This is a genomic window from Jilunia laotingensis (assembly GCF_014385165.1).
Classification (GTDB): domain Bacteria; phylum Bacteroidota; class Bacteroidia; order Bacteroidales; family Bacteroidaceae; genus Bacteroides; species Bacteroides laotingensis.
This window is the reverse complement of the sequence record NZ_JACRTF010000001.1, coordinates 4,613,717-4,671,387: the sequence shown is the minus strand read 5'-3', so window position 1 is coordinate 4,671,387 and position 57,671 is coordinate 4,613,717. Positions and strand designations below refer to the sequence as shown.

44 protein-coding genes and 2 tRNA genes (2 of these 46 running past the window's edge) are annotated in these 57,671 nt (G+C 39.8%); 27 read left to right on the top strand and 19 right to left on the bottom strand.

What is annotated here, in order from left to right; translation table 11 throughout:
• From H8744_RS18395 to H8744_RS18380, 4 genes are all read right to left on the bottom strand, one after another.
• A protein-coding gene (locus tag H8744_RS18395) for an Omp28-related outer membrane protein (RefSeq protein WP_262436238.1) crosses the window boundary here: on the bottom strand, window positions 1–89 show its 5' end (the start). 1,291 nt of this gene lie to the left of the window's left edge; 89 of the gene's 1,380 nt are visible here — the first part of the coding sequence; it begins with the start codon at window positions 87–89; its stop codon lies beyond the left edge, outside the window.
• A 37-nt stretch (window positions 90–126) separates the two neighbouring features.
• On the bottom strand, window positions 127–1,977 hold the full coding sequence (locus H8744_RS18390; RefSeq protein WP_262436237.1) for an Omp28-related outer membrane protein: 1,851 nt from the start codon (window positions 1,975–1,977) through the stop codon (window positions 127–129).
• 127 nt (window positions 1,978–2,104) lie between these two features.
• A complete protein-coding gene (locus H8744_RS18385; protein WP_262436236.1) occupies window positions 2,105–4,084 on the bottom strand; it encodes a T9SS type A sorting domain-containing protein in 1,980 nt (659 codons plus the stop codon).
• Between the two features lie 181 nt (window positions 4,085–4,265).
• Window positions 4,266–6,089 (bottom strand): tetratricopeptide repeat protein, encoded by a 1,824-nt coding sequence (locus tag H8744_RS18380; protein WP_262436235.1) that lies wholly within the window; start codon window positions 6,087–6,089, stop codon window positions 4,266–4,268.
• Between the two features lie 242 nt (window positions 6,090–6,331).
• Between H8744_RS18380 and H8744_RS18375 the strand changes: the two genes are divergently transcribed.
• Both H8744_RS18375 and H8744_RS18370 read left to right on the top strand, forming a co-directional pair.
• Window positions 6,332–6,727 (top strand): hypothetical protein, encoded by a 396-nt coding sequence (locus H8744_RS18375; protein WP_262436234.1) that lies wholly within the window; start codon window positions 6,332–6,334, stop codon window positions 6,725–6,727.
• Window positions 6,728–6,819: 92 nt separating this feature from the next.
• Window positions 6,820–6,996: a DUF4250 domain-containing protein gene (locus H8744_RS18370; RefSeq protein ID WP_262436233.1), complete on the top strand. Its 177-nt coding sequence runs from the start codon at window positions 6,820–6,822 to the stop codon at window positions 6,994–6,996.
• 27 nt (window positions 6,997–7,023) lie between these two features.
• Here the strand turns inward: H8744_RS18370 and H8744_RS18365 are convergent, their stop codons facing one another.
• Window positions 7,024–7,518, bottom strand: a complete 495-nt coding sequence (locus H8744_RS18365) for a GNAT family N-acetyltransferase (RefSeq protein WP_262436232.1) — start codon at window positions 7,516–7,518, stop codon at window positions 7,024–7,026.
• Window positions 7,519–7,900: 382 nt separating this feature from the next.
• On the opposite strand from H8744_RS18365, the gene H8744_RS18360 reads away from it, so the two are divergent.
• Window positions 7,901–9,472: a ClC family H(+)/Cl(-) exchange transporter gene (locus H8744_RS18360; protein WP_262436231.1), complete on the top strand. Its 1,572-nt coding sequence runs from the start codon at window positions 7,901–7,903 to the stop codon at window positions 9,470–9,472.
• A gap of 24 nt (window positions 9,473–9,496) precedes the next feature.
• On the opposite strand, the gene nfo is transcribed toward H8744_RS18360, so the two are convergent.
• Window positions 9,497–10,336, bottom strand: a complete 840-nt coding sequence (nfo, locus tag H8744_RS18355; RefSeq protein ID WP_262436230.1) for a deoxyribonuclease IV — start codon at window positions 10,334–10,336, stop codon at window positions 9,497–9,499.
• Window positions 10,337–10,573: 237 nt separating this feature from the next.
• On the opposite strand from nfo, the gene H8744_RS18350 reads away from it, so the two are divergent.
• The 4 genes from H8744_RS18350 (at window position 10,574) to H8744_RS18335 (ending at window position 13,244) form a co-directional block, all read left to right on the top strand.
• On the top strand, window positions 10,574–11,023 hold the full coding sequence (locus H8744_RS18350; protein ID WP_262436229.1) for a DUF4890 domain-containing protein: 450 nt from the start codon (window positions 10,574–10,576) through the stop codon (window positions 11,021–11,023).
• An 88-nt stretch (window positions 11,024–11,111) separates the two neighbouring features.
• Window positions 11,112–11,660 carry a DUF4738 domain-containing protein gene (locus H8744_RS18345; protein WP_262436228.1) on the top strand — a complete coding sequence of 183 codons (549 nt, stop codon included), beginning with the start codon at window positions 11,112–11,114 and terminating at the stop codon, window positions 11,658–11,660.
• A 628-nt stretch (window positions 11,661–12,288) separates the two neighbouring features.
• The gene (locus H8744_RS18340; protein WP_262436227.1) at window positions 12,289–12,729 is read left to right on the top strand and encodes a PepSY-like domain-containing protein; all 441 of its coding nucleotides are present in this window, start codon (window positions 12,289–12,291) and stop codon (window positions 12,727–12,729) included.
• A 20-nt stretch (window positions 12,730–12,749) separates the two neighbouring features.
• Window positions 12,750–13,244 carry a PepSY-like domain-containing protein gene (locus H8744_RS18335; RefSeq protein ID WP_262436226.1) on the top strand — a complete coding sequence of 165 codons (495 nt, stop codon included), beginning with the start codon at window positions 12,750–12,752 and terminating at the stop codon, window positions 13,242–13,244.
• A 10-nt stretch (window positions 13,245–13,254) separates the two neighbouring features.
• Here the strand turns inward: H8744_RS18335 and H8744_RS18330 are convergent, their stop codons facing one another.
• The 3 genes from H8744_RS18330 to H8744_RS18320 are packed head-to-tail and all read right to left on the bottom strand — an operon-like array spanning window position 13,255 to window position 18,110.
• The gene (locus H8744_RS18330; RefSeq protein ID WP_262436225.1) at window positions 13,255–14,463 is read right to left on the bottom strand and encodes an L-serine ammonia-lyase; all 1,209 of its coding nucleotides are present in this window, start codon (window positions 14,461–14,463) and stop codon (window positions 13,255–13,257) included.
• Window positions 14,464–14,501: 38 nt separating this feature from the next.
• Window positions 14,502–15,554 (bottom strand): magnesium/cobalt transporter CorA, encoded by a 1,053-nt coding sequence (gene corA / locus H8744_RS18325; RefSeq protein ID WP_262436224.1) that lies wholly within the window; start codon window positions 15,552–15,554, stop codon window positions 14,502–14,504.
• 60 nt (window positions 15,555–15,614) lie between these two features.
• A complete protein-coding gene (locus H8744_RS18320) occupies window positions 15,615–18,110 on the bottom strand; it encodes an endonuclease MutS2 (protein WP_262436223.1) in 2,496 nt (831 codons plus the stop codon).
• A gap of 177 nt (window positions 18,111–18,287) precedes the next feature.
• Between H8744_RS18320 and H8744_RS18315 the strand changes: the two genes are divergently transcribed.
• The 5 genes from H8744_RS18315 to H8744_RS18295 all read left to right on the top strand — a co-directional run bounded on the left by H8744_RS18315 (window position 18,288) and on the right by H8744_RS18295 (window position 20,817).
• Window positions 18,288–18,372, top strand: a tRNA-Ser gene (locus H8744_RS18315).
• Window positions 18,373–18,698: 326 nt separating this feature from the next.
• Window positions 18,699–19,904, top strand: a complete 1,206-nt coding sequence (gene mef(En2) / locus H8744_RS18310) for a macrolide efflux MFS transporter Mef(En2) (RefSeq protein WP_005786079.1) — start codon at window positions 18,699–18,701, stop codon at window positions 19,902–19,904.
• Between the two features lie 24 nt (window positions 19,905–19,928).
• Entirely contained in the window at window positions 19,929–20,441 is a 513-nt protein-coding gene (lnu(AN2), locus tag H8744_RS18305) for a lincosamide nucleotidyltransferase Lnu(AN2) (RefSeq protein WP_004308783.1), read from the top strand.
• A gap of 10 nt (window positions 20,442–20,451) precedes the next feature.
• Entirely contained in the window at window positions 20,452–20,604 is a 153-nt protein-coding gene (locus tag H8744_RS18300; RefSeq protein WP_005786088.1) for a GNAT family N-acetyltransferase, read from the top strand.
• Window positions 20,605–20,625: 21 nt separating this feature from the next.
• Window positions 20,626–20,817, top strand: a complete 192-nt coding sequence (locus H8744_RS18295) for a GNAT family N-acetyltransferase (RefSeq protein WP_004308781.1) — start codon at window positions 20,626–20,628, stop codon at window positions 20,815–20,817.
• Between the two features lie 71 nt (window positions 20,818–20,888).
• On the opposite strand, the gene H8744_RS18290 is transcribed toward H8744_RS18295, so the two are convergent.
• The 8 genes from H8744_RS18290 to H8744_RS18255 form a co-directional block, all read right to left on the bottom strand.
• Complete coding sequence (locus H8744_RS18290) at window positions 20,889–21,242, bottom strand: nuclear transport factor 2 family protein (RefSeq protein WP_004308780.1); 354 nt, start codon at window positions 21,240–21,242, stop codon at window positions 20,889–20,891.
• 88 nt (window positions 21,243–21,330) lie between these two features.
• Window positions 21,331–22,734 (bottom strand): hypothetical protein, encoded by a 1,404-nt coding sequence (locus H8744_RS18285; protein ID WP_004308779.1) that lies wholly within the window; start codon window positions 22,732–22,734, stop codon window positions 21,331–21,333.
• A 211-nt stretch (window positions 22,735–22,945) separates the two neighbouring features.
• Complete coding sequence (locus H8744_RS18280; RefSeq protein WP_007842328.1) at window positions 22,946–23,905, bottom strand: DUF8464 domain-containing protein; 960 nt, start codon at window positions 23,903–23,905, stop codon at window positions 22,946–22,948.
• A gap of 216 nt (window positions 23,906–24,121) precedes the next feature.
• Window positions 24,122–25,198, bottom strand: a complete 1,077-nt coding sequence (locus tag H8744_RS18275; RefSeq protein WP_007852816.1) for an AAA family ATPase — start codon at window positions 25,196–25,198, stop codon at window positions 24,122–24,124.
• Window positions 25,199–25,212: 14 nt separating this feature from the next.
• Entirely contained in the window at window positions 25,213–25,521 is a 309-nt protein-coding gene (locus tag H8744_RS18270) for a DUF3853 family protein (protein WP_007842330.1), read from the bottom strand.
• Between the two features lie 223 nt (window positions 25,522–25,744).
• Window positions 25,745–26,764 carry a hypothetical protein gene (locus H8744_RS18265; RefSeq protein ID WP_007842331.1) on the bottom strand — a complete coding sequence of 340 codons (1,020 nt, stop codon included), beginning with the start codon at window positions 26,762–26,764 and terminating at the stop codon, window positions 25,745–25,747.
• Window positions 26,765–26,774: 10 nt separating this feature from the next.
• Window positions 26,775–28,067: a PDDEXK nuclease domain-containing protein gene (locus H8744_RS18260; RefSeq protein WP_007842332.1), complete on the bottom strand. Its 1,293-nt coding sequence runs from the start codon at window positions 28,065–28,067 to the stop codon at window positions 26,775–26,777.
• Window positions 28,068–28,133: 66 nt separating this feature from the next.
• Window positions 28,134–29,417, bottom strand: coding sequence for a site-specific integrase (locus H8744_RS18255; RefSeq protein WP_021992115.1), 1,284 nt, complete (start codon window positions 29,415–29,417; stop codon window positions 28,134–28,136).
• Window positions 29,418–30,277: 860 nt separating this feature from the next.
• Here H8744_RS18255 and H8744_RS18250 point away from each other — a divergent pair.
• From H8744_RS18250 to H8744_RS18210, 9 genes are all read left to right on the top strand, one after another.
• A tRNA-Ser gene (locus tag H8744_RS18250) sits at window positions 30,278–30,365 on the top strand.
• A 765-nt stretch (window positions 30,366–31,130) separates the two neighbouring features.
• Window positions 31,131–31,496: a DUF488 domain-containing protein gene (locus H8744_RS18245; RefSeq protein ID WP_262436222.1), complete on the top strand. Its 366-nt coding sequence runs from the start codon at window positions 31,131–31,133 to the stop codon at window positions 31,494–31,496.
• Between the two features lie 138 nt (window positions 31,497–31,634).
• Window positions 31,635–33,899: a GH92 family glycosyl hydrolase gene (locus H8744_RS18240; protein WP_262436221.1), complete on the top strand. Its 2,265-nt coding sequence runs from the start codon at window positions 31,635–31,637 to the stop codon at window positions 33,897–33,899.
• Window positions 33,900–34,150: 251 nt separating this feature from the next.
• On the top strand, window positions 34,151–35,383 hold the full coding sequence (locus tag H8744_RS18235) for a Cof-type HAD-IIB family hydrolase (RefSeq protein WP_262436220.1): 1,233 nt from the start codon (window positions 34,151–34,153) through the stop codon (window positions 35,381–35,383).
• 17 nt (window positions 35,384–35,400) lie between these two features.
• Window positions 35,401–36,477, top strand: a complete 1,077-nt coding sequence (locus tag H8744_RS18230) for an isochorismate synthase (RefSeq protein ID WP_439649389.1) — start codon at window positions 35,401–35,403, stop codon at window positions 36,475–36,477.
• Window positions 36,478–36,563: 86 nt separating this feature from the next.
• A complete protein-coding gene (gene menD, locus H8744_RS18225; protein ID WP_262436218.1) occupies window positions 36,564–38,249 on the top strand; it encodes a 2-succinyl-5-enolpyruvyl-6-hydroxy-3-cyclohexene-1-carboxylic-acid synthase in 1,686 nt (561 codons plus the stop codon).
• A gap of 54 nt (window positions 38,250–38,303) precedes the next feature.
• On the top strand, window positions 38,304–39,128 hold the full coding sequence (menB, locus tag H8744_RS18220) for a 1,4-dihydroxy-2-naphthoyl-CoA synthase (RefSeq protein WP_262436217.1): 825 nt from the start codon (window positions 38,304–38,306) through the stop codon (window positions 39,126–39,128).
• Window positions 39,129–39,187: 59 nt separating this feature from the next.
• A complete protein-coding gene (locus H8744_RS18215; RefSeq protein WP_262436216.1) occupies window positions 39,188–40,207 on the top strand; it encodes an o-succinylbenzoate synthase in 1,020 nt (339 codons plus the stop codon).
• Between the two features lie 10 nt (window positions 40,208–40,217).
• On the top strand, window positions 40,218–41,306 hold the full coding sequence (locus tag H8744_RS18210; RefSeq protein ID WP_305067537.1) for an AMP-binding protein: 1,089 nt from the start codon (window positions 40,218–40,220) through the stop codon (window positions 41,304–41,306).
• Between the two features lie 14 nt (window positions 41,307–41,320).
• Here H8744_RS18210 and H8744_RS18205 read toward each other — a convergent pair whose 3' ends face one another.
• A complete protein-coding gene (locus H8744_RS18205; RefSeq protein WP_262436214.1) occupies window positions 41,321–41,914 on the bottom strand; it encodes an RNA polymerase sigma-70 factor in 594 nt (197 codons plus the stop codon).
• 163 nt (window positions 41,915–42,077) lie between these two features.
• Between H8744_RS18205 and H8744_RS18200 the strand changes: the two genes are divergently transcribed.
• From H8744_RS18200 to H8744_RS18180, 5 genes are all read left to right on the top strand, one after another.
• A complete protein-coding gene (locus H8744_RS18200) occupies window positions 42,078–43,064 on the top strand; it encodes a FecR family protein (RefSeq protein WP_262436213.1) in 987 nt (328 codons plus the stop codon).
• A 284-nt stretch (window positions 43,065–43,348) separates the two neighbouring features.
• A complete protein-coding gene (locus tag H8744_RS18195; RefSeq protein WP_262436212.1) occupies window positions 43,349–46,867 on the top strand; it encodes a SusC/RagA family TonB-linked outer membrane protein in 3,519 nt (1,172 codons plus the stop codon).
• A 26-nt stretch (window positions 46,868–46,893) separates the two neighbouring features.
• On the top strand, window positions 46,894–48,666 hold the full coding sequence (locus H8744_RS18190) for a SusD/RagB family nutrient-binding outer membrane lipoprotein (RefSeq protein WP_262436211.1): 1,773 nt from the start codon (window positions 46,894–46,896) through the stop codon (window positions 48,664–48,666).
• 82 nt (window positions 48,667–48,748) lie between these two features.
• Complete coding sequence (locus H8744_RS18185) at window positions 48,749–51,823, top strand: GEVED domain-containing protein (protein WP_262436210.1); 3,075 nt, start codon at window positions 48,749–48,751, stop codon at window positions 51,821–51,823.
• Between the two features lie 151 nt (window positions 51,824–51,974).
• A complete protein-coding gene (locus tag H8744_RS18180) occupies window positions 51,975–53,174 on the top strand; it encodes a sialidase family protein (RefSeq protein WP_262436209.1) in 1,200 nt (399 codons plus the stop codon).
• Window positions 53,175–53,348: 174 nt separating this feature from the next.
• On the opposite strand, the gene H8744_RS18175 is transcribed toward H8744_RS18180, so the two are convergent.
• Window positions 53,349–55,718, bottom strand: coding sequence for a beta-N-acetylhexosaminidase (locus H8744_RS18175; protein WP_262436208.1), 2,370 nt, complete (start codon window positions 55,716–55,718; stop codon window positions 53,349–53,351).
• Between the two features lie 214 nt (window positions 55,719–55,932).
• On the opposite strand from H8744_RS18175, the gene galB reads away from it, so the two are divergent.
• A protein-coding gene (gene galB, locus H8744_RS18170) for a beta-galactosidase GalB (protein ID WP_262436207.1) crosses the window boundary here: on the top strand, window positions 55,933–57,671 show its 5' portion. It continues 775 nt past the right edge of the window; 1,739 of the gene's 2,514 nt are visible here — the first part of the coding sequence; its start codon is at window positions 55,933–55,935; the stop codon falls past the right edge of the window.

The following is a 57,671-nucleotide window of genomic DNA, read 5'->3' as shown; positions in this document are numbered from 1 at the left end:
CACAACGGACTCCATGGAGATTGTGCAAATGCCACACCTTGCAATAGCGACAGGCAACTGATTAGTGACAATAAATAAAGCTTCTTCATTTTTTTATTTCGCATGCGGGTAAAGATTATAATTTGTTTATAATGCTATCTTCTTTATGTAAATGTGATTGCCAACCACTACTCTAACTAGGTAAATTCCTGAATATAGCTGTAAATTAGCAATTTCCATGCCTTCGGTGGTATATACTTGCATGGAGTCATAGTCTCCATTAACTTTAATGATGCCATCTTCGGCAAATACATTGATATCAGAGCATTCTCGAACCTGTTCGACATCAGTCAAAGCTGTTAATTTCACTTTGTCAGCGTTTACAATTTCCTTGGTCGTAGAATCAATCAGCAATGCTATAATCTCAAGATTCCCTTTATTTTTAATTTCAGCGGGTAACGTCAATTCATATGAGTAGGTATAAGTTTCTCCTTTGACAATTGTGGTTGGCAGGCTATTTAACGTACCGGCATACGATTGGTAGATACCGCGTGCGATATCATCATAAACTATATTGACCAGAGGTGGTAAATCTTCAAAGCCACCCATAGCTCCGCGCTCGCCTCCTGCGTAATAGTTTTGCTGTTTGTAGCCTGTGACCTCGTTTTCTGTGACAACAAATGCGATACTATAAGTTGCATTTTCAGCAGAATAGCCAAATTCTGTTTGGGTATTTATTGCTACAACCTCTTGGGCTTCTGAAGTATATTGGGCAGTAACAGTAATCCCCACATCAGCACCTTTATCTATTTCCTCTAAATAAGCTTCTTCTAAATTACTGAATGTCGGGTCAAAGACATGCTTAGTCTTTCGATTGACGATACACTTGGGAAAACCAACCAAGATACCATTATCGAAAAGGGGGGAATAGCTGGTGGGTTCTAATGGATCGTCCCTATGCACTGCAATTCCGATAAATGAATCCGGGTATTTCTTTTTCATTTCCCGCACTCCCACAATACCGCGAGGACAAAAACCGCACCAAGTGGCTGTGCCTTCTTCTACTACTACTTTATAAGGATAGACATTCTCCTTATATTTCACAATACTCTGTATTATACTATTTCCTTCATAATCGTCTGCTTTCCCATTTACTTTTGATATGGCAATCTGCAATGCATATTCTCCATTTTCACTCAATGGCGGAACTTCAATTTGGAAGGTATCCAGCATGTTTGCTTTCAATACCGTTTCAAATGTTTGTGGTGCATATGTTTCTTCGCCTATAGTATATTTTATCTCATAGCTTGTCACCGGGACGGTAGTCATACTTTTCACAACGCCTGTCAGAGTAAAGCTTTCACCGGCTTTTGGTATACTGTTCTCAATACTTATCAAACTAAGGTCATTGGGCATATTGTCACCTTCTACATCTACACGAATGCACAACGAACCCCATCGTTCTGAATAGTCTTGCCATTTTCCACTAATTTCAACATATGTGCCATATTCCGATTTAAGATTTGACAAGCCAATCTGGTTGTCTCCTGTACAGATGTATCCGATGTAAAATCCTTCACCAGTAATTGTATAAGGGGTGTTCAAATTAACATCCTTCCATCCCTCGGGGGTGGTTCCAACATATTGCTTTACCAGATTCGTTCCATTCAGGTCTTGGGTGATAAACACGGAAAGCTTTGTTAATTTGCTAGATAATCCGACGTGGATGCTTTTTATCTGATCATTCTTATAGAGTATGGCTTGTTCTGGAGTAATGTAGATGGCACCGGAAAGTGTAATACCTTTCCCAAGCCCGACACTGCTCGCTATCACATCATCACAATAACCTAACTGAACCGATGATTCGGCACTACGTGCCTGTGCTTGCCTTACATCCGTTTGTAATGGACTTTTCATCAATGGATTATTTTGTGCAAATGCCACATTTTGCAATAATAGCAGGCAAATAATCAGTGGCAGTAAATAAAGCTTCTTCATATGTGAATAAATAAAGTTGGATTAATTTAATTAGAGTTCGATATAACTTTGGAATATGATAAAAACGGTTGTTTTTTTGTTTCCAATTGAATTATACCGAACTCTTACTTGTTGTATCAGATTTGTGTTATTGGATTATAAACTTTTTGGATACGAAGCGATTGTCCTTTTGGATGAGTATACAATAAATGCCTTTTTCCAATCTTGAGACATTTATGTTAGTATCGTTTGTTTCCATTAGTGTTTGTCCACTGATTGAGAAAATTCTGGCTTTATCAAAATTTCCGTCAATATGCAAAGTACCGTCCTTGCAGTTAATCGCGAAATCGTTTTCAACTGTTTCCTTTTTCACTCCCTGCTCAATAGGTTTAACCGGACATGCAACAGCATTTCTAACATCCATATTTGCATCCACAATATAACAAACTAATTTTAAATTATCCATGTTCCATGTTTTATCGGGGATGGGATACGTAGCTTCAATTAGCTGCCCGTTGCGTGGGATTTTGATTTCGTCTCCTAAATATGCAACATCAGGATTCTCGTCATTGATGAATGCTCTTGGTATGCCGTTGTGGATATATTCACCGTCGGCACCGGCTTGTTGCCCGACAACCTTATCCTCTATAAGCAGAAGAGCCATACTGGATTGGTAGATATCGGGGAATAATCCTTCTATGGCGGGTTTTGCGTCTATCTTTATCTGTAATACGTTTTGGCCAATTACTTCGTCATATATGGGTTCGCAATCCATATCTAATGAAAAATAGACATCTTCTTCATCCAGACAAGTTTCCAAATATTTTCCGAAATTCTCATCAACTAGGAACATTTCTGAAGTAGCTTGTGTTGTCTCGTTTTCATCAGCAGGCATTAATGTTCCGGGGATAGCTGATTTATGATCGATATTTACTGCCGGAATAAATGGGGAAATAGGGAAAATTTCATTGAACCAAGAATATCCTTTGATTTTATATTCATCTTTAGCTATTGCATGGTTTTGTATGAAGATGACATTTTCTTTTCGGTCGCATTTATCAATTGCGTCCATAATTATTTTTGTTGCTTCCGGACATTTATCTTCTTTAGTACTTACGATCTCTTCTACTATTACATTTTTCTGCAATCCTTTAGCCAGGCATCCGAAGGAGTTGATAAGGGTGGTAGTACTTTCTATGAAATCATCCGGTTTTCCGTTCGGATTGGATAACGTCACCTTGAGATTTCCCTTTCCCTCGTCATTTACAGGAGCTTCCACTACGTAATCATATACCTCCATAGGCTCAAGGTTGACATCGGTTATCTGTTTTGTTACCGGTGCATCTTGGTTCATTTGATAAGTGACTTCAAAAGAAGTGACAGGAAGGGCTCCTTCATTCTTGATAGTGGTTTCGACGTAAACGGTTTCACCCGGTTTGTAGTATAATTCATCTGCGGAATAGTATATTGTCCGAAGATGGTTTTGTGGGATGTTATCACCTTCAACTGTTACTCGGATTAGCGGATTATGTTCAAGTTGGACGTATGTCCACTTTTCTTTACCGACGCGACGAAGACTACCTAAATTACCATTGGATGCAGGGTCATCCCAATCGATAGCACAAGGACCGTACCAGAAATCGACTTGAACTGTGTACCAACCTATATATAGGTCGTCATCAGAATCAATAACATAAGCTTCGTCCAAGGGAACATTTTTCCAACCGATAATTTCTCTTTCATCATCTTCTTCATATGGAGGAGGAACAATGGTGTCGCATTGGAAATATTGTTTCACGACCGGCTCTTTTTCTACATCTTTACTGATAAATACATAGCTGTCTTTTCCTACGTCAAAACCTAATCCGATTTCTACATTAGTGATCTTACAGCCTTTCCATTGTTTGGCAGGGATACGAATATAAAATCTTTGTTCCCAATCCTGCTCTTTACCAATTGCTGCTCCGGACATTTCTCCGCAAAGAGAATAAAGTAATTTCTTGTCACTGCTTTCAGCTGCTTTTGCAACAGTGTTTGCCGTTTTCCCCTTTTGTACTTTAAATTGTGCATGAGCCTGAAAGGATAGTGTAAGCACTAAGCACAATGAGAGTAATAATCTTGTCTTCATACGCATTTAATTTTAAATTAGATTAATTTTGTTGGAATGTCTGGACACAAAATTAGTGGTCGTTACCATAGCAAAAGTGGACATAAAAATAAAAAATGTGTTAGCTAATCGTTTTACTACGAGTAACTTAATATACTTTTGTAAAAAAGTTGGTGGACATTTTAGCCCTAAAACAGTGGTTTTAGAAGGAACTGAGATATTCTCTCAATGCGGAGGCGCTACTTTTGCCTATCAGACTTTCTGCGATTCTCTGGCATTGTTTATAATAAGCTTCTTTGCTGAGATCGCATAATACCATGATATATCTCGGTTTTACTTCCAGACGTATCAGGCAACAGAGGCAGGTCTTTTCAGTGGATTCTTGAAGAAGTACGTGCAATCGGGATGCGAAACTGTAACATATCTCGTCCATTATGCTCATTAGCTGCTCCTGAGAATGGACACTTAACTTTTCCGTTACTACTCTTTCGATACCGAAAGCGGGAATTTTTCGGTAGAGGGGAACGGATAAAAATTGCTTCTTGAATTCCACGTAGCATAATTCTTCGTATTTTGCTTTTTGAGTCTGCAAATCGCTTTCTTGTTTCCGATACAGTTCCAATTCCTCGTCTTTCTCTTTCAGGATGAGTTCCTTTTCATTTGCTATGATGTGCAGGTCGGATTCTATCTGTTTCTTCTCATCTTCCAGTTGGTGAATTTTCTTTTGACTTAATTGGACCTGCGTGTTCCACTGCCGTGCCTTTTGGTTCAATAGCAGCAATTCATTTCTTTGTCTCAATAAAGATTGCTGTAATTTCTTTTTCTTAAAATAACTGTATATATAGATGTATGTACTCAAAAACAATAGGACGACCACAATGAATGAAATGAGTAATGAATGGGATTTCTCCTTCTCATATTTTATTTCTATACTGGCTTTTTCAGCACGCAGTTTTTCTTCATTGTACTTCTTCTGAATTTCTATCATCTCCTCGGGCATCGTGCGTGCGATCATGCTGTCGCTTAGGATAAGCAATGAATCTGCATATTCCAGAGCTGTCTGAGGATTGTTTTTCTTTTTCTCTATTTTTAATAGTTTATCATACATTGTATACCGATCATACAATCCCGAATCTGTCATGCACTTTTGTACATAAAAACTTGCCGAATCAAATTGTCCCATTCTCAAGAAAATACCTGCTTTTTTATCAAAATACTCTTGCAATTTGTTTGAATCAAGGCTGGCTTCCAGATATTCAAAGGATTTGGTGAAATTGTTATCAAACATGTAAATGGTGGATAGTTCCCTATAAATGGATAATGAAGTATTTTTAGGGGTGCTATCTGTTTGAAGGCTGATAGCTTTATTATAAAATAATATGGCACTATCCCTATATGCATGTTTATCTGAATTGTGGGAGAGAAGATCTTTCAAATTGTATGCCCGTGCTATATTTCTTAAATATTTAGGTTTATTGAGATACTTGCGTGGTAATTGATCAGTGTATTCATAGGCTTTTTTAAAAGCTTGAAGAGCATTTGATGGCAGGTTCTGCATTAGATAAATAAATCCGAGATGATTATAAGCATTGGATAGCAGTTGAAAGTTATTTGTCGTTTTTACTTTGTCGATGGTTTTCAAGATGTATACCATTGCGATCGAGTCAGCTTCCAAGGACATGCTGATTTGAGATTTGTAATAATAGGCAAGTGCCAATTTGTGTTCATCCTCATTGTTCTCATAATAGTTAATGACGGTATTAATAATGGAGTCGGAAGGAGATGCCTTTAAAAGTATATTGGTCTTAGTTTGTAATAAGTTATAATAGGCTTCATCGGCTTGGGATAATCCCCTGTTTTCAATGGCGAATTGGTGTAATAGTATTGCTGCGCTGTCCGGTTTTTCGTCAGATAAAGATTCTATATAGAAGAGTTCAGAATGTAGCTGATGCCTTTTATCAGTACAGGCTGAAAGAAAAATAATATGAAAACATATAATATAAATAAGGGGAAGCAGTGATTTCATTCTTGCATTTTTTCTGTTGTTCTCTTCTTCGACAGACAAAAATATCTTTTTTTTCTCGAAATACAATTATTATTTAAATAAAAAGGTTCGATTGCCTATACTTCTTCAAAAAAGTAACGGTATAAAGAGTAATCTTTATCGGTCTTTTTATCCATAATACAAAGATAATCTCAGAAATATTCATTAGTTTTGTTGCTCTGCTGTCATTATAATAGGAACTAATATATTGAGGAAGAAGATTTATGATTAAACAAGATTATCTGATACGAATGATTCAGGAGATTATTTCTCTAATTGTCAATGCGATATTAAATAAGAAAAAGATAAGGAAACAAGAATGGACAGAATATGACTGTCTAACTAGGCAAATTTTAGGCATACCGTCCGAACAATTGATTTGTATGGATATGCAGGAATTGATAGAGCGGTATAACGGGGATAGTAATAAGATAGGGAAAATAGAGCTTGCAGCAATGACCCTGTTAAATATTTCGGATGAAATGGAAAATACTGAACTTCTACAAAAATCCAAACTTCGTCAGGACGGGCTTCGGTTACTTCAATATGTCCAAAAGGAGAGCAATGAATATTCGATTCAGAGAGATGCATTAATTAAGTTATTAGAAACGAATGGTTAAGGAAAAAAGTATTCTTTTGAAATTGATATCTTGCTGATGAGATCGAAAAAAACTATATCTTTGCAGCCCAATTCTTTTATATCATTTTTTGTATGGAATTACCTAAAGATACAATGATGCTATTTAGCGTTATTAATATGAAACTTCGTGACAATTATAATTCTTTGGATGAATTATGTGATGATTTGAATTTGAATAAAGAAGATATTATCAGACAATTGGGAGCCGCAGGGTTCGAATACAGTGTTGAACACAACAAGTTTTGGTAAAAAGAGAAAATGAAGCAACCATTCAATTCATAGTCTCCACCAAATAGTTTCCTCTTCTTTGTACTTTATAAATCCACATCGTTCAAGAATATTTTGAGATGCTTGATTGTCAATATCTGTTTCAGCAATGATATTTAGAACATTCTTTTGTCTTAATGCCCATTTGCACATGGATTCTACGGCCTCAGTCATGTATCCATTGTGTTCAAAAGCTTTTCCTATGCCATACCCGATTTCAACCTCGCCATTTGCATTTGGAACATCTTTAAAATCTGTTGCTCCTATTACGGTCCGGTCTGTTTTGCGAAGTAACAACCAGAAGCTATGCCAAAAGTAATGCGCTTTGTCTTTTTCAGTAGCTTCGAGTTGCCCTTTTGCGATATTAAGAAACAATCCTACCATTGGTTCCCCTTGATAAGTGCAATTTAATTCTTTTTCCAATGCGTGCATATCTTCAATCCATAATTTTAGTTGATGTAGGGTTAAAGGAATCAGTTCTAAGCGTCTTGTTTGAATAATCATATTAGTTCTAAAATTAAAAAGCCGTCCTCTCTGCTTGATGTAGGTTCTTCATAATAATTCTTTTCGGCTATACAGCTGCTTAGTGTAAAAGCCAAGAACAATGTCCATGTTGGCAGGTTCTTTTTCATGATGAATTGGTATTAGTCTGTTATTTGTTTTATTGGCGCGCTGAATGTTTGTTTTGTAAGGGCATTAACTGCTAATGAACCTTCCATTTCGCAAAGATATGCATTTTATTATAAGTCAGCCGTATAGTTCGGAAATAATTTATTGGATTGTGATTAAATGAATTAGGCTTACTGCCTTTGTTTTTGAAATAGTCTTTATGTAACAAACATCTCCGCTTGTTTCATTGTTATATTGGGCAAATTATTTAGGGGGTATGTTCGAACACTGGAAAAGCCTGGAAGGTGTCAGGAAATGGCATGTCTGGAAGTTGAAACTTATTGATGCACGGTTATACTTTGTCAGTATATTCGTAGGATTGCTGACAGGGCTTATTGCTGTGCCTTACCATTATCTCTTGCAGTTCTTTTTCAATGCTCGACGTACTTTCTTTGATTCTCATCCTCATTGGTATTGGTATATTCCATTATTCTTTTTCCTTTGGGGAATCCTGATTTTTGTTTCGTGGTTGGTTAAGAAGATGCCGTTAATTACGGGAGGAGGTATTCCCCAAACGCGGGGAGTGATCAATGGGCGCATCACTTACAGGCATCCTTTTATTGAATTGGTTTCGAAGTTTGTTGGCGGTGTTCTTGTCATGTCAGCGGGCTTGTCGTTAGGGCGTGAAGGTCCTTCGGTCCAGATCGGTTCATATGTAGGCAGTCTGATATCCAAATGGGGGCGGGTTTTGGCAGGTGAGAGGAAGCAACTGTTGGCAGCCGGTGCCGGTGCGGGATTGGCGGCTGCATTCGCTGCTCCGTTGGCATCTTCTTTGTTGGTGATCGAATCGATTGAACGCTTTGATGCACCGAAAACGGCTATTACGACTTTACTTGCCGGGGTGGTAGCAAGCGGAGTGGCAAGTTGGATATTTCCGATGAATCCTTATCACTTGATTGATGCTGTAGATCCTTTATTGTCTTTTTGGTCGCAGGTAAAGTTGTTCTTGTTGTTGGCTGTAGTGATTTCCCTTTTCGGAAAGTTTTATTCAGAACTAACTCTTTATTTTAAGCGGGTTTATTCAAAAGTGAAACATTCTGTATGTATGAAGATGCTTTATTTATTGGTTGTGGCTTACGCCATTTCATTGGTAGAGGTATCGCTTACGGGAGGTGGGGAACAATTTTTATTGGGACAGGCGACTGATGGCAGTACACAGATCATGTGGGTGCTGGCTATGATGATGATTCATTTTGTCTTTACTGCTCTTTCCATCGCATCGGGGCTGCCGGGAGGCAATTTTATCCCGACGTTGGTTACGGGAGGATTGTTCGGACAGATTATCGCGTTGATATTGGTACAGAAGGGATTTATTGCTCAAGAGAACGTGAGTTATATAATGTTGGTTTGTATGTCTGCATTTTTGGTTGCTGTGATCCGCACTCCGTTGACCGCCATTGTTCTGATTACAGAAATAACCGGTCATTTTGAAGTCTTCTATCCATCTGTGGTGGTAGGCGGATTGACTTATTACTTTACGGAGCTACTGCAAATTAAACCATTCAATGTGACGCTGTATGACGATATGATAAATACTCCGGACTTTCAGCAGCAGAAGCGTTATACGCTTTCTGTCGAGATCATGACCGGATCTTATTTCGATGGAAAAGTCGTGGACGAACTTCAATTGCCGGAGCATTGCATTATTATGAATGTTCATCGCGACCGGAAAGACCTGAAACCTGCCGGGACAAGATTGATCCCGGGAGATCAGGTACAGATTGAAATGGACGCACAAGATATTGAAAAGCTGTATGAACCGTTGGTCAGTATGGCCAATATCTATTGATTGCCCTTTTAACCGAGACTGGAATTATTTTTCCGATTGTTCGCGCAACCAGGCTATTTCTTCAGGCCACAATGCTTCATCTATCGTTTCCAATATCAATGGCATATTGTCAAATCTGCTGTCACGCATCAGCTTCTCGAAGAATGGGAAGCCGATCAGTCCCTTGCCGATACTGTCATGGCGGTCGACCCGGCTACCTAATTCTTTTTTGGAATCATTCAGATGCATTCCCCGTAAATAATGGAAACCTACTACTTCGTCAAATTCCCGGAACACCGCTTCATAATCATCGAGCAAGTCATATCCGGCTGTAAAAGTATGACAGGTGTCCAAGCATACCCCGATCCGGGATTTATCTTCTACGCGGTCGATTATATACCTTAACTGCCAAAATTCATTTCCGAGATTGCTGCCTTGCCCGGCAGTGTTTTCAATGACGGCGGTCACACCTTTCGTCTTATCCAAGGCTATGTTGATACTTTCCGCAATGAGACTGAGGCAATCTTCTACCGGTATTTTGTTTAAGTGGCTGCCGGGATGGAAATTGAGTAATTTCAAACCCAATAGTTCACAACGTTGCATCTCATCGAGGAAGGCTGCACGGCTCTTTTCAAGTCCTTCTTCTTCCGGATGTCCCAGATTGATAAGGTAACTATCATGTGGAAGGATGTACTCCGGTTGAAAGCCATACAACTTGCAGTTTTCTTTAAATAGCCGGATACTATCTTCGGTCAATGGTTTGCTTACCCACTGACGTTGGTTTTTAGTAAAGAGGGCGAAGGCGTTAGCGCCTATCTCGTGTGCATTGACCGGTGCATTTTCCACACCGCCAGAGGCACTGACATGTGCTCCGATATATTTCATCTTGTTTCTTTATTCATTATTTTGTAAACAAAGGTAAGGAAATCTTTTGGCTTATCCAATAGAAGATTTCTATCAGTTGATTGGAACAACAAAATGATAGGTTTTCTTAAAACATCCCTGCAAATCGTTTATATATTGTTAAAACGATTGTCGGGATTAAACTTCCTGTCCTGTATTCGGTCATATACCCAGTTGCAACCAATGAATAATAGTATTAACTAAAAAGAAGAAGTAAAGATGAAAAGAATAGTTTTTTTTATGGTAACCCTGTTTTTAATGGGTGGAGTGATGATGGCGCAAGGACCGCGTGATGGAAAGAAAATGGATCCGAAAGCACGTGCTGAGAAGATGACGGAACGCATGGCGAAGGAGCTTTCATTGAACGATACCCAGAAGCAACAGCTACTTGAGTTGAATTTGGCTCAAACTGAGAAGATGTGTAATAAAGCTTCCATGTCTAAGGATCAGAAATGTGATAAAAAAGGGAAGGGAAAGGCATCTGAAATGACGAAGGAAGACCGTAAAAAGATGCGTGAAGAGATGAGGGCTTCCCGTGATGCGTATGATGCACAATTGAAGAAGATTCTTACTAATGAACAGTATGAGTCATATACGAAGAAGCAGGCCGAACACATGCAGAAGATGCGGAATGGCCATAAGTCACGGGATGGGCAGAAACGTAAATAATCCCTTTGGTGAATAATCAGGTCATATGCTTGTGTAATTCCGTGTCTTTTTGTTCCTTTGCCCGGTAATTCAAAAAACAGTCTGAGAGATGAAGAAACTTATATATCTGTTTCTCGTGCCGGTGCTGGCAGTTATCGTTTCTTGCGGTAATAAGAATAGTAATAAAAACGAAGGATCGCTTCTTGCGATGCTGGATAGTACGGATGCGCATGGACTTCAACGGATGCAGTCGTCGAAAGCAGAGGTAGATATTAAATTCAAAGGAAAAGAATACCATTCTTTGATTTCACGAACACCGGACGAGGAGTTGTCACATGTGACTAGCCCTTCGGGTGATACATACGTCGATAATAAAATAACACTTCGTCTGACCCGTGGTAGTGAACCGGTATTCAACAAAACTTTTACTAAGCATGATTTTGCTTCCGTGGTAGGGGATGATTTCCTGTCTAAATCTATTCTTGAAGGAATGGTTTATAATAAGACTACCCCTTCAGGGATCGTTTATGCAGCCAGCGTTTGTTATCCGCAAACGGATTTATATGTCCCTCTGTCCATTACCATTACCGCTGATGGGAAGATGACCATTTTGAGAGAGGAGTTTTTGGAAGAGGCATATGATGTAGACAGTATTTAGTTCTCTGATGTTTTCGGTGCGTTTATGCACAAATATGATAGTTTTAAAAAGAGTAAAAGGCAGCCCTTGAGATCATTCAGGTGGCTGCTTTTTGTTATGTCGATGTCCTCTTTATGGAACAAAGTTCCGCATCTTAGGAAGTAGGTGTACTGCCTGTTCAGTTACTAGCTGTTTATCCTTCCTTGAAAGGAAACGTTGCGTAGCATACCGGGATGTGTTGTCAGACACCCCCATGTCTCGCAGCTTTACACCCCCATGTTTCACTGCTTTACATGGGGGTGTAAGGCTGCGAGACATGGGGGTGTCTGACATCCTATATTCCCGGCTTCATGACGATTGGTTTATAACATATGGGTGGTTAGGTCGTACCTTCCGTCATATAGAGCTAGGAACCTCCGGTTACATCGAAGCCGAAACCAAGATGATTTATCGTAGAAAGCTCGTTGGTTAGGTTAGCTTTTCGTTGTGTCAAACTTGCATGTAGCTTTTCTCTATTTCCATATATTGGTTAAAGAAACCAAAAAACGCTTTTCTCCTTCTGGATTCCTAAATCTTTCCAGATTCCGTGTCGTTATTTGCAGTACGAAATCAGAATAAATAATAGTACTAACATTAACAAATAACGATTATGAAAAAGATTTTATCGATTCTCGTGATGGCTATTGTAGCCGTTCAGTTTGCATTTGCCGGTGATGTAATAACTAAAGACATGAACCAGCTTCCTCTTCCGGCACGTAACTTCATCAACCGCCATTTCACTAAACCGGTAGTAAAGCATATCAAGATCGATAGCGATATCATGTCTAAAAAGTATGAAGTGGTTCTTGCCAACGGAACGGAGATTGATTTTGATAGCAAAGGAAATTGGGAGGAAGTCGATGCTAAAAAGGGAAAGGTTCCCGCAACGATTATTCCGTCTTTTGTCACCGATTATTTGAAGGCTAATAATTTTACAAATGAATATGTCACTAAGATTGAAAGAGACCGCAAAGGGTTTGAAGTAGAACTGAATACTGATATTTCTTTCAAATTCGATAAGAACGGCAAGTTCCGTAAGGCGGACGATTAATTTAGATTGATTCCTTGACTATGATTAAATTTAAGATGAATATACTGACCGTCATATTGCTGGCGGTCGTATTTGCTTTTGGTTCGTGTAGTAATGCGGACGATGATTATCTGCCACCTAATTCCGATATTGTGACTGCATTGCATGAACTTTATCCTGGAGTAAAAGATATAGAGTGGAGCCAGAAGGGAGTATATTATGTAGCCGATTGTTGGGTAGATGGCAATGAGTTGGATGTCTGGTTTGATGCGAATGCAAATTGGGTAATGACAGAGCAAGAGCTTTTTGAAGAACAGCTTCCTGAAGCTGTCAATACTGCTTATTTGGAAAGTAATTATGCCGATTGGGTGATAGATGATATAACGAAATTGACTTATCCCTCAAAAGCGGAAGAGTATTTGCTCGAAGTACAGCGAGGCACTCAGGAGAGAGCATTGTATTATTCTGCTTATGGCGGACTTCTCAAGGAAAAGGATATTACGGGTGCGGACTTTACGCATTGGCCGGAAATGTGAGGAATATTCCTCACATTTGCTGGTAATCTTTTGCCAGTCCCCCTTCGCTGGTTTCTTTATAAAGTGAAGGCAGATCGCGACCGGTCTGTTTCATCACCTGCACCACTTTGTCGAAAGAGACGCGGTGCATGCCATCGGTGAACGAAGAATAGATGTTAGCATCCAAGGCACGGGCGGCCGCATAAGCGTTACGTTCGATGCAGGGTATCTGTACCAATCCGCATACAGGGTCGCAAGTCATTCCGAGATGATGCTCCAATCCCATTTCTGCTGCATATTCTATTTGTGAGGGGCTGCCTCCGAACAATTGGTTGGCTGCTGCGGAAGCCATGGCACATGCCACGCCTACTTCTCCCTGACAGCCTACTTCGGCACCAGAGATGGAAGCATTAGCTTTTACAATGTTGCCTACCAGACCGGCCGTTGCTAACGCCCGAAGAATACGGGTGTCACTGAATTCTCGGCTTTTATGCAGATGATAGAGTACAGCGGGCATCACTCCGCATGAGCCGCAAGTAGGAGCTGTTACGATCTTGCCACCGGAAGCATTCTCTTCGCTCACGGCAAGGGCATATGCGAATACAAGACCTCTTGATTGCAGCGAATGCTTATATCCTGTGGCACGTATGTAATATGTCGAAGCCTTGCGACGCAAGTTTAAGGGACCGGGCAAGACGCCTTCTTCCTCCAGACCGCGATGAATGGCCTCTTTCATCGTTTTCCATACCTCGTTCAGATAATCCCAAATGTCGGTATCTTCACATTCTCTGACATATTCCCAATAACTTCTTCCTGTTTGTTCGCACCATTCCAGTATTTTGGTCATACTGCTCATGGCATATACTTCCGGGCTTTCGATGGAAGGACTGTCGTTGTTCTCAGCGAGTGCCCCGCCTCCGATACTGTAGACCGTCCAATTTTCAGTCAGCTTGCCAGCTTCATTGAAAGAGGCGAACGTCATTCCATTGGGATGGAAGGGAAGGAAAACCTTGGGTTGCCAGACGATCTCTACAGGTGCAGTGAGTTTTAATGTGTCAATGATGGCCACATCAGTCATGTGGCCTTTACCCGTAGCAGCAAGACTCCCGTAAAGAGTTACCTTGAAGCGTGCAGCGTCCTGATGCCGGGCTAAGAACATTTCGGCAGCTTTGCGCGGCCCCATCGTGTGGCTACTAGAAGGCCCTGTCCCGATGCGATATAATTCCTTGATTGATTTCATTTTATTTCGTTCTTAATATTTTCTTTTCTTTCTTCTTCTCAATTCCATTTCTTTTTACGGAAAAAAGCATAAACTATCATGCCTATGACTACCATCAATAACCAGGCGAACCAATAACCATACTTCCAATCCAGTTCGGGCATGAACTTAAAATTCATGCCCCACACGCCAACCAGGAAAGTCAGCGGGATAAAAATGGTCGAGACAATGGTCAATCGCTTCATAATGTCGTTCATGCGCAGATCATTATTTGAGATGTAGAGATCTACCAGTGAAGAAAGTGTCTCGCGGCATATTTCGATAGTTTGTAATACGAATTGAAGATGGTCGTTTACGTCATTAAAGAAAGCCCGGTTTACTTTGTGCATCAATGAGCTTTCTCCTCGGAGCAGTTTGATATACTGCTCTTTTAGCGGAAGGATGGATTTCTTCATAAGCATGTATTGGCGGCGGAGCGATTGTATCTGTATGCCGATATCATTTCCCTCGCTGACAGTAAGTAACTCTTCTTCCAAATCCTCCAGTGCATTGTCAATGTCAGATATCATGACCATGTAGTTGCCAATCACACTGTTCAGAAGTACGCTTAGCAGGTAGTCGCTTTGTCTGTTACGTATCTTTAAAACGTCATTGCGCAGGGCAGCGCTGACTTCATCAAAGAAATCCGTTTCGTTCTCCAGGAAAGTGAGTACGAAGTTCGTCCCCAAAATGATGCACACTTGTTGCTGGTTCAGCTCGTCCATTCCATCTTCCTCTGTCTTTAGAGCCGGACTGAATATTTTCAATATAAGCACGATATAGTTATCGTGTTCTTCAATTTTCGTAGGATGATCAGCATTAAGAATATCCTGCAAGATAAGGAAATCTATTTCGAAATAGCTGCATATTTCACGGATGGTTTCAGTGTTCCTCATGCCATGCACTTGCAGCCAGTTGATACGATCATTATTCAGGGAAGAACTGATCTCTTGGAAGGTTTTCCCGGTCACCTCCTGTATCTCGCTGGCATTGTATGTGCAGAGATGCAGATGGGTAGGAGTCTGGCTCTCACCCGTGTAGATTAGTTTCTCACTCAGCAGGTTATTCTTCATGTCTTTTTCTTATTTATATCTCCCATATGTAACGCTTTTCTTAGAGAAGAAGTTGTTTCTTCAACTCAGATCTACTACCGTAATTCCGGCACCACCGAACTGTACGTGTTCGTCGGCGAAGTGGCGGACTCCGGGCACAGTCTCCAGATATTGCCGAATCAACGTGCGGAGAATTCCTGTACCTGTACCATGCAAGATACGTACACGCCCCATGCCAACTAATATGGCATCATCGATGAAATAGGTTACCGCTTGCAGGGCTTCATCGCCTCGCATTCCTCTCACGTCGATGTCTTGTTTGAAGTTCAGTTTCTTTTCATACATCTGATCGTGTGTCTGAGAACTGACAAAGGTGCTTTTTACTGTTTCTTGTTTTTGTGGAGTAGCATTGGTACGATCCAAGCGTTCCAGTTTGGCGGTCGTTTTAATGCTTCCGAAAGCAACGACGGCATTTTTCCCGTTTATCTCCAAAACTTGGCCTACACTGGTTTGTCCCTTCAGTTTCACATAATCACCTACTGCAATGGGTTGCACTGCCGGTGTTAGAGAGGATTGTTGCTTTTCGTCCGGAGCGGATTGCTTCTTCTCTTTTTTCCGGTTCTGTTTCTCTCTCAGTTTCTCCATCTTTCGGGCGATTTTATCTTCCTGTTCTTTGAGGGTAGACTCAGCAATGGATGTACGGAAATCGTTCAATTCCTGTCTTATCAGGCGCGTCTTCTCCTTTTCGGCTTGCGCCTCTTTGATGGTACGTATGGTGTTTTCGATTTTAGCGTTTGACTCTTGCAGCAGTCGTTCGGCTTCCTCTTTTGCCTGGCGGATTATTTCTTTTCGCGATTTATATAACTCTTCCACCTCCTTTTCATACCGTGCAATGGTCTCTTCCATATGTTTTTCCCGTTGGCGGATGGTTTGGCGTTTTCCTTCCCAATAACGCTTGTCACGAACGATATCCTGCAAATATTTATCCGCATTGATATATTCGCTGCCTACTATTTGGGATGCATCGGCTATGACATCTTCCGGCAATCCGATCTTTCGTGCGATCTCCACAGCAAAAGAACTTCCGGGATTGCCTATTTGTAATTGGAAAAGTGCCTGCATCAGATGCCGGTCGTAGAGCATGGCACCGTTTACTACTCCTTCATTGTCTTCGGCAAAATGTTTCAGGTTCTGGTAGTGTGTAGTTATCACTCCGAAAGTCTTCTTCTCGTTAAAACGTTTCAATACCGCTTCCGCAATCGCTCCTCCGATTTGAGGCTCTGTTCCTCCTCCGAACTCATCGATCAGGATGAGGCTACGTTCATTACAGCTTTTCATCATCACTTTCATGTTGGTCAGATGTGATGAATAAGTACTTAAATCGTCTTCAATAGATTGTTCATCGCCTATATCGATAAAAATATTACTGAATATTCCGGCATGACTACGTTCATGCATCGGTACCGGCATGCCACATTGCAACATGTATTGCAATAATCCTACTGTTTTCAGGCAAACGGATTTACCACCTGCATTAGGACCGGAGATGATGAGAATGCGTTGTTTCTGATTTAGCTCGATGTCCAAAGGTACCACTTTCTTATCATGTTTAGACAAAGAAAGTTGTAATAGTGGATGTACCGCCATCGTCCAGTCAAGCAGTTGTTCTCTTTCAAGAGAAGGTTTCAATGCATTGGTTTGTATGGCGAAATGGCTTTTGGCCCGTATGAAGTCGATTTCTGCGAGGAATTCATACGATTGTAAAATCTCTGGAATAGAAGGACGTAATACGTTTGAAAACTCAGACAGGATACGAATAATTTCCCGCCTCTCTTCACTTTCCAATTCACGGATGCGATTATTGGCTTCCACTACTTCTGCCGGTTCGATAAATACAGTTTTGCCACTTGCCGATTCATCATGGACGATTCCTTTTATTTTCCTTTTAAGTCCGGGTGCGACCGGGATGACAAGACGCCCGTCACGCATTGCAGGTGCCACGTCCTTATCGACATATCCTTCTGATTGTGCATTGCGCAGAATATTGTTAAGAGAACGGGAGATGCTTCCCATGGTGCTTGCAAGTTCCCGCCGGATACGAGCCAGTTCGCTGGAAGCATTGTCTTTTATCTTCCCATATTTATTCAGTATTCCATCAATCTTTCCTATGAGTTGCGGGAACACGGTGATGTCACCCGCCAGCTTCTTAAGGTTAGGATAGGGAGAGTCGTTTTCCTCCCCATTGTGGCTCAAAAAACGCACGATATCACGGATTGTTTCTAACGAACGCCTGAGATCGAACAGCTCCTGTTCATCCATATACATGCCTTCAATACGGACACGTTTCAATGATGGACGTACATCAAAAAAGTATTGATCAGGAAATCCGTCTTCTTCCTGTATGATTCGAATGAATTCTATAACTTGGTTTAGCTGTTCCTCTACCGTTTCATACTGATCGGAGAAATTCATATCCATCACTCGTTCTTCGCCTAATGGACTGAGACACTTCTCTTTCAATAATTGACGTATCTGATCGAACCCTATCTTTTGCTCAAAATTTTGAGGATATATCATGTGGCTTATGGTTATCTGTTTATAACATTATGTCTGGAGTTACTTAATCAATCTCCAATTAATGCAGCAAAAATACAATTATTTAGCGAAAAAATCATCAGAATGCTTGCGGATTTAAAAAAGATGCGTACCTTTGCACCGCTTTCATCGGAAAGTACTTCTGAAAACAGGAGTTTTGGAGAGGTGGCAGAGTGGTCGATTGCGGCGGTCTTGAAAACCGTTGTACTGCGAGGTACCCGGGGTTCGAATCCCTGTCTCTCCGCAACAAACGCTGAAAATCAGCAGATTGCAAAACAAACACCCAGTTTTACACCCAAGAATGTAAAGTCGGTGTTTTTGTTTTATTTAAGATAATACAACCACTACATAATAAAAGAGTAGCGATATTAAAAGAATCCGATGAGAAAAGACTAATATTTATCTATCCATTCAGTTTGATTTTTCAGGACTTTACATCGTCCTGAAAGTATTTGTTATTGTATTCCAACGTCAGGAGTGGATTATAATACAAGTTTTTTGTGTGGATAGAATTTCGTTTTGCTTAATGTACGAAAGTACTTATCTATAAACGCATGAAATATTAGCACAATGAATCATTGGAAATCAACTTTGGCCGTGATAGGAATAGGCCAACTCATATCTATTTTAACAAGTACGATTGTTGGCTTCTCCATTATTTTTTGGATTAGCAACGAATTTAAATCCCCGACAGCTTTATCTCTGGCTATTTTAGCTGGATTTTTACCACAATTTGTATTAGGCTTGTTTGCCGGGGTCTATGTTGACAGATGGAATCGAAAGAAAACGATGTTTTATTCGGACTTGTTCATCGCGTTCTGTACCCTATGTCTTTTTATTGTGATAACCAAGGGTTATAAAGACCTTTCTTTTTTTTATCTATTGACTGCTTGTCGTTCAATAGGCAGTACGTTTCATGCACCTGCTTTACAGGCAAGCATCCCTCTACTGGTTCCCAAGCACCATCTTGTCAGGGTATCAGGTTTGTACCATTCCATTCAATCCTTCAGTGAGGTGATAGCTCCCGTTGTAGGGGCAAGCCTCGTTGTTTGGCTTCCCATACAGTATATTCTGCTCATAGATGTGATCGGAGCTGTTGCTGCTTGTCTGACCTTACTTTGTGTCCAGATTCCTTCTCTTCAAAAAACGAAAGTTCTTCCAGATTTCAAAAAAGAACTGACGGAATGTTGGCATACCTTGCGGCGTACAATGGGCATTTTGCCTTTATTCGTATGCTTTACGCTGGTGACTTTTGTCCTTATGCCTGTTTTTACGTTATTTCCTTTTATGACGCTTCTGCATTTCAACGGAAACATTTTGCAAATGGGAGTTGTGGAAATGGGTTGGGGCTCAGGGGCATTGTTGGGCGGTTTAGTACTTGCCTGTAAGGCTTTGAAAAGCAAGCAAACATTAGTGATGCATACGGCTTATGTGATATTGGGATTGTATCTGATTAGCGCCAGTTATTTACCATCAAGCGCATTTATAGGTTTTGTTTGCCTAACATTTACAGGAGGCATAGCCTATTCCATTTACCATGCGCTTTTCATCGCTATTATTCAGCAGAACTTGGCTTCGGACATGCTTGGACGGACTTTTTCTCTCATCTTTAGTTTGAGTACCTTTCCATCAATGCTGGGTATCGTAGCTTCAGGATATTGGGTGGAAGCATGGGGTATCACATCCGTCTTTATGATCAGCGGATGGGTTATCTTTCTGATTGGAGTGGGTGCAAATTTTATTTCTTCAATCAAGCAGTTGGATAATTACGCATAGTATTATTTATTAAAGAATTATTATATGACAAAGAAAGAACACACTACGATTACAGAGTTATTTCAAGTTTTGGACTTGTTGGAAAGCCTGGACATGCAGTTTTGGTTGGATGGAGGCTGGGGAGTGGATGTCTTGTACGGACAGCAAACCCGCTTGCATAGAGATATTGACATTGATTTTGATGCCAATTATACAGACCAACTCCTTGATCTTTTGCAGGAGAGAGGATATCAAATTGAAACAAATTGGTTGCCCACCCGTGTGGAACTGTATAGCAAAGAATTAGGCTATATTGATATCCATCCTTTTGTCTTGAATGCGGACGGCACTTCCAAACAAGCCGACTTGGATGGAGGCTGGTATGAATTTCAACCGGACTATTTTGGAACAGCAGTCTTTGAAGGCAGAAGCATCCCTTGCATTTCTGCAAAAGGGCAACAAGTATTCCATTCGGGCTACGATTTAAGAGAGAAGGATATTCACGATTTATCTATAATTAAACAATGTATAACAACAATGAGCCTAACAATTAGATAAGAACAAGAAAATGACAGAAAAACAAATTGTCTGGTATATCTTACTTACAGAAGTAAAGATAGACAGTGACACCCAGTCTGTCACATCCCTGAGTGTAGCTCCATTGGCAGTCTTGCCGGAATTCCAGCGTAAGGGAATTGGGGGGGGGATGTTGATTCAGTAAGCCCATCAGAGGGCAGCACTTTTGGGTTACGGCACAGCAGTCGTATTGGGGCATAAAGAGTATTATCCTCGATTTGGCTATCGCAAGGCTATCGATTTAGGAATTGAATTTCCTTTCGAAGTCTCTCATGAATATTGCATGGTGGCTGAATTAATACCTGGAGCTACTGAGAATGTGAAAGGTATGGTTTGTTATCCAACTGACTTTAAATAGTTTAACAAGTAAAATTCATTATATAACTCGGACTGGGTATTTCAATTTCCCAGTCCGTATTCTGATAGTACTTATTCAATTGGAAGATTGTGTTGCTTCAAGAATGAAAGTTTATCCCAATACCCTCTTTGAAAGACGATTTTGTTATCTTTTACATGAAAAAATCCGCATCCACGAAGTCCAAGAGAGTCTTTCCATTCCATGATAGCCCATTCGCCATCTTCAAAAATATTTTCCACCATACAAACCATTTTAGCAGTGGCAAATTCATTCACAAACATTTTGTAGATTGATTCTTTACCTATTATTGGTTCGTTTGCGACTTGATGATTTACTGCATTAGTAGCATACAGCTCTGCTATATGATAAGCATCTGCTTTGTTAAAGCAATCTATCCATTTTTCCAAAACTTCTTTAGGCTTCATTTTTTATAAATTCTTAGGATTTTGATTCTGTAATAAAAACAATCTGTTTGGATGCATAGATACTTGATTTTATTAATAATAGGCTATTCTATATTCTAAATCCTCTGGATTTTTGCTCTCTCTGCACCGAGTTACGTAGATTCTGCTGTAACTTTTCCCATTGTTCCTTAAACCATTGTACTATGGGTTGTCGGTTTATGGTCAGCATAAGCTTACCACTATCCATCGGATGTTTCTCAACCCTAAAAATATCATTCTTGATGTCAAATTTCCACCTGTGTTCTTCGGAATAAATTTTGCCACTACATTGTATGGATTCTTTCTTTGTCAAGAGGTTTTCTATCATGTCTTTGGTAAACCCGATAACAGCGCATAATTTTTCCATTCTCAACATCTCTTTGAACATGGGAAACCATTTGTGGGCTTTTTCAAGCAAGGTGCTCAATCGTGATATTTCCTTGTCTTTGGCTTCAAGTTCTTGATTATGTATTCTTTGAAGATTACGAATTTGTCTGCTATGCTGTTCCTGTATTTGTTGTATCTGAATTTTTAATTCATCAGTAGCTTTGTCCCGTTTGGTAATTTCCTGATGTAGCTGCTCGATGTGATGTTCCAGTTCTTTCAGCTTACCGCTTCCGAAAAGAGAACCTACACCGCTTGCTATGGCGGTAGCAGCATTGGTGGCTGTTTTCTTTAGTTTGTCCGTGCGTATCTCTGCTTTTACCTGTTTGAGTTCCTGTTCGGCAAGGCTTACTTGTTGTTCCTTGTGTCGCTTGGTTTCCTCTATACGTTGCAGTTCGGCTTTCTGCTTCTCAATGATGAAATCATTTCGTTCCAGATGCTCTTTACCTGTGACAGCTTTTGCCTGTCCACGTTCCATCAGGAGAATATCGGAAGCAAGGGTCTGCATGGTTGCCATATCCTCGTCATTGAGCTTTCGGCTCTTTCCAGTTTCATGGTTCATCCAGTCGAATACGACATGAGCATGATAATTTGGTTTGAACCATCTGTTACCGACTTGGAAGCTCTCCTTGTCTTCTGCTTCCGGCTGACCGTTCAGCCAATGCCCTTCGTCTTTATGCAGGAAAATCTGTAGCGGAGTGATGCCCCAGCGTCTTTGGCACTCTTCACCGAATTTGCGTACATCAGCCAGTGTGGTGTCCGGTCTGATAAGCAATACTCCTTCACGGATGGGTGAGCATCCCGCCACCTTGATAATCTTTCCATTCTTTCCCTTGCGTTCCCTTTCCTTTTCCTGCATGGCACGTCCGGTCTTTTCCTTGACCATTTGCTTGATATTGTCATAATGAGTTCGCAGTTCGGGAGTGCCGAAGTCGGGATTTATCCACTGTTCGTTATCGGTGGAAAGTTCGGGAACGACATAGATTCTGGACTCCCCGATATTACGCATATACTCGGCAGTCCTTCGGTTGTGTGCCTCGCTCGATGCGATGTTGCAAGGCTTGATATGTATGCTTGATTTTGTTGCCATAGCTTCTTTCCTTTGTTTACAATTGATTTACTTTGCTCGCTTTCGCAGAGGGGTTCTTAGGGGTAACCCATAAGCGGAGATTGCAAAGAGAGGGTCACTCTTTGCTCGGGGTTCTCAGGGGTGAAACGCCCTGAGTGGGTCATTAGGGCAAAGCCCTAATCCCCTCGGGAGAGCCCACAACTACGAAAGCGAAGCGTGTAGTTATAGTGGGCTATAACCGAAAGCCTTTCGGTTTCTTGGATAGCGTATCATTCCTCTTTTCGACAGATTGCGCTTGCTCTTTCCTATCGGCTATTCGTTTCTGTAAATATTCGTTCAGATCTTTACATCCACTGTAGATTTGCGAGGCGTCACGTATATACCGGGTAGCATCATACTCCTTTCGGATTTGCTGTATTGCTTCCATTCCTGCACGGTCATTGTCAAAGAAACAGTGGATGCGCTCATAGCTTCCCAACGGATAGAGTGCCTTGGGAACATTGGCTACGGAATTAAGAACTATGTAATCCTGTCTGTCGAAGTCGGGTGATTGCGGACAGCTTTCCAGCCTTAAAGTAAGAAAGGAAAGGTAATCCATAAATCCCTCAAAAACGTAACATGTACTCCTTGGTTTTCCTGACTGTCTGATATGGGATATTTCTTTTGGTGCGATACATCCCTTGAAATATCGGTTGCGAATTTCATATCCGCCTGATATGTTCGGAAAGGCAATGGCGAAATACCGTTTGCCGTTGTGGGTGAAACGGGCTTCCTTACATTCTCTTTTCGCCAGTGCCGTGTTTATCCCTCTTTCCTGTAGGTAGGCAAGCAGGGCAGGAGAAGCCAGCAGCACAATGTCCAATTGCTGAAAACTCGGTTCGGAAAATGATTGCTTGCCAAAAGAGAAAGACACGGGACGTATGTGTGGTATCTGTTCTTCGATTTTCTGTAGAAGATAAGGCACATAGTCGGAACAGTAGAGTTCCTGTGCCAGTGCGATGATATTTCCACCTTTGCCGATTGCGAAATCATACCATTGGTTGCGCTCGGTATTTACTTTGAACGAGGGTTCTGTCTCTTCCCGTAACGGGGATTTGTACCATAGGTTAATACCTTGCTGCTTGACGGGAGAATATCCCAAACTGTACAGAAAATCCGCTATCCTGATTTGTTTTGCTGTCTGTATATCCATAATAAGATGAGTGTTTGAATAATGGTTGGAATATTTATTTCTCTTTTCGCCCGTACTTTTTTATGAAGTACGGTCTGTATAATCACTTCACTTTATCTTCGTATATATAGGATACGGTAATAAAGTGAAGCGCTTTTCTATTCCCTACAACCGCTTCGCTTTATTCTTAATATATAGACCTGCCGAATAAAGTGAAGTGATTACAGGTTATACGGTCTAATAGTGAAAGTCCGGCTTGAACGTGTATTTCCTGCCGTTCTCCTGTACTATCATCCGTTTGTTCCGGAGCATGGTGATAAGTGATACCGCTTTTTGATGGTTCAGTTTTACACCTACCGACATATATGACTTGATTAAGGAGGTTTCCAGATCCTTGTAGCCGTATTCCTCTTTCAGTCCGAAAGCCGCTTCCAGTGCTATGCGGTGCTGCTGTTCGCTAATATGTCTGTAAGGGTCAAACTTTTCCTCTTCCGGTCTTCCGGGTTTCTTCGCTTCGGGTCTGTACCCCTCTATGAGTTCAGGCAATGCATTGTCGTTGATACGGAAAGCGAAAGGCTCGAAATCCATTGCACGGATGTGCATGGCTGAAACATTGCTTATATCCCCGTTGCTCTTGTCCTTTTCCACCAGCAGAACGGTTTCCGCCTTGTTGTTCAGCTCCGTACCGATATGCCCTCTTGCGTTTTCATCGCCTTTGTTCTGGTGGAGTATCGTATGGATGTGTATCTGCCTGTCATCCGTCCACTGCATCAGTTTGGATATAATGCGTGTCGATTCTCCCGGACTGTTGATGTCATATACCATATCACGGATGCCGTCTATGATTACAAGCCCTATGTCCGGTGTATTATAGATAGCCTGTTCGACAATCCTGATACGCTGTTCGGGCGTGTATTTCCTCAAAGCGAGAAACTCCAGATGTTCATTGTCCCTGTCATCAGGAAGACCAGCAAGCCGTAAAATACGTTTCATGACTTTCAGACAGTGATAATGGCTTTGTTCCGTGTCCACATAAAGAATCTTCCTTTTTTCTTCCGGTAGTTCCGCAACATACCGCAGTACCGTACCGTTTTTCAATGCGGCGGCTACGATAGCCGATACATTGAAAGTCTTTTTACTCTTGGCTTTGCCGATGGATGCACTGAAATTGCCCAGTGTACCAATGACCGAACCTTGCACTTTTAGAATCTCAGGTGCTTTTTCGTAGATTTTCGACAGACTCAGGCGTGAAGCTTGCCAAAGGATTATTGCCTGTTCTGCCGAAATCTCCTTTATTTCTTTCATATAGTCCATAAGCATACCTCCCATTATTTCCGTCCTCCTGTTTTCTTCCCGGCAAGCTCAAGAGCCAATTCCGCATCTACGATAATCTTGCGCCCTATCTGGGTAATCGCCTTGTCTATCTTACCGCTTTTCTTTATGCGGTTGGCAGTGGGCAGACTGCACCCGAACAGTTTGGCTATACCGAGTATTCCGTACACATACTTCTTTTCCGTGTCTGTAACGGGTTGCGGCAATGCTTCGGCCTGACCTGAAGCGTGCTTACTCAGGAATATGAATTCTTCGCCTGTCATCTGCCAGACGGGTTTTGATAATAATTCTTGGATATTTGTCATCGTCCAATCTATTTAGTCGTTAAACAATCAGCCCTGCGCACTGGCTGTTATTTCTGTTCTCGAACGATGCAAAATTAGGTAGGGTTATGAGTGGTAAGGATGGGGACGGTACAAACTGAATATCATTGTATCTTATTGAATATCAGAAAATAAAAATACCACTCAAAAATTATTTTGAGTGGTAAAAGTGGAACTTTCGTAAAGTATCAGGATATATTACGGATTATCTGAATATATGTTCCATTTCCTTGGCGAAATTTTGGTTGCTGTCACTGGGGAAATCTGAAACAGGCTCCTTGTACTTGGATTTGTAGTAGCTGTCGTCAATATCCAGCAGTTTCAGTATTCTGTCTTTCCATTTGTCCCTGTCCTGTTTGGAGAGTTTCTCGCTCATCAGGAATATCAGATAGCATACACGTATTTTCTCTCTCGGTTTTATTTTCAGCTTACAGTTGCAGGGGTGAAGATTCATATTGGCATAGAAATCCAGTGCGGAAATTTCTTCGAACTGTTCTCCTATGCACACCTCATGAATGAGCGAAAGTAATTTCATGCTGAAATATTCCTGTTGTTCTTCTGTCGTTTCCTGCTGACTGATTGGCTCGCTTGATTTATTCTCTTGCTTTCCGTCAGGAATGTATTTCTTCAATATATCCAGAAAAAGGCAGCTTTGACGGTATATGTCCGCACAACAGTTCTTCATGTATTGGAATGCCTCTGTTCTTGCAGCCTTTTGCTGATCATAGAGTTTGTTCAGTTTGGCTTTTTCCCTGTCATATTCAGCCTTGCAGCGTTCATATTCTTTCTCTGCCTGTTTTTCCTCTTCGGCTGTATGCTCCCTGTAACCAATGGAATCATACCTGTTGTTGGCTTCATTCAGCGGCTTGCTCAGACTTCTTGTAACATCCAGCTGGGCTTCAATTTCCTGAGAATACCTTTCCATGTGCTGATAGCAAGCACGTTCTATGGCTCTGTCACTTAACGGGCGTATCTCATAAGCCTGTATGCTCTTTTCTATTTCAGTTTTCAGGCTGTTGAGTATCAAGGTGTATTGCTCTTTTTGCTTGTCAAGCACCAGTTCAAGGATAGCGGCTTCAAAGGATTTCATGTCATTATACTCCTGATAGAAATCCGATATGAATTTCTGCCTGTCAAAAGAAAAAGCGTAATTATCTATATAGTCTCTGTATATTCTGTTGAGTTCTCCATATTGGGGAATCATCGTCTGTATCTTTCCTGCCATATACTTTATATTATGGGTTCTTGTCCTTGTCAAGGAATAAGGTCAGTTCTTCTTCCACTTCTTCTATACTCGGTAGGGCAGATTTCAGATTTTCGGGTACTGCCTTGCTCAATTGATAGTCGCTGATACCTATCGGCTGGTCATATCCAGCCAAGGCATATTGTGCCACGACCTCATCCTTACCCCTGCACAGCAAAAGACCGATGGTCTTGTTATCATTTTCTCCCCTCAGTTTATCATCTACAACATTGATATAGAAATTTAACTGCCCTGCATATTCCGGTTTGAATGGCGTTGCTTTCAATTCCACGACAACATAGGCATGGAGCTTGATATTATATAGGATCAGGTCGGCGAAAAAGTCACTGTCCCCAATCTGGAAATGTTTTTGTCTGGCAACAAAAGCAAAGCCGTTACCCATTTCCAGCAAGTAACGGGTTACATGCTTTACCAACTGTTCTTCTATATCCCTTTCGTCAGCCTTTTCCTTTGCTCCTGCCAAGTCAAAGATATACGGGTCTTTTAACAGATAATTGGCAAGATCGCTTTGAGGTGCCGGAAGTGTGGCAGTGAAGTTGTTTACCTTGTTACTCTTGATTTGTCTGTCATACAGATTACTTTCAATCTGCATTTTCAGCACATTACTGCTCCAACCCATTTCTACAGATTGTTTCATATACCAATACCTTACGCCCAATGGTAGCGGATTATTGAGTATGACCATATGGCTTGCCCAATTTATTCTTGCAATCGGTGACGCCAAGAATAAATCTTCTATATCCTCTATTTTTATTTTATAGATGGTTGCTACTGTTTTTGCTACATTCTGAAATTGCGCAGGAACCTCCTGCGTAATTTCTAAAGATTGATTATCAGCTGATTGTATTTGCGCAGTAAGCTCCTGCGTAAATTGTCCGCTATTGAGCTTAAGGACTTCATTAGTAATGTTTTGAATATTTGGGACCGACAGTATTGAATCTGCTTCAATAAAACTACGAAGTACATTTAACGGATATAAACGGGCAAACTGGCACATATAAGTAAGATTACGTTCCGAATATCCCTTCTTTTCAGGATAATTGAATCTGATTGCCTGTGCCAATTTTTTGATAATTTTACCACCCCACCCATGTAGGTGTTGGTGGTACAGTATATAATTCCCCATTTTCCAGTAATGGAACAACATCTGGGCATTGGCTGCGGTAATGAGTCGGACTTGTGCCTGTTCTATTTCCGAACCGACAGCATGGACAAAGGCATCAAAATGACCTTTCTTTATATTATGTTCGTTGTTATTTTCCATATCACTAACTATTACTTAACAAAGATAACTCTAATAATGGATAATCTGTGAAACTGACTGATACTTTTAGAGTTGGTTAAACTTGTTCATTGCATTGGCCTTAATATCGTCTGCTATGTCAATGTAAGGCTTCATGGCTTTATAATCACTGTGCCCTGTCCATTTCATTACAACCTGTGCAGGAATACCGAGAGCCAGTGCATTACAGATGAATGTCCTTCTTCCTGCATGTGTGCTGAGTAATGCGTATTTCGGTGTAACTTCATCTATACGTTCATTTCCTTTGTAGTAGGTTTCACGTATAGGTTCGTTAATTTCTGCCAGTTCTCCCAGTTCTTTCAGATAATCATTCATTTTCTGATTGCTGATAACAGGCAATGCCATGTGGTTTTCAAAATGGATGTCCTTGTATTTTTCAAGTATGGCTTTACTGTACTTGTTCAGTTCAATACTCAGACTATCTGCCGTTTTAACGGTGGTGACTTCTATATGGTCGGACTTGACATCACTTCTCTTTAGGTTACGAACATCTGAATAACGCAGACTGGTAAAGCAACAGAACAGGAAAACATCCCGGACACGTTCCAGATACTGTTTGTCTTTGGGTATCTGATAGTCTTTTAGTCTGTTCAACTCTTCCCATGTCAGGAAGATTACCTTCTTGGGGGTGGTTTTCAATTTCGGTTTGAACGTATCGTATGCTATATTCTGGTGATAGTCTTTCTTGAAGCTCCATCGCAGGAACCATTTGAGGAATCCCATTTGTTTACCGATGGTACTGTTTCTCATGTCTTTTTTGTCACGCAGGAAATTGATATACTCGTTCAATCCGAACTCATCGAAATATTCAAAGGTCACATCTTCCTTGAACTCCTTGAGGTGATTTTTAACGGCTGCAAACTTTTCGTATGTGGATTCAGTCCAGTTATTCTGATTGCCGCATTCTTTTACAAATTCATCGAACACCTCCCAAAAACTTATCTGTGCTTCTTCCTGCTGTTCTTCGTTGGCATTCTTCATCCGCAGGTTGAATGCATCCTTTAGTTGTTGGGTAGTTGGCATGGTTTCCTGTACCTCAAACTCCTTGAACACATTTTGAATTTCGGCATAGTATTTCAGCAGATCGGCATTGATTTCAGATGCACTTTGCTTTAATTTGTTGGTACACCCGTTCTTTACTCGCTGCTTGTCGGAATCCCATTTGGCTACATCGATGCGGTAACCCGTTGTAAACTCAATGCGCTGGCTTGCGTATATGACGCGCATACGGATGGGGACATTCTCCACAATTGGCACACCGTTCTTTTTCCGGCTTTCCAATGCAAAAATGATGTTTCGTTTGATATTCATAATTGGGTGCGTTTGAAATTCTACACCCAAATATACACCCAATATTTGGAATAGCAAAAGATATTCAGAAAGATTTAGATTTACTATGTATTCCAAATTGTGTGTGATTATCAGTAATTTGCAATTTTATGATATTTCTTGAATGTATAGGTTCGAGAGCCTGTCTCTCCGCAATAAGTATTGAAAATCAATATTTTATAGAGTTAACGCCCAATTTTACATCCAAGAATGTAAAGTTGGGCGTTTTGTTTTATTTAAGAAAACCACCGAACAATGTAGAATCGCTCGGGTGTTTTTACCATTTCCAATTATTTTATGAAATCATAAACGTATTGATTCATCCTGCCGTGCTGTTCCGATGTTCCGTTTTTATACATGTTGCTGTGGCCAATCCCGTCCAAATCAATGACTGCAATATTATACAACTTCTGTTCTGATTTTGATGGCAACACACCATTGTCTTTTGAAATTCCAAAACAATAAACCTTATGTTGCCCACGCCCTTCTTCCAGAACGGCATACGCGATTCCATAAACGGCTCATTCTTTCAGCTTTTCACTCCCGAAAAGAGAACCCACTCCACTTGCTATGGTTGTGTCTGCATCGGTGGCTACGCTTTTGAGTGTATCGGTGCGTATCTCCGGTTTTGCCTTTTAATACATTTTTTCTTTCAGTAATTTGTAGTTTAAGAGATATTTACTAGCTATTCTTTGGCAGTGAAGGAAATATTGTCTTTCAATTTTTATAATTTATTTTGGATGGCATAGTCATTTTATCTATATTTGCACCCCGGAAAGCGATTTGCAAGTTTAAATAGTGAATATTGTCATTGAATTGTGGAAGTTTTCCTGAAGTAAAAAGGAGAGGTGCTCGAGTGGTTGAAGAGGCACGCCTGGAAAGCGTGTATACCCCTAAAGGGTATCACGAGTTCGAATCTCGTTCTCTCCGCTTTTTTGTTTGTTTTTCATAAGTCATAAGGTTTTGCTTTCGCTCGTTATCGGGAAAGTAGAACCTTATTTGATTTCAGGAGAGATAGGTCTGTTGATGTGAATAATCATAGTAAAACTTCTGTTTTACTGACAATATGTTTCCGTTTCTCTTTTATTACTGACCAATCATCTTTATGAAATTCCCTAAATAGCAACTAAGAAGGTGGCTTTGGGTGTTGAAAAGGGAAAAATATAGCTCAAAAACATATAAAATAACCTTGGTTGGTGGATCAAACTACCATTTTCATCAGATGAAAGTACCATTTCCAACATATGAAATATTAATAATCAACAGATAAAGTAACTATTTCTAGCAGATGAAATATCAATAACCAATAAATCGAAGTGAAATTTAACGGAAAAGGCATCCTTTTCTTCTTGTTATTATTCTATTTCGTCTCATCTTGCGAAGCTTTTGTAAGTGATATATTGCGAATAGCAGGTCTATATTATCTATTATGTGGAAAGAGAATTTGAACTAATCTGTGCGTACAGTAGTCCATTTTATCATTATTGTGACAAAATGAATAATTCAAATTGCCCTACACTGCGTTTTTTCTGCTGGTACTTATCGTTGGCCAGAATAACGCTGTTTATTTCATATTAGAAAAACAATGTGTCAAAATGAATCAGCCGGTAATTAAAAACTACCCTTTTATTTGTTATAACTGAGAACTATTCCGTTGTGTGCCGGTTCTCTGATTATGTATTAAGTAATAAGCTTATGACAGTTGTTAAAATAAAAAGAGTCTATGAAGATCCGTCTGCTACGGATGGTTATCGTGTCCTTGTGGATCGCCTTTGGCCACGTGGAATGAAAAAAGAGTATTTGAAATACGATTCTTGGGAGAAAGATATCACTCCCTCGCCTGAACTGAGGAAATGGTTTCATGAAGATTTTGTCGGGCATTGGAATGAATTCGCAGCATTATATGAGAAAGAGTTGGAAAATTCTCCGGCAGTAGCAGCATTTATGGATCGGATATCCGGGCAGAAAACTGTTACTTTGTTGTATGCTTCCAAAGAACCGTTGCATAATCATGCTCTCATTTTACAACATTATCTACAGGCGCATCTCAAAGATAAATAGCTTATTGCCATTTTTCTGCTACTTTTGTGTACCGTGGCGTTAGTGTTTTTTTTGTTTCGGTTGTATTATATTCAGAGGTCACACTTTTGTCTTCTTTAGAACTAATATGTATTGGAACATTTCAAATAACAAACGCTTATGAAATTATTTTCTGCACTTCTCGGATGCACTTTAATACTGGGAACGGTTGCATGTACCCAGTCATCCACACCACAAGATTACACAGATTATGTGAATCCATTTATCGGTACCGGAGGACACGGACATACTTATCCGGGCGCAGTGGTACCTAACGGAATGATACAACCCAGTCCTGACACCCGCATTTATCAATGGGATGCCTGCTCGGGTTATTATTATGATGATTCTACCATTAATGGTTTTTCGCACACACATCTCAATGGAACCGGATGTGGTGACTACGGTGATGTTTTACTGATGCCCACGGTTGGAAAGCAGGATTACCATTCGATGGGGTCGGAGAGTCAGCAGATGGCATATGCTTCTCCGTTTTCTCACAAAAATGAAGTTGCCCAACCGGGATATTATTCTGTGTTGCTTGACCGTTACAACGTGAAAGCGGAGCTTACGGCGACAAAACGTGCTGCCATTCATCGTTACACTTTCCCGGAATCTACAGAAGCCGGATTTATCCTTGACTTGGACTATAGTTTACAACGCCAGGAAAACCAGGAGATGGAACTGAAAGTGATTAGTGATACTGAAATCTGCGGACGGAAAAAGACTGTATATTGGGCGTTCGACCAATATATTAATTTCTATGCGAAATTCTCAAAACCGTTTACGTATACCATGGTGACTGATTCGATGGCTCTTGACGAAGGAGGCGAGTTGCTACCTACGGCTAAGGTGCTGTTGCATTTCAATACAAAAGCCGGTGAGGAGATATTTGTAAAAGTCGGAGTTTCTGCGGTGGATATTGATGGAGCGCGCAAGAATGTAGAAGCGGAAATTCCTGAATGGGACTTTGACGGAGTACGCAGTGCTGCCCGCAAGTCATGGAATCAATATTTATCGAAGATAGATATCGATACAGACAATAAAGATCAGAAAACAATGTTCTATACAGCCCTATATCATACCGGTGTACAACCTAATCTCTTTACGGATGTAGATGGTCGTTATCTCGGCATGGATTTGAAACCACATCAGGGGAAAGCTGAAGAACCAATGTATACTGTATTTTCTCTTTGGGATACTTTCCGCGCTTATCATCCTTTGATGACGATTATCGATCCGGAACTCAATGAAGCATTTATCCGTTCATTGGTTCAAAAGCAACGTGAAGGCGGTGTATATCCTATGTGGGAGCTAGCCGGGAATTATACTGGTACGATGATCGGTTATCATGCGGTTCCCGTTATCGTTGATGCTTATATGAAGGGCTATCGTAATTTTGATGTGGACGAAGCCTATAAAGCTTGTTTGCGCATTGCGGAATATGATACTACCGGTATCAAATGTCCACCGTTAGTACTGCCGCATCTTATGCCACAGGCTAAATACTGGAAGAATAAGATAGGTTATGTCCCTTGTGACAAGGATAATGAGGCGGTTGCGAAAGCATTGGAGTATGCATACAATGACTGGTGCATATCTGTTTTTGCCGAAAGCTTGGGCGATGCTGCCAATCATGAAAAATATGCTAAGTTTGCCGAAGGCTATAAGACCTATTTTGATCCGTCTACTCGTTTCATGCGTGGACTGGACAGCAATGGTAATTGGCGTACACCGTTTAATCCACGTTCTTCTACTCATCGTAACGATGATTATTGCGAAGGAACCGCTTGGCAATGGACTTGGTTTGTTCCTCATCAGATAGATGGATTGGTTGAGTTGATGGGAGGCCGCGAAGGTTTCGTTAATAAACTGGACTCTCTGTTCACGGCGGATTCGGCATTGGAGGGAGAAATGACATCTGCCGATATTTCCGGTTTGATAGGTCAGTATGCGCATGGCAATGAACCGAGCCATCATGTTATCCATATGTATAATTACGTTGATCAGCCTTATAAAACGCAGGAACTTGTTGACAGCGTGCTTAATACACTTTATTTTAATGATCCTAACGGACTGTCCGGTAATGAGGATTGTGGACAGATGTCGGCATGGTATGTCCTTAATACAATGGGATTCTATCAGGTATGTCCCGGAAAACCTGTCTATTCTATTGGCCGTCCTCTTTTCAATAAAGCAACTGTCAATTTGAAGGATGGAAAGAAATTTACTGTCATAGCCCATAACAACAGTCGTGAGAATAAATACATCCAGTCAATGTCAATGAATGGAAAACCTTTAGAAAAACCTTTCTTTACCCATCAGGATATTGTTAATGGTGGTACACTTGAGTTGACAATGGGTAACACTCCTGTCATAAATTAAAGACAGATGATTAATATATGAGAATAAGGCTATCTTAAAAGCCTTGGATTTATAGAATCGCCTTTGCTACAGTCATTGCTGTAGTAAAGGTGATTTTTTGTTGTAGAAGCTTTTCAAGTATCCGTATCCTTGTTTTGGGAAAACTTGTTTTTGGTTTCTTTTATCTTTCCCGTTCAATTTTCATTTCTCATTATTTAATTTTTAATTTAATAATCCTACCTTTGTTGTCAGAATCTCAAAACCAATAAGTCATGAAGTATAAATTATTAGTTCTTGATGTAGACGGGACATTGCTTAATAGCGAAAAAGAAATCAGTAAACGTACATTAGCTGCTTTGCTAAAGGTACAACAAATGGGTGTGCGAATCGTTTTGGCTTCCGGCAGACCCACGTATGGCCTCATGTCTATTGCCAAAACACTGGAACTGGGAAATTACGGAGGATACATCTTGTCATATAATGGTGGACAGATAATCAATGCGCAGAATGGAGAAATCTTGTTCGAGCGTAGAATAAACCCTGAAATGATACCCTATTTGGAGAAGAAAGCCCGTAAAAGTGGGTTTGATATCTTCACTTACCACGATGATATGATCATTACCAATTCTCCTGACAACGAACATATACGCCAGGAGGCATTGCTTAATAATCTAAAGATTATACCGGAAACCGAATTTTCGATTGCCATAGATTTTGCTCCTTGTAAGTGTATGCTGGTCAGTGACGACGAGGAGGCTCTTATCAGTCTTGAAGACCATTGGCGCAGAAGGTTGAACGGCGCTCTTGATATATTCCGTTCGGAACCTTATTTTTTGGAAGTTGTGCCCTGTTCCATTGATAAATCCAATACTTTAGGAGCTTTACTTGAAAAACTGGAAATAAAGCCTGAAGAAGTTATTGCCATTGGTGACGGAGTTTGTGACGTCTCTATGATTCAATCGGCTGGTTTGGGGATTGCTATGGGTAACGCACAGGATTCCGTAAAAGTATGTGCTGACCGTATTACTGCATCCAATGATGAAGATGGCGTTGCCGAAGCGGTAGAGAAGACTATTCTTGCTGCCATTCGTCCTGCAGAAGTTCCACTGGAACAATTGAATCAGCGGGCACGACATGCTTTAATGGGTAATCTTGGCATCCAATATACATATGCATCTGAAGATAGAGTGGAAGCTACGATGCCCGTAGATGAACGCACCCGGCAACCTTTTGGAATTTTGCATGGGGGAGCTACATTGGCATTGGCGGAAACAGTAGCCGGATTGGGCTCGATGATGTTATGTAAACCGGATGAGATTGTAGTCGGTATGCAGGTGAGTGGTAACCATATATCTTCTGCCCATGAAGGAGATACGGTGCGGGCTGTAGGAACAATCGTACACAAAGGTCGTTCTTCTCATGTGTGGAATGTAGACGTATTCACGTCTACTGCAAAACTGGTATCTTCGGTACGGGTTGTTAATAGCATTTTAAAGAAGGGATGAACGGTATTGAGCGGAAATTGCGTGAGGGCAGCGTTGATCTTCTTGCTGAAATAAATGGGTTTATAAGACGTGGAATATCATTTGCCATCTTTCACCTTCCCGGAAGTCCGGTGGTAAACTTGGCGATACAATCGGAAGGGAGCGTTCGTCTGTTCTATGATATAGAAGAGTTGAACGGGAAAGAAGGTTTTGTGATTGCCCCTTTCAAGATAAACAGACAGTGTCCGCTTGTGCTTATAAAGCCTGATATCGAAGTTGAAGTAGAGTTTGATAGGGATAAGCATCTCGATATGCATTCGTCTGAATTACAGACGTCACCTACAGCTAACTATTCTGCCAACTTTGATGTTTTTATAAATGCATTGCAAGAGAAACGATTTGATAAATTGGTACTCTCTCGTAGTCAAGACTTTGATATCGAATCCGGTTTTTCACCAGCAGATGTATTTTTTAGGGCTTCTCTTACATATGTTCATTCCTACGTCTATCTCTGTTATACTCCTTATACAGGAGTCTGGTTGGGTAGCACTCCGGAAGTTATCCTTTCCGGAGAGGGAGATGATTGGAACACGGTTGCCCTTGCCGGTACGCAGTCTTTACAGAATGGTCAGCTCCCTCAAGAGTGGGACGATAAGAACCGGAAGGAGCAGGAATATGTGGCATCTTATGTGAGAAACCAGTTGGAGACTTTTGGAATTCGACCTATTGAGTCGGGGCCTTATCCAGCTTATGCCGGTGCATTATCCCATTTGAAGACTGATTTCAAGTTCTCTCTGCCTGACAATAAGAGGCTTGGGACATTGTTGGATTTGCTTCATCCTACACCTGCCGTTTGTGGTTTGCCAAAAGAGGCCGCTTACCGATTTATTTTGGAAAACGAGCGACATGATCGCTGCTATTATTCTGGCTTCGTTGGTATGATTGCTCCCGACAAAAAGACGGATTTATACGTAAATTTGAGGTGTATGAATATAGATACCGGTAAGTTGACCTTATATGCCGGTGGTGGTTTGCTTGCTACTTCCGATTTGGAAGACGAATGGCAAGAAACGGAGAAGAAAATGTTGACGATGCTCAGAATGGTTAAGAATTGACCGATGACAATGGATGATTCCAATATCAACCTCCTGTCTTGAAGGACGTTTCTAAATATATATTGCCTTTTAATTGAATAATAAAAGTGTATACAGATAAAAAAAATATCCTCCAGTTAGTAGCTTTACTTGAAGCTCATGGAGTAAAGAAGATAGTATTATGTCCAGGAAGCCGTAACATTCCTTTGGTGCATACCTTGTCCACGCATCCTTCTTTCACATGCTATCCTATGACGGATGAACGGAGTGCCGGCTTTTTTGCTATCGGCCTCTCACTGAATGGAGGAGGACCGGTTGCTGTTTGTTGTACTTCGGGGACTGCCTTGCTCAATCTTCACCCTGCTGTTGCAGAGGCATTCTATCAGAATGTTCCTCTTGTGGTAATTTCGGCCGATCGTCCTGGAGCATGGATCGGACAAATGGATGGGCAGACCGTGCCCCAACCAGGTGTTTTTGGTACCTTAGTGAAGAAGTCGGTCAACTTACCAGAAATTTATACGGATGAAGACGAGTGGTATTGTAATCGCCTCATAAACGAGGCTTTACTCGCAACACATCATCATGGCAAAGGGCCCGTGCATATTAATGTACCGGTTAATGAACCCCTGTTTCGCTTTACTGCTGAAGTCTTACCTGAAGTACGCGTCATTACTCGCTATCAAGGACTGAATGTTTATGACCGAGATTATAAGGAATTAATCGAAAGACTGAATAAATATCAGAAACGGATGATTATCGTAGGGCAAATGAATCTTATTTATTTGTTTGATAAAAAATATTCCAAGCTTCTTTATAAACATTTTGCATGGTTGTCGGAGCATATAGGGAATCAAACTGTTCCAGGTCTGCCGATACGGAACTTTGATGCTGCTCTTTATACAATGAATGATGAGGTGCAGGAGAAGATGATGCCTGAGTTACTGATTACTTATGGTGGGCATGTCGTTTCCAAACGCTTGAAGAAGTATCTCCGTCAACATCCGCCTAAAGAGCATTGGCATGTGTCATTAGACGGTGAGGTAGTCGATCTTTATGGCTCGTTGACGACAGTTATAGAAATGGATCCTTTCGAATTTCTTGAGAAGATTGCTTTTCTGTTGGAAAATAAGACGCCACAATATCCACTTATGTGGGAAAATTATTGTAAAGCGTTGCCCCAGATGGAAATGGCATATTCGGAAATGTCCGCCATTGGAGCTTTGATTCGTACTTTGCCGGAGCAAAGTGCGCTTCATCTGGGTAATAGTTCTTCGATTCGCTATGCACAACTTTACTCAGTTCCTCCCACGGTTGAAGTATGTTGCAACCGCGGAACAAGTGGGATTGAAGGGACATTGTCCACTGCTATTGGGTATGCAGCGGCTTCGGATAAGCTAAATTTTGTGGTTATGGGCGATCTGAGTTTCTTTTATGATATGAATGCACTTTGGAATGGTAATATAGGGACAAATATCCGCATTTTACTGTTAAATAATGGAGGAGGTGAAATATTTCATACTCTTCCGGGCTTGGAGATGTCGGGAACATCACATAAATTCATTACAGCCGTTCATAAAACGTCAGCCAAAGGATGGGCAGAAGAACGTGGCTTTTTGTATCAATGTGTTGAAGATGAAAACCAACTGTTGGAAGCCATGAAACTGTTTGCACAACCTGAACCTATGAATCAACCGGTATTGATGGAAGTATTCACAAATAAAAATAAAGATGCCCGGATACTGAAAGATTATTATCATCAATTAAAACAAAATTCGGGAGGGAGTGAAAAGTAATTGGGATTTATCTAATTACTAACTACTCGTCATAATCATTAATCACTATATATTATGTCAACAGAAAGAAAATGGGAGACAATCAAGGAATATGAAGATATTCTTTTTGATTTTTACAATGGTATAGCCCGCATAACAATTAACCGGGAACGTTATCGTAATGCTTTTACACCCACTACTACGGGGGAAATGAGTGATGCCATGCGTATTTGCCGGGAAGAAGCTGCAATTAATGTGGTGGTTATTACAGGTGCGGGAGATAAAGCTTTTTGTAGCGGTGGTGATCAGAATGTGAAAGGCCGCGGTGGATATATCGGTAAGGACGGTGTACCTCGCCTCAGTGTTCTTGATGTTCAAAAACAAATTCGTAGCATCCCTAAACCAGTTATTGCAGCCGTTAATGGTTTTGCCATTGGAGGTGGTCATGTCTTACATGTTGTTTGTGATTTATCAATTGCATCCGAAAATGCGATCTTTGGTCAGACCGGCCCGCGTGTAGGTAGTTTTGATGCTGGTTTTGGTTCATCTTATCTTGCGCGAGTAGTAGGGCAGAAGAAGGCTCGTGAGATATGGTTTCTCTGTCGGAAATACAATGCACAGGAAGCATTAGATATGGGATTAGTCAATAAAGTAGTTCCTCTCGATAAACTTGAAGATGAATATGTGCAATGGGCCGAGGAAATGATGCAACTTAGTCCGCTGGCACTTCGCATGATAAAAGCCGGACTTAATGCGGAGCTTGATGGACAGGCTGGAATTCAGGAACTGGCAGGAGATGCTACTATGCTCTATTATATGACGGATGAGGCGCAAGAGGGAAAAAATGCGTTTCTGGAAAAGCGTAAGCCGGACTTTAAGCAATTTCCTAAAATGCCATAGAGTTCGTTTAATTAGCCTTTTTTAAGTACGACACCCTTATGTAAATTTGAGCTTTATACATGTATGATATAAAAATTATTCCTTACCGGCTGCATTTCAAACAGCCGGCAGGGACTTCTCGTGGAACTTATACTACTCGTGACGTGTGGTATATTCATCTTACTTCCGATCTATATCCCGGAAGGATTGGTATAGGGGAGTGCGCTCCTCTTCCTAATCTGAGTTGCGATGATGTGCCGAATTATGAAGCTGAGTTAATACATATCTGCCGGCATGTAACTGAAACAGGTGCCATTGATCATGAACTGTTACGTTCGTATCCATCAATCCTTTTTGGGTTGGAAACAGCTTTTATGCATTTGAAAACAGGTTCATCGGCATTTTGGGATACTGCTTTTTCCCGGGGTGAAGCTGGAATACCTATCAATGGATTGATATGGATGGGGAATTATGCACAAATGCTGAAACAGATTGAAGCAAAGATGTCCGCTGGGTTCCGCTGTATCAAGTTGAAGATTGGAGCGATCCGCTTCGAAGAAGAACTGTCATTACTTCATTTCATCCGAAGTCATTTTTCTGTGAATGAAATAGAACTCCGTGTCGACGCAAACGGAGCCTTTACCCCAATGGATGTTATGGATAAACTGAAACGATTGGCTGAATTGGATTTACATTCTATAGAGCAACCTATTCGGGCGGGGCAATGGGAAGATATGGCTCGGCTTGCAGCTTCTACTCCTCTTCCTATTGCGTTGGATGAAGAGCTAATCGGTATAAATAATCCGGTAGATAAACAACGGTTACTTGATATGATCCGTCCTCAGTATATAATACTGAAGCCTTCGCTTCATGGGGGTATTATTGGAGGACATGAATGGATTGACGAAGCTGAGAAACGTAATATTGGTTGGTGGATAACATCTGCGCTTGAATCAAATATAGGATTGAATGCGATAGCGCAATGGTGTGCAACGTTTGGTAATCCGTTACCTCAAGGGCTGGGTACAGGGTCGCTTTTTACAGATAATATAGAGATGCCGCTTGAGATTAGAAAAGATTGTCTTTGGTACAAGCCTTAATATAATGAATATGCAATTTGATAGATCAAAGCAAACATTACTATTGGAAGGACGGGAATATTCGCGCGAAGATATACTTATAATGTCTACTGAATTATCTGAAGATACTTCTTCTTTTTTGAAAGAACTTTTATTGTTCCTGGCAGATTGGTTTGATGAAAATTCTTTTATGAGAGTTCAAACGTCCGGTTCTACAGGAACTCCAAAAGTTTTGAATGTGCGTAAGGAACAAATGATGCAAAGTGCCCGTTTGACTTGTGAATTTTTAAGTCTTCATGCCGGGGATACAGCTTTACTTTGTATGCCTTTGCAGTATATAGCCGGAAAGATGATGGTCATTCGCGCTTTAGTGGCTGGATTGAATTTGTTGTTACGTACACCTTCCGGACATCCTTTGGTTGATTTAGATAGGCCTATAAACTTTGCCGCAATGGTACCCTTACAAGTTTTCAATTCCCTACAAGTTCCTTATGAGAAAGAACGCTTATCTCGAATAGCTAAACTCATCATAGGGGGGGGAGCAATTGATATGGCATTGGAGAAAGAAATTCATTCATTACCTGGAGAAATTTATTCTACTTATGGGATGACGGAAACGCTTTCACACATTGCTTTACGACGTTTGAATGGTCCTTTGGCTTCTTCATCATATGTGCCTTTTTCTTCTGTGCGGCTTTCTCTTTCTACTGAAGATACATTAGTTATACATGCACCCTTAGTTTGTGACGAAGTCTTAATTACTAATGATATCATTAAATTTAATACAGATGGAAGTTTTGTTGTTCTTGGAAGAAAGGATAATATTATCAATAGTGGAGGTATTAAAATACAAATAGAGGAGGTGGAAGAGTTGATTAAACCATCTTTTCCTTTTCCATTTGCCATAACCTATGTAGCTGATTCGAAATTGGGACAAACGGTAGTGCTTTTAATAGAGTCAGAGATTGATAAGGATTGGATAAATAACGAAATTGCCTTAAGATTGGATAAATATCAGCGTCCTCATTATATCTTTTCAGTTACGCATATTCCAATGACAGGAAGTGGAAAGGTTGATCGGGCTAACTGTCATTTGTTGGCAGAGAAGCTTTTACGGTAATTTTTATCTTACTTTTATAAACGATGATGCAAAAGGAGAAATAAAAGGGGAAGATAATCTTTCAATTCAATACGAAGAATTTTTAATGCTTGTCCTATCCTATAATTTATAGTTTGCGGAGAAACATTCAATTTTTGTGCTATTTCTTTATGAGTTAGATGGTCTTTACGATTCATCTCATAGGATTCACGAAACTCTGCTGGTAATTTCTCCAATGCCTTATTATAAAGTTTTATTAATTCGTTTTCTAAATAAAAGTCAGGATCAGCAAACTCCTTTTCGTACTTATCTGCTATTTCTTGATGTACTTTGCGTTTTACTTCATAATGCGTAATCCGATTTAAAGCTTTATTTTTTACGATAGTAAATAGTAAGGTTTTGAGTGTAAGATCAGCAATCAGGCTTGAACGATTCTCCCAAAGCCACATCATGGTATCTTGTACAATTTCTTCGGCTTCGGATAAAGGCACGTATTGGGAACAGAAAGCGCATAAACCGCGAAAATAATACCTATATACGTTTTCAAAAGCATATTCGTCACTTTCTTTTAAAGCCTTTATTACATCATTATTATCATTAATATTCAAAGGTTTGGTATCGTTCCTCATTTTAAATTATTAAATAACAAAGCAAACATACTTATAATTTCTACATTTTCAAAATGATTCACTAAATAATATTTTATTTTGTATTCCATTTAGTATCTTTGCCATCATAACTGTATTACTAATATCAATAGTATGTAATAAGGTAAAAAGAAGATTGAACAACATGGATGAAACAAAATTACTAAGTTACCTAAAGGGAGAACTTGGTGACGAAGAGGCCTTACAAGTGGAGTCATGGTGTGATGCGGCTCCCGAAAACAGGAAAATACTGGAGCAATTATATTACACAGTGTTTTTGGGGGAGCGTGCTGCTGCAATGGATTCTGTAAATGTGGATGCTTCTTTGACACAATTAAAAGACAAAATAAAACAAAAGGAAAAAACGACGAGGTATTCTCCCTCTATAAAATGGAAAAATTATGCTATTCCTTTGGCAGCTTTCCTCACCGGTATTGTTTTTGCTGTAGGATTCTCATTCTTGGTGCTAAATAAAACGTCTAATTTCATCGTTGCTACAACGTCTGGGCAACGAGCGCAATTTGTACTGCCTGATGGTTCCAGGGTCTGGTTGAATTCATCTACTCAATTGGCGTATAAAACTTCTTTATGGAGTCGTGAACGTCAAGTTGATCTTACTGGTGAGGCTTATTTTGAAGTTGCTCGTAATGAGCATTCTCCTTTTATTGTTAATAGTAAAAATGTGAAAGTACAAGTGTTAGGTACAAAATTTGACGTGCGTGCTAGGGCTGCTGAAGATAGGGTAGTCACAACATTGTTGAAAGGTTCTGTACGCGTTGATTTACCTGGAGATAATAGGGATTATGTACTTAAGCCTGAACAAATATTAGACGTGAATACAGAAACACTCCATGCTAAACTCTCGCATTCGTCGTCTGCCAAAGATGTGTTATTATGGATGGATGGCAAGCTGAAATTTAAGCAGGCTACTTTTGAAGAAATAACGAGCTGTTTGGAAAAGCATTTTGATGTACATTTTATCTTTTCTGACGAGGTATTAAAAAAAGAACGCTTTACGTGTGAGTTTCTAACCGATAATGATATAACCGATATATTAGATGTTTTATCTTTGACGAAACATTTTCAATATAAAATGGAAGGTAAACAAGTTCATTTATCTTTTAAGAAATAATATAGATAGAATTAATAAACTATTATAATTCCTCAAAGCCGGAACTACTGCTGATGACAGTATAGAGGCTTTGAGGATTTTTTTTTTGTTTTTTTTCTCTTTTCTTTTAGTAACTCTAGGTTATCAAATGTATTATTATCGTAAAATGAGAATAGAAAAACATAAATGATAACCAAATATAAGAATAATATGATGAAAGGCATTCCTTAATATTGTATTTAATGTGTAGTGAAACTACATTATTGAGAGTATTTCAGAATTTGTTAACATTAAAAGAATATTAAATGAGAAAAATTACAAAATGCAAGTGTCGGATCTTGCTATTATTTCTTTTCCTTTTTATTCCGACTGTCATGAGTGCATCTGCACAAGAGTTTTTATTAAATCTGGATTTTGCAAATGTTCCCTTGAGTAAGGTTCTTGATGAAGTTGGCCGTCAGGCATCACTTTCTGTAGTTTACAATACAAAGGATGTTAATCCTGACAGAGTAGTATCCATCAAAGCTTCTCGAGAGAAACTATCAACAGTTATGGCAAGATTATTGAAGAATTCAAATGCTTCTTATTCTGTAAAAGATAAATATTTGGTTCTTTATACAAAAGAGAATGTGGCAGCTCCTAAAGCCGTACAGCAGGTAGGAAAACGTCAGATCAAAGGAATGGTAACAGATGAAACCGGTGAACCTTTGATTGGAGTGAGCGTGCTGGTTCAAGGTACTACTATGGGTACTATTACTGATATTGATGGTATGTATTCTTTGGAAGTGCCTGATAACAAAGCTTCATTAGAGTTTACTTATATTGGATATCAAAAAGTTATTTTGCCAGTTTCAAGTTCTTCTTCATTTAATGTAGTCATGAAAGAAGATGCTCAACAGTTGAGTGAAGTTGTCGTTACAGCTATGGGTATCGAACGTAAGGAGAAATCGTTAACTTATGCAACACAAAAAGTGAGCGGTGATGAACTTATGAAAGTACAAGATGCCAATTTTGTAAATTCTTTGCAAGGGAAAGTTTCTGGTATCACTATTACACCAAGTGCCGGTGGAGCCGGTGGAGCATCTAAGATAGTGCTTCGTGGTAATAAATCTGTATTAGGTAATAATAGTCCATTGATTGTTGTCGATGGTATTCCTCTTACAAATGATATTAACGGACAGAAGGATGTTCAAAGTGGTGGTTCCGGTTTAACTTATTCGAGTTCCAGTGAAGGTTCTGACCCGTTGTCTATGATTAATCCTGATGATATAGAGAGTATGAATGTCTTGAAGGGTGCTAATGCTGCTGCATTGTATGGTAGTAAAGCAGCCAATGGTGTAATTATGATTACTACTAAAAAAGGTAAGGAGGGCAAAATCGATATAAATTATTCTGCAAATATAACTTTTGAAAAGCCTTTAGTGACCCCAAAAATTCAGAATGTATATGGTGCTGCAGTTAATTTGAATGCAAACACATTGTCTGTAGATAGCTGGGGGAAAAAAATCTCGGAATTGACTCCGGAAGAATTAGCATACGAAGGTGCTCGTTTAAGAAACTATGCTGCTAATGATGTAGATGACTTTCTTCGTACTGGGGTTAGTTACAATAACTCTGTTTCGTTGAGTGGAGGATCAGAAAAGATTCGCTCTTACTTCTCTTATGCCAATTCACATTCTGATGGTATGATTCCTAAAAACTCTTACAATAGGAATTCATTTTCTTTCAGACAAAACTATTCTCTTTTTAATGATCGATTAAAAGTAGATTTATCAATGAATTACATTCAGGCTGTTACCAAAAATCGTCCAGGTGGAGGTACTGCTTTGAATCCTCTTTATGACCTTTATACAATGCCACGTAATATTGATATGAGCTATTACAAAGATAATTATGTAAATGAAAATGGATCGTGGACTACGGCTCTCCAAGGACATTATATTAAAAATGAAAATGGTGATTGGGAATGGGCAACAGAGAGCAAAGAATTAACAGGGCCTCAGCAACAATGGGCTTATGCTTCTAAGGGTCATAACAATCCTTATTGGTTGGCTAATAGAAATCAAAGTAGGCAAGAAGAAGAACGGGCGTATGGTTATATTACAGCAAAGCTGAATCTGATGAAGGGATTGGATTTTCAAGCTCGTTTAAATATTGATCGTACTAAATCTACCGGAACGACTAATAGATGGGCTACAACTTGGACACCCGCTGCTATGGAAGATTATGGCATGTATGGGCAAGATCTGACAAAAATTACTGAAATTTATGTGGATTATCTTTTGAGCTATAATAGAGATATAAAGGACTTTGCAGTCTCGGCTACAGCAGGATGGGTAGGGCATACTATAAAAAGTGATCTACAAAAAATTTGGGCGAACGCTACCATATATGATCCTATGAGACGCGAACTGCCTTCTGTAATTAACTATTTTTATCCTATGGCTTCCGAAGGTAATACAAGTGGAAGAACATATAGCCCTACATCCAACTGGGATAAAGCGCTGTTGTTTACTGGACAAATAGGATTTAAAGAAATGGTGTATATTGATGGTAGTTATCGTCGTGACTGGTATCGTCCTTTTAGATACTTCTATAAGACTAGGGGGACTGCCACAAATTACGGTTATTTCGGACTTGGAGCCAATGCGTTAGTGGATAAAATATTTAAACTACCGGAAGACATTAATCATTTTAAGGTAAGGATGTCATATAGTGAGGTAGGTAATAGTATTCCAAATAGTGCATGGAACTCATCTACAACAAATATGGTTACTGGAGCTGTAAATATTTTAACTATTGGTCATTATGATAATCCTATACCTGAAACAAATAAATCATTTGAAGTTGGATTTGATATGGCTCTATTTCGGAACTCATTAGAATTGGACTTTACCTATTATAATGCAACTGCGGATCATTTGTATATGTTAAATTCTGTTCAGGGAGGTAAAACAACTCCTTCTAATTCAGGTAAAATTCGCAATTCTGGTATTGAATCTACAGTAACTTATTCAATGAATTTAGCGAAAAATTTCTTATGGAGAACTTCTGTGAATTTTTCCTTGAACAACAATAAGATATTGAAAACTGCATACAATGAGGATGGAACTGAAGCACTGGTCGAACAGCAAATCGCCAACGGTAAAATTCAAGTAAAATATGAAGAAGGAGGTACTTATGGCGATATGTATGCTACCGATTTTGATCGTAATAAGGATGGAAGTATTAAACTTTCTTCAACTGGTAGACCTAAATTGTCTAATGAGAAGTTTGGTGTATATGTTGGTAATATGTATTCCAAGTATCAATTGGGTTGGAGTAACTCATTTACTTACAAAGATTTCAATCTATCTTTTTTGATTAATGGAAAAATAGGTGGAAAAGTTATCTCCTTTACAGAAGCTGAATTGGATAAATTAGGTGTTTCTGAACGTACGGCAAATGCCCGTTTAGCTGCTGAAGCAGATCCTTCATTAGTTTGGAATGGAAAACCGGCTCTGTACATGCCAGACGGAAATCTGGCACCTATCTCAGAGTATTATCAAGGTATTGGAGGGGATGTAAATGCTACTCAATATATATATGATGCTACCAATTTTAGATTGAGAGAACTTTCCTTAGGATATACTTTCCGTAATTTGTTAGGTGCTTCCAAACATGTATCAATATCTTTCATTGCTCGTAATTTATTCTTTATCTATAAAGATGCTCCTGTTGATCCAGATATTTCTCTTTCTACACAAAATGGTCTGAGTGCATTTGAAATATTCAATATGCCATCGTCACGTTCTTTCGGATTCTCACTGAAAGCAAATTTTTAATAGAATAATTAATAAGATTTTAAATTATGAAAAAATATATTTTATCAGCGGTATTTCTGGCATTTGTAAGCGTTGGTTTACAATCTTGTTTGGATTTTGATGATCCGTTGGATGAGTCATTGTCTAGTGATGTAGAATTTGAAGATGAGGTCTTTCATGGTAAAGCAGATAGTATTAACTATCATAAGGAGATTTCAGCAGATGGTTTTGCTGAAGCAGAATCAACATTGAAACCTTATTTTGGCCAGATGTTGACTGCACAATATGCAATGCGAGGTGGAAAAGAGGCTAATTTGCCGGGCGCCCATGCTTATCAGTACCAGTTCAGTTTAGGTGTGGATAATTATGCAGGTTATTTTTGTTTACCACATAATTTTGACGGAAGAATTAATTCTACCTATTATATTAATACTGAATTTAATTCAGGGCCTGAGGGGTCGTATAGTATTGTTAAGAATGGTTTAGCACCCATGTTGAATCATCCAAAGATTGATTCAATTCCAGAGATGAAAGCTATTGGGTTATTACTTTTCGACTATGCTTCTCAAGAAATGGCCGATATATATGGTCCTTTTTCTTTCTTTAATTATAAAGAGAATCAGCAGAAACATCCTTTTACCTATAATTCAATGAAGGATATTTATACGAATATTGTAGATAATTTGGATACGATATCTGCTTGTTTGAAAAATTATGATAATCGTCCTGATTGGTATAAAAAGAAAATTACATCTATATTAAGAAGTTATGATGCGGTAACTCAGGATTGGTCGTTGGATACTTGGAGGCGTTTTGCTAATTCGTTAAAACTGAGAATGGCAATGAGAGTTGTGAAAGTATTACCGGAAAATGCAAAAAAATGGGCCGAAGAAGCTGTGAAAGATGGAGTAATAGAATCCACTAATCAAGAGGTAGGTCTTTTCCCTAGTTTAATTGGTTTTACTAATCCGTTGGTTGAGATATCGGAGACTTGGAGTGACACCCGTTTAAATGCCTCTTTTGAGAGTTTGTTGATGAGTTTAAATCACCCATATACTGAATATCTATTTCGTAAAAATAGAAATGCTTTGATTAATGAAAATGATCCTACCCAGATTTTGGAGCCGGATACAAGAATAGTCGGGCTAAGAGCAGGTACAGAAATGATTCCGGGACAATCCTATGATAATAATCCACGAACCGCTTATTCACGTTTAAGTTCAGCACCAATGGCTAATGCACCTCTTTATTTGATGAAATTGTCGGAAGTTGATTTTTTGAGAGCTGAAGGAAAACTTTATGGATGGGATATGGGAACAGAAAGTACAGAATTCTTTTATTATAGAGGTATCGATAATGCCTATGTTGAAGATAGAAATAGTGGTTCTCCTGATTATACTTCCAGATTGGCTGCTTACAAAGCACGTGAGTCAGCAGTAGAATATACTTATATTGATCCGATGAATGAGGCTAACAATATTGGTAGTGTAACTAAAATAGGTGTGAAGTGGAATGAAGGGGATGATCCTGAAGTTAAATTAGAAAAAATTATTACTCAGAAATATATAGCTCTTTTTCCATATTCTTATGAAGCATGGAGTGAATTGCGTCGTACGGGATATCCAAAGATATTTCCGGTATTGAATGTCGAGGATGGTGATGGAAGTTTGGCTGAAGGCGATTTGATTCGTAGAATGCCGTTCCCGGGAAATACTGCAGCAATTCAGTATGATATTGCTAACTCTGGTTTGGAAGCCTTGGGGGGCGATGATTTACAAGCAACACGCCTTTGGTGGGATGTTGATGCACCAAATTTTTAATAAATAGTGACTAAAAAGGATGGATAATGCTTGAAAAAGAGCATTATCCGCTTATTAATACTAATCTATAAAACATAAAACAATGAGAAAGATTACTTTAGCATGTGTTGCAGCAATGTGCTGTTTAACATGGGGAAGTCCGTTGATGGCTCAAGACGATCTACCGCCTTCGGCTTCTACTGAATTATTTGATTTTACTCCTTTTCAGGATAAAATTATGTTGGACTTATTTTATGAAGCATTACAAGCTGGACGACAGTATCCAACAATAGCAGAATTTGAAGCTGTTGGTTTTAATGAGCTTGATATTGAATTTGCTCGTTCTCATGTACGCCCACGTTCTGTTATGATAGATAAGAACAAGCAGTTACATACTGATTTGTATGAAAAACGTAACTTGTGGATGAATATTCCGACTGGAATTGGTAAACAAATTGGTGGTTTCCCTAGTGGAAAATTCAGTGAAGATGTGTATTCTATGTGGAATTATACTAATTTGTTTGGTTCATGGAATCATAGTTTTTTTCAAGCTCCAGGTGCATGGGTTGATGCTGCTCACAAGAATGGAACGGATATTTTCAGTGGAATTAAATTCTTTGAGAGTTGGACCGCTGGAAGTGGCGATGGTGAATATAGTGCTTTGATCGGACAGAAAAATCCTGATGGAAGTAAATATACTTTTAAGTATTCTGAAGCGTTGATTAACTGTTTGATGTTTTTTGGTACGGATGGTATCAATTATAATTGGGAAGATAACAGTTACTCAGATGAGGATGTAGTAGCTTTCCACAAAGAATTGTATAAAATTGCTGCAGAAAAGGGGTTCACTAATTTCCATATCGGTATTTATACTTCTCAATCAGCTTTGACGGCTCGTTACGTAGATGCTTTATACGGTACAAAAGAAACTGGTAAAACAACGGATTTAATGTTGAATTATTCAGGAGGTGATTTTTCTTACAACATCGGTTCTTCTGTGAAAGTAGCTGAAGATGCGTATGGTGATGCTTCTGGACTTTATACTGGTGTTTGGATTGTTTCAATGGATAGACGTTGGAGTGCATTACAAGAAAATGATGATGCTAAAAGAGCCGGTGTATGCTTGTGGGGTGAACATGATCAAAGTCGCTTTATGAGTTATAATGTTGGTGCTACTTCTATGGAATTCCAATCTAACTATCAAAAACTATTAGAAAGAACTTTTTCTGGAGGAAACCGTAATCCGGCTAATTTGTTACCTATATCCGATACTGGGAATAATTGGGAGAAGGACGGTGAAAAAGAGCCTTTATCATCTTTCTGTGGTTTAGCGTCTTTTATTCCGGAACGTACAGCAATACAAGGAGATTTGCCTTTCTCCACTCATTTCTCTTTGGGTAATGGCGAACGTTATAATTATAAAGGAAAGAAAGCGTTTGGAAATTGGTATCATATGGGGGCTCAGGATGTTGTTCCTACTTATCGCTGGTTGGTATATAATGCGGGAACAACTACCGTTTCTACTGAAATTCAGCCTTCATTTACTCATGAAGATGCATATATTGGTGGTTCTGCTTTACGTTTGGAGGGAAATGCTACAGATAAAGGAACAGATGTTGTACTTTATCGTACAAAGTTAAATGTAACCAGTTCAAAACCTGTTGCAAAAGTTGCATTAAAATCAGGGGCTACAGGTAGTGAGCCATCTCGTCTATTTGTAATTTTAAAGAAATTAGACAATGATCAATGGCTCGAATTCCCTGTTGGTAACACTGAAGGTGCTACTTGGCAGGAAAAAGAGATTGGATTGTCAGGAATTAATACCAACGATGTGATTGAGTATATCGGACTTCGTGTGAAGGGGGCTTATGCAGGTAATTATAACATGTTGGTTGGTAAACTTGAATTGAGTGATGATCGCATTGCGACACCGGCATTCATCAAGGCTAATAGTCTGAAAGTCGAAGTTAAAGAAGAAACGACAAAGTCATTATCTGTAAAATTGAATTGGGCTATAGATCCTACAAACTTGAATACTGATCGTGCAGATTGGGGAATGATTTATAATGATGAAGCTAATATCGATCACTTCGAGATAATGTATAAAAATGGTGCTGATGGTAAAATTGCAGAAATAGCACGTACAACTTCTTGGGCAGGTTTTGCAGGAAATATTATTTTTGAAAATGATAATGATGAACCATATATTGGTGTACGTGCGGCTTCCGTTGACTTGAAAACATATTCTCCAGTACAATGGGTGAAAGTTGAGCGTTCTACTTCTCCGGATCTTCCCGCATTTAAGGATAATACTTATTGTGAATCGGTAATGAATCCTGCTGCAGAAGGTGCCGATATAGCTCGTGAACAACGTTATGTAGAATCCTTTACAACGACTGGTGCTGATCAAAACTTAGATTATCATGCCAAGGCTCCTCAACCTGATGGAACACAATATGTAGATGCAACAGATCATATACTGAAAGTTAAACAAGGCCAAACAATTACACTGTCATTCAAAGCCTATGATACCAGCAACTTGAGTAAAACTGATGGTTTACGTTTCTGTTTTGCTAAAGGTTATATGGATTTGGATAAAAGTAATTCATTTGAGCCTGATGGAGATGAGTTATTATTCGATTTAGGTGAAGTAAGAAAAGGTACTCCTGAATTTGAAACTGAGGGATATACGAAGGAATTTACAATCCCTGCCGATGCAGCAGTTGGTAAGAGCCGTCTTCGCGTTGTATTCTCAGATGCATGGTTTGCACATCCTGGACCATGTGGTCAGACTGCCAAAGGGTTCTCTATTGATTTCGGTGTAGAAATAACAGGTGATAATGATCAGCGTCCGGTTGCTCCAGATTTGCATGATCAAGGTGAGGCTGACGAACCAGACCGTGTAAGAGATGAAGATCCTACAACTCCTCCTACTGGTGTAGAAAAAGTTGTATCAGAAAATGCCGGTTTCTCTAAGTTCTGGATGAGTCCTGCAAACGATGTTGTATTCTTTAAAGATGTAGAGAAAGCATGGGTTTATACGACTACCGGTCAATTGGTGAAATTTATCACTAATTATCCGGAAAGTGTAAATGTTGCAGATTTGGCTTCAGGTACATATGTTGTTAAAATGCAATATAACAATGTAATTCGTAGTCAGAAACTGTATAAAAAATAAACAGGTGAGATGATTGTTATTATGTATAATCTTTTTTGAAAGAAAAGATTATATTTTGAAAAAGGTTACTCGAAAGCTACAACTAGTTGGAGCAATATGGAATTTTCCATTTCGAGTAACCTTTCTTTTTTTACAATAAATATTAATAGCTATGAGAAATAAAATTATTGTATATGCAAAGTTTGGTCTAATCTTCTGTATTTCATTGATATCCATAGTTTCTATTGCATCCAATTCTGATTCTCAAAGTCTTCTTTTAGAACGTACACTCTTATTTGATATGGGAGATGGCGGTTCGCGCTTTTATCGTATTCCTGCGATTGTGACGGCAGCGGATGGTTCTTTGGTGGTAGTGGCAGACAGACGTTGGGATAGGATAAATGATTTACCTTCTCACATAGATGTAGTGGCTCGCAGAAGTGAAGACAATGGTAAGACTTGGTCGGATGTAATTACCATAGCAGGTAATGATACTGATATCGGATATGGAGACCCTGCAATTGTATTGGATAAAAATACAGGTAGTCTACTTTGTATTTTTGCATCAGGAAACGGATTGTGGCAATCAAATGAAGAGGATTTGATGAGAATCAAGATCTCCCGAAGTGTAGATAACGGGAAAATATGGTCACCTCCTGCTGACATTACGGATCAAATATATGGTAAAAATTGTCAGGATGAGAGAAGGAGACACTGGTATGGGGCTTTTGCGGCATCTGGCAGAGCTTTACAATTAAGAGATGGTAGGATTATGTTTGCAATGGCTGTTCGAACAACTCCTGATTGGGGAGGATCATTGAATAATTATGTATGTTATTCGGATGACGGTGGAGTAACTTGGGATGTCTCAACAAATGCAGCAGATTTGGATGGGGATGAAGCCAAACTTATAGAACTGAATGATGGTACGATTTTGATGAGTATTCGAAATCGTGAAAAAGGTAAACGGAAATTCTGTTTGTCTAAAGATAGGGGAGAAACATGGGGAAAATCATATTTGCAGCAGGATATACAGGATCCTGCATGTAACGGTGATATAATAAGGTATTCCTCTATTATTGATGGTGCTGCCAAAAACATTTTACTTCACTCGATACCAGACGATGCATCCATCAGGAAGAATGTTTCTATTTTGGTTAGTTTTGATGAAGGAAAGAGTTGGCCAGTAAAGAGAATGTTATGTTCCGGACTTTCCGCCTATTCTTCAATGACCGTGTTATCGGATGGTACTATTGGAGTTGTTGTAGAAGAAGGTAAGTGGGATGATGCTTTACCAGGAGATGATGGGTTTAAATTATGGTTTATGCGTTTTACATACGATTGGCTTATATCATCGGATACCTCGGAGTAAAACATTCTATTATAATTTAGATCTATTAATTTGAACCAATTGGTTTTTCTGCGAATACCCATTCATACCATTTAAGATTTGCGCCAATTAATTGGCGCAAATCCCAAATTGTATGAATGGGAAATGATTTATAGTCAGCAATAACTCTATTTCATAATACTTAATTGAAAAAGATTATTCTACTATTACTTCATCAATAAACATGTGGGCTTTTTCATTTCTTGCACCATGCCAGTCGGGAATGGCTGAAGTCGTATCAATCAATATTCTGATTTTATTAGCTTCCGTTTCTTTAAATAGGCAACTATACTCAATCAGCCCGTCTTTGATATCTGCCGTTGCGAGTGGAATTTCAGTCTCACCCTGTTTGAGAAAGTTATTATCTTTACCGGCTGTCCATACGGTTATTTTTGTTGGAGGAAATATCCATTCACCGACTTGTATCATTGTGCCTATTTTTACAGAAGAAACTGTTGTAGGAGTTCCCAAGTCAATAGTAATGTCCATTGGTTCATTCATGAATCCCATCCAGTAGCCAGTACTGTAATTGAAATCACCACGTAGTCCATCGGTGAGAATAGAAGCACCAGCAAAAGTATACTTTTCTGTGGGGGCAGAATTTAAAGTAGGCAGTTTACCGGTAGCTTTGTTGAATCGGAATTCCTTTTTGAATATTCGGGTCTTCATATTCTCTCTCTTAACCATTGCTTGTAATGTGGAGTTTTCTTTAATTTGGATCGGTTCCTTATAAAGCTGGCTTTGTTCGCTCGGTTCGTTGCCGTCCAGCGTGTAATAGATGGGTGCATCTCCCTGAGTGGAGAGAGTTACCATAACTGTTCCGTCTGTTGAAGGCACATCGTATGTAGCTGATATTTCATATATATGTTTTCCATAGTTCACGCCCATCTCATTATAGACACTTATAATATGATCCAGACTACCTAGAAAACGATCCCAGTTCTTATTTCCGGTTTGTGTCCATTGTACCTCACTCAACGCGGCAAGACGGGGGAGAAGCATATATTCAAGATGATCGCTGCTTAAAATATATTCAGCCCATAAGTTGCCTTGCGCTCCGATGATATAAGCACGTTCGTCCTCATTCAATGCAGAGGGAACCGGATCTAAAGAATATACTTTTTCAATCGGATTATATCCACCGATGGCCAGTGGTTCATCTTGAGTGTTAAGTGTAGGGTAATAATCCAGATATACATATGTGTTCGGTGTCATGATGACCGGATGGTGAAGACGGGCAGCCTCAATACCTCCGTCCATTCCTCTCCACGACATAACGGTCGCATTGGGAGCCAATTCTCCTTCAAGAATTTCATCCCAGCCGATGATCTGACGCCCATGATCGTTCAGGAACTTTTCTACACGAGCGGTGACATAGCTTTGTAGGAAAAATTCAGCACTATGTTTTTGGTTGGCCTTCAACCCTTCTTTCTTGATACGTGCTTGACAATGTGGACATTTTTCCCAACGAACTTTCGGGCACTCGTCTCCGCCAATGTGGATCAATTTTGAAGGGAATAATTCCATTACTTCAGTTAATACGCCCTCAATGAAGGTGAAGGTCTCCTCTTTTCCCGGACATAGTACATCATCGCGTACACCCCATTGACCGGATACTTCGTAAGGTCCACCGGTACATCCTAAATTGGGATAAGCTGCCAAAGCTGCCATCATATGTCCGGGAAGGTCTATTTCCGGGATGACATTGATACATCGCTCATCGGCATATTTCACAATCTCCTTTATTTCTTCTTGCGTGAAGAATCCTCCATAAGGAGTAGTGTCGTAGTTGTCCCATTCTTTACGTATCATCGTTTTATTTCGGATACTGCCTATTTCTGTTAGCTTCGGGTACTTTTTTATTTCAATCCGCCATCCCTGATCATCTGATAGATGCCAATGAAGATTATTCAGTTTATGCAAAGCCATCAAATCTATAACCCTTTTCATCTCTTCTTTCGGGAAAAAATGACGTGCTACATCGATCATGACTCCACGGTAACCAAAACGGGGAGCGTCTTTTATTTCAACGCAAGGTAATGTCCATTGTGCATCGGCCACGGCTTGTTTGCCATATATCGCAGTAGGCATAAGTTGTTTTAATGTTTGTATAGCATAAAATATTCCACTACGGTCGGAAGCTTGAACAGATACGTCATTGGGATCTATCGTTAATTCATATCCTTCCGGTGCGATATTTTTGTTCAATGAAAAAGTTATTCCGTTTTGAGGCATTGCTTCGTTGTCTTCCACGATTTCAGCTTTCATCCGGTAACCGGATGTGATTTCAATTTGCCGTATCAGAGAGTCGATCATCGAGGAACAAGTCTTATCCAATGCTGACGAAACATGAAAGACGGTAGAATTGTCGAATCGGAAATTTCCGGAAACTGGATGTAATTCATTAGGTTGTGGAATAACGGAATACTGGTTCTCACTTACTTTTCCCTGACATGCGATCAGGCCAAATAAAAGAAGTGACAAAGGAGCGGCAAGCAGTTTGCCGTAGTGTTTTGATAAATTCATGGATAGTAATTTATAGGTTTTTAATTGTTTCTTATTTATTAATACAATCGTGAATGGATGGTTACTAAACAGAAATCACATATTTTTCAAGATGTTGCTAAAGTGCTTATTTAAATGCATTTTATGTCTGTTCTATTAGGTATTTGTATGGATTTTGTATATTTTTGCCTCATCCTAGTTTGAGTTTTATTTTTATCATATTAAATAAAATACCATGAAAAAATCCTTATTTATTCTTTTGGCATTGTTGATGAATTGTTTTGTCTCCGTATCTGTAGGGGCTGTTGATACAGTCCGTACAAAGCATACTTTTGAGAAAGGATGGAAATTCACGCGAGAGGATGAAACAGTCTTTAGTCAGACAAACTTTGACGATAGCCCTTGGCAAACAGTGACTGTACCGCATGATTGGGCAATTTACGGCCCTTTCAGTGTTCATAATGATCAACAGAAAGTAGCCATATCGCAGGACGGACAAAAAGAAGCCATGGAACATGCCGGGCGTACTGGTGGTTTACCATTTGTAGGAACAGGATGGTATCGGTTGGATTTTGAAGTTCCTGAATTTACAAAGGGGAAGAAAGCTACTCTTATTTTTGACGGAGCAATGAGCCATGCTCAGGTATATGTGAATGGAAAGAATGCTGGTGAATGGCCTTATGGATATAACTCTTTTTATCTGGATGTTACTCCTTATTTAAATGCTGGTAGTAAAAATACATTGGCTGTCCGGTTAGAAAATGAAACGGAGTCTTCTCGCTGGTATCCAGGTGCGGGACTTTATCGTAATGTTCATTTGGTTGTCAGTGAGGATGCTCATGTACCGGTATGGGGTACTCAGGTAACTACTCCTGTCATTACTGACAGTTTTGCACATGTGCATTTGAATACTACTTGGGTGATGCCCGGAGAAAAAGATGTGGCATCTTACCGCATCGTTACTGAGATAAAGGATGCTAATGGCAAAATGGTTAGTCGGGAAGAAGAGCCATTATCAAAATTTGATAATAAGGTTTTCAGTCAGGATTTTGTTGTGGAGAATCCTGTGCTTTGGACTCCGGAGACACCTTATTTATATATGGCTGAATCAAAAATATATGAGGGGAATGAATTGAAAGATGAATATAAAACTTCTTTTGGCATTCGCTCTATCAAGATTATACCTGATAAGGGATTTTTTCTGAATGGGAAAAGAACGCAGTTTAAGGGTGTATGTAATCATCATGATTTAGGTCCATTGGGAGCTGCTGTTAATGATGCTGCTATTCGTCGTCAGATACGTGTTTTGAAGGATATGGGATGTAATGCGATCCGTACTTCCCATAATATGCCTGCTCCCGAATTGGTGAAAGCTTGTGATGAAATGGGAATGATGGTTATGGTAGAGACGTTTGATGAGTGGGCAACAGCCAAGTGTGCGAACGGATATCATAAGTTATTTGATCAATGGGTAGAAAAAGACTTGGTTAATGTATTGCGACATTATCGTAATAATCCGAGTGTTGTAATGTGGTGTGTGGGCAATGAAGTTTCCGATCAGTGGAATGGAGATCTTGGCCCAAAGTTGTCGCGTCGTTTGCAGGATATTTGTCATCGTGAAGACCCGACTCGTCCTGTGACGCAAGGTATGGATATTCCAGATGCAGTGGTGAATAATAATATGGCTGCAGTGATGGATGTTCCTGGTTTCAACTATCGTCCTCATAAATATCAGGAGAATTATAAGAAGCTTCCTCAGCAAATAATTTTAGGAAGTGAAACTGCTTCTACGCTTAGTTCCAGAGGCATTTATAAGTTTCCGGTTACTCGTGCATGGATGAAGAAATATGAGGATCATCAGGCTTCTTCGTATGATGTGGAATCTTGTGGTTGGTCCAATTTGCCCGAGGACGACTTTATTCAGCATGAAGATTTGCCTTATTGTATCGGTGAATTTGTATGGACGGGCTTTGA

Excerpts from the sequence above, each read along its gene's own strand:
- H8744_RS18390 (WP_262436237.1), bottom strand. The coding sequence starts at position 1,977 with ATGAAGAAGCTTTATTTACTGCCACTGATTATTTGCCTGCTATTATTG.
- H8744_RS18385 (WP_262436236.1), bottom strand. The coding sequence starts at position 4,084 with ATGAAGACAAGATTATTACTCTCATTGTGCTTAGTGCTTACACTATCC.
- H8744_RS18380 (WP_262436235.1), bottom strand. The coding sequence starts at position 6,089 with ATGAAATCACTGCTTCCCCTTATTTATATTATATGTTTTCATATTATT.
- H8744_RS18375 (WP_262436234.1), top strand. The coding sequence starts at position 6,332 with ATGATTAAACAAGATTATCTGATACGAATGATTCAGGAGATTATTTCT.
- H8744_RS18370 (WP_262436233.1), top strand. The coding sequence starts at position 6,820 with ATGGAATTACCTAAAGATACAATGATGCTATTTAGCGTTATTAATATG.
- H8744_RS18365 (WP_262436232.1), bottom strand. The coding sequence starts at position 7,518 with ATGATTATTCAAACAAGACGCTTAGAACTGATTCCTTTAACCCTACAT.
- H8744_RS18360 (WP_262436231.1), top strand. The coding sequence starts at position 7,901 with ATGTTCGAACACTGGAAAAGCCTGGAAGGTGTCAGGAAATGGCATGTC.
- nfo (WP_262436230.1), bottom strand. The coding sequence starts at position 10,336 with ATGAAATATATCGGAGCACATGTCAGTGCCTCTGGCGGTGTGGAAAAT.
- H8744_RS18350 (WP_262436229.1), top strand. The coding sequence starts at position 10,574 with ATGAAAAGAATAGTTTTTTTTATGGTAACCCTGTTTTTAATGGGTGGA.
- H8744_RS18345 (WP_262436228.1), top strand. The coding sequence starts at position 11,112 with ATGAAGAAACTTATATATCTGTTTCTCGTGCCGGTGCTGGCAGTTATC.
- H8744_RS18340 (WP_262436227.1), top strand. The coding sequence starts at position 12,289 with ATGAAAAAGATTTTATCGATTCTCGTGATGGCTATTGTAGCCGTTCAG.
- H8744_RS18335 (WP_262436226.1), top strand. The coding sequence starts at position 12,750 with ATGATTAAATTTAAGATGAATATACTGACCGTCATATTGCTGGCGGTC.
- H8744_RS18330 (WP_262436225.1), bottom strand. The coding sequence starts at position 14,463 with ATGAAATCAATCAAGGAATTATATCGCATCGGGACAGGGCCTTCTAGT.
- corA (WP_262436224.1), bottom strand. The coding sequence starts at position 15,554 with ATGAAGAATAACCTGCTGAGTGAGAAACTAATCTACACGGGTGAGAGC.
- H8744_RS18320 (WP_262436223.1), bottom strand. The coding sequence starts at position 18,110 with ATGATATATCCTCAAAATTTTGAGCAAAAGATAGGGTTCGATCAGATA.
- H8744_RS18300 (WP_005786088.1), top strand. The coding sequence starts at position 20,452 with ATGACAGAAAAACAAATTGTCTGGTATATCTTACTTACAGAAGTAAAG.
- H8744_RS18290 (WP_004308780.1), bottom strand. The coding sequence starts at position 21,242 with ATGAAGCCTAAAGAAGTTTTGGAAAAATGGATAGATTGCTTTAACAAA.
- H8744_RS18285 (WP_004308779.1), bottom strand. The coding sequence starts at position 22,734 with ATGGCAACAAAATCAAGCATACATATCAAGCCTTGCAACATCGCATCG.
- H8744_RS18280 (WP_007842328.1), bottom strand. The coding sequence starts at position 23,905 with ATGGATATACAGACAGCAAAACAAATCAGGATAGCGGATTTTCTGTAC.
- H8744_RS18275 (WP_007852816.1), bottom strand. The coding sequence starts at position 25,198 with ATGGACTATATGAAAGAAATAAAGGAGATTTCGGCAGAACAGGCAATA.
- H8744_RS18270 (WP_007842330.1), bottom strand. The coding sequence starts at position 25,521 with ATGACAAATATCCAAGAATTATTATCAAAACCCGTCTGGCAGATGACA.
- H8744_RS18265 (WP_007842331.1), bottom strand. The coding sequence starts at position 26,764 with ATGGCAGGAAAGATACAGACGATGATTCCCCAATATGGAGAACTCAAC.
- H8744_RS18260 (WP_007842332.1), bottom strand. The coding sequence starts at position 28,067 with ATGGAAAATAACAACGAACATAATATAAAGAAAGGTCATTTTGATGCC.
- H8744_RS18255 (WP_021992115.1), bottom strand. The coding sequence starts at position 29,417 with ATGAATATCAAACGAAACATCATTTTTGCATTGGAAAGCCGGAAAAAG.
- H8744_RS18245 (WP_262436222.1), top strand. The coding sequence starts at position 31,131 with ATGACAGTTGTTAAAATAAAAAGAGTCTATGAAGATCCGTCTGCTACG.
- H8744_RS18240 (WP_262436221.1), top strand. The coding sequence starts at position 31,635 with ATGAAATTATTTTCTGCACTTCTCGGATGCACTTTAATACTGGGAACG.
- H8744_RS18235 (WP_262436220.1), top strand. The coding sequence starts at position 34,151 with ATGAAGTATAAATTATTAGTTCTTGATGTAGACGGGACATTGCTTAAT.
- menB (WP_262436217.1), top strand. The coding sequence starts at position 38,304 with ATGTCAACAGAAAGAAAATGGGAGACAATCAAGGAATATGAAGATATT.
- H8744_RS18215 (WP_262436216.1), top strand. The coding sequence starts at position 39,188 with ATGTATGATATAAAAATTATTCCTTACCGGCTGCATTTCAAACAGCCG.
- H8744_RS18210 (WP_305067537.1), top strand. The coding sequence starts at position 40,218 with ATGCAATTTGATAGATCAAAGCAAACATTACTATTGGAAGGACGGGAA.
- H8744_RS18205 (WP_262436214.1), bottom strand. The coding sequence starts at position 41,914 with ATGAGGAACGATACCAAACCTTTGAATATTAATGATAATAATGATGTA.
- H8744_RS18200 (WP_262436213.1), top strand. The coding sequence starts at position 42,078 with ATGGATGAAACAAAATTACTAAGTTACCTAAAGGGAGAACTTGGTGAC.
- H8744_RS18195 (WP_262436212.1), top strand. The coding sequence starts at position 43,349 with ATGAGAAAAATTACAAAATGCAAGTGTCGGATCTTGCTATTATTTCTT.
- H8744_RS18190 (WP_262436211.1), top strand. The coding sequence starts at position 46,894 with ATGAAAAAATATATTTTATCAGCGGTATTTCTGGCATTTGTAAGCGTT.
- H8744_RS18185 (WP_262436210.1), top strand. The coding sequence starts at position 48,749 with ATGAGAAAGATTACTTTAGCATGTGTTGCAGCAATGTGCTGTTTAACA.
- H8744_RS18180 (WP_262436209.1), top strand. The coding sequence starts at position 51,975 with ATGAGAAATAAAATTATTGTATATGCAAAGTTTGGTCTAATCTTCTGT.
- H8744_RS18175 (WP_262436208.1), bottom strand. The coding sequence starts at position 55,718 with ATGAATTTATCAAAACACTACGGCAAACTGCTTGCCGCTCCTTTGTCA.